The sequence below is a fragment of the Streptomyces sp. AK02-01A genome, from assembly GCF_033795305.1.
Classification (GTDB): domain Bacteria; phylum Actinomycetota; class Actinomycetes; order Streptomycetales; family Streptomycetaceae; genus Streptomyces.
Map to the genome: position 1 here is coordinate 1 of NZ_JARBAE010000037.1, position 56,350 is coordinate 56,350.

Consider the following 56,350-nt stretch of genomic DNA (forward strand, 5'->3'; position numbering starts at 1 on the left):
CCTGAGGAGCGCACGAGCTCGATCGCGTCCCGCTTGTACTCGTCCGAGTACCGCTTCGTGTACTTGCTTGCCACCTGGTCACTGCTTCCTCTGGAACCATTCTGATCCCAGTCTCCAGGTGTCCACGATCAAGGGGAAGCTTCACTCGACCGCTCATCATCACCGGCATCGATCTGCCCTTGGAACCTTCCTGCGGCTCCACCATCTGGTGCAATGACGTATACCAACGGCTCGCCCCAGACTTCCGCACCACGTTCCTGGCCCTGCCCGGCTCCGGCGCGTGGCAGCACTCCTTCGAGGAAACCATCGACCTGGCCACGGCGAAGCAACCGTACGGCCCGCGCTTCGCCCAGTACGCCGAGGAGCTGACAGAAGAGGTCGGGCGGTTGCTGCGCCAGCGGCGGCCCGACCTCGTCAACGCCCAGCACCTGGGGCTCGCGCTCGCCTTCGCCCGCGCTGCGGGGAGTACCCCGCTCATTTCCATCGCGCACGGCGCCGATGTGATCGCCGCCGCCGTGAACGAGCAGGCCCGCGATGCTCTGATCGAGATCGTGATGGCCAGCAGCGCCGTCGCCGTACCGCACGCGGCCATGGCCGACCAGGTGAACGCCCTCACCCAGGGGAAGTTCAACGACCGGCTGATCACCGTCCCCTGGGGCATCCCCGTACCGGACCACCCCACGGTTCAGCCCAGCAACGGGCGTCGGCTACGGCTGCTGCACGCCGGGCGCCTCGACGCGAACAAGTCCACCGTCACCGCGATCGAAGCCATGGCCCTCACCGCCGACGAGCATCACCTCACCATCATTGGCAGTGGCAGCGAACTGCCCAGCCTCGCGGCCCGGACTGGCGAACTCGGCCTCACGCACCGGATCCGGTTCGAACCGTTCATGCCCCGCGAGGAACTGTGGCAGCGCTTCGCCGATTTCGACGCGTTCCTGTTCACCACCAAGCAGTTGGAGGCATTCGGCCTGGTCGCCGTCGAAGCCCAGGCCCACGGACTCCCGGTCGTCTACGGCGACCTGCCCGGCCTGCGCCACACTCTCGGCGCCGGGGCCCTGGCCTATCCGCCCGGCGATGCCGCCGCCCTGGCCGAGTGCATCGACCAGCTCGCCGACGACCCCGAACTCCGCCGCACCCTCGGCACCGCAGCAGCGGACAGCGCTCGGCGCCACGACATCAGCACCACCACCGCACACCTGCGCGAACTGTCGAAGACCGTGATGGGAGCTGCCCGTGTCTGACACCCCGCTGTATGCCAGCCGCCTGTGGCCCCCCGTACGCCGTCGCGCCGCCGATGCGACCGCCTCCACCATGGATCTGCTGGAATCGCTCGGCTACGTCGCCAAGACCGACGCCACCGGCGTGTTCACCCTGCTGCCGCTGGGGCTGCGCGTCCACGACCGGCTCAGCCGGATCGCCCGGACGGCGTTCGAGGAGCGCGGCGCGAACACCGTCGCCTTCCCCACCCTCCAAAGCCGCACGCTGTGGGAACAGTCGGGCCGCTGGGACGTCTACCAGTCCGAGGGCGCGCTGCTGCCGTCAACGAGCAGGAGCGGCGAGCAGATGTGTCTGGCCCCGACCTCCGAGGAGATCGCAGCCGCCACCGTACGCGAACACCTGCGCTCTCACCGCGACCTCCCGGTCCGGCTGTTTCTCAGCACCTCCAAGTACCGCGACGAGATTGCCCTGCGCGGCGGGCTGATGCGCGGCCGAGAGTTCACCATGGCCGACGCCTACACCTTCGACACCGCTCCCGAAGGGATGCGCACCTCGATCGACTTCCTCAACGACGCCTGCCGTGCCGCCCTGCTGGGCATGGGCCTGACCGGTGTCTTCCAGGCCGCAGCCGACGGCGGCAGCATCTCGGCCGGCCCGACTACCGAGCACCTGGTCCTCGGCGATACCGGGCAGAGCACCATCCTGGTCTGCGACCACTGTGGCCACCGCGGCGATGACGTCATTCTGGTGGCCCGGCCGACCCCGCATAACGACCCGGTCGTCAACGTCATCGCCTTCGCCCTCACCGCCCACGACGGCTCCACCGCCCCGGCAACCGTGGCGATCCGCTCGGATCTCCAGGTCAGTCCCCGCAAGCTCGCCGCCGCCACCGGCGCCGCCCGAGTCGACCTCCTGGACCCAGCCCAACTGCCCGAGCTATTCGGCAAGGAGGCTGGCACCCTCACGCCCTGGGACGGCACCGGAACAACCACCCTCTTCGACACCTCCGTCGCCCACCTGGACAACTTCGCCATCTCCGACGGCTCCACCGGTCTGCGCCGCAATGTGGCCTGGTCGGGGGCCGCCGGCCTGGAAGCTCTGTCGCCCATCGGTACCGACCTCCATCGAGCCGGTCAGGGCATGGGGTGCGGCCACTGCGAGGACGGGCACTACCGCGAGGCCCGCGCCATCGAACTCGCCCACGTCTTCGAACTCGGCACCCAGTACACCGCCCCGATGAACCTCTCCTTCACCGACGAGCACGGCGCCGCGCGCACCCCGTACATGGCCTGCTCCGGCATCGGCATCACCCGCTGCCTTCAGACCCTTGCCGACCTCCAACGCGACAAGGACGGGCTCCGATGGAAGGAAGGAACCGGGCCCGCCGACCTCCACATCGTCGTCCTACGGCCCGATCTGCCCGCCATGCGCGACCGCACCGACCAGGCCGTACGACACCTCCGCAACCGCGGACCAGCCCTGTTCATCGACGACCGGCCCGAACCGGCCGGAGAAAAGTTCCGTTACGCCAACCTCCTCGGCCTCCCGCATGCCTTGGTCCTCTCCCCGCAACAGGACGGGGACGAGGTCGAGTTCATCGACCGCTGGACCTCCAGGGCGCACCGAATGCCAATCAGCCAAATCCCGGATGCCCTGAATCTGCGTTAAACCAGCCGCATCCTCTGCTAAGCCACCGCAAGCAGCCGCTCAACAATTGCCGTACAGCACGTCGAAATCGACCTGCGGAAAAACAAGGAAAAGGGGTGACCAGGGAAGGGAAAGACGTGACTCAAATTCTCCTCCGATATCGATCGCGACATTGACCGCACTTCCCCCCTTCTATTAGCGTCGAAGTCACCAACGGGTCGTAGCTCAAGGGCTGGAGCACGGCATAAGTGTTGCCGAGGAGCTGGTTCGAGTCCAGCCGACCCGACAAATATCCCAGTGGATACCGGCCGGACACCCGGCTCACAGCGCCGGGCTCAGCACCAATGAACACCCGAAAAAATCCCCTTCAATAAAATTGCGACTACACAGGCAAGGCGCGGTTTAAATGAAAATTGGAATCACCGGAGGCGGAAGTGCTGGACACGTCGTGCCCGCCCTTTCCGTAGCGGCCCGACTTCCCGAACAAGACGTGAAGCAACTGGTTTTCTTCGGGCGGCCGGACAGTATCGAGCATGAATGCGCGGAGAAGGCCGGTATCCCGTTTTGCCCAGTCCCATCTGCGGGCCTGAAGCGCTACGGCTCGTGGAGCAACCTGCTGATGCCACTCACTGTGCTGCGCGGCATCGCTGCTGCAGTGAGGGCCATGCGACGGGAACGACCCAGCGCCCTGTTCTCAAAAGGCTCATACGTATCCGTGCCTGTCGGGATCGCCGCCTGGCTTTGCCGAGTCCCGATCGTGGTCCACGAGTCCGACCACTCCCTCGGCCTCGCCAACAAGATCGTCGCCCGGATGGCCACCCGGGTCTGTCTGTCCGTCGCCGCCCCCGCCAGCACACCGCGATGGCTCGCCCGGAAATCCGCCGTCACCGGCTTGCCTCTGCGCCACGACCTGGCCGCCGGCGAACCAGAGCGACTGCGGCGGCGACTCGGTATCCCTGCCAGCGCGCCCGTTCTGCTGATCTTCTGCGGCAGCAGCGGATCTCAACGCATCAACGACGCTGTACAGAGTCAACTTGATGCCCTGCGTGCGCGCTTCGCGGTTGTGCATGTCCGAGGGAAGGGCAACCTCGACCCCTCACTCCAGGGCGTACCCGGGTACTGGCAACTGGAGTACCTGCACGACGAGATGGCCGATGCCCTGTGGCTCGCCGACCTGGTGATCGGACGCGCCGGGGCAACGACACTCGCCGAACTCGAAGCGCTCGGCAAACGGGCCGTACTCATCCCTCTGCCCGCGACGGTCAGCCGTGGCGACCAGCTCGATAACGCCGCCGCCTACGCACGACGGCACCCCGGGCGGTGCATCGTGGTGCCCGACGACCACAGGCTGCACGGTGGAGCGTCCCTGGCCAAGGCATGCATGGAGCTTGCCGCCGACCTCGGCCGGACCAACCGGGAGCGGCCAGGACCGGAGGTCATCCATCGTGCCGCCGACCTGATCGCGCAAGAGACCGTCGCTGCGACCAGGCCAGGCCGCACCCGTCGCGCCCGGTAGAACTCAGCCGTCGTGGTGCCCGTACATCGCCAGGATTTGCTCGTCGGACTCCCCGCGGTGGTACACGTGGAAATGCAGATGCTGCGACTCCTGATAGAGCCCGACGTTTGTGGTGACGGAAGCCGCGCCGTGCTCTTCCTTGATCTGCGCTGCGACCCGCTGCACAACCGCCATGACTTTCGTAAGCAGTTCTTCGCCCCCGTCGCCGAGGTCGATCAGCGAGGGAATATGCCGCTTCGGTACCACCACGACGTGCACGGGATGGGCGGGGTTGGTGTGCTCGAACGCGAGCACGTCCTCGGTCTCCATCACCACCTTTACCGGCGTGAGTCCAGGGATGGCCTGATGGCAGTAGAAGTCCGAAGTCGACGGGGCCACAGCAGCAGGGGTCACAGTAAGTAACTTTCCGTGTCGGACGGTAGCGTCGCCGCAACCCTACCGTCCAGCCTCTGCCTGCCCCTGCCTCACGTCAGCCTCCTTGAGATCACGACGTGGGACGCTCGGTCGAGCCTCCCGCCACGCCTGTTTCCGAAACGCCACCGCGCCGAGGTCGACCTCACCCCGTCAGGGGCACATCAGCAGGTAACAAGTGAATCACTACCTGTCACCGCCGACATTCTCAATCCGAAGCCACCACCCCTCGCAGCACGGACCATCAGCCGCGCACCGAATGCGGACGGTTCGAAAGCCGCATGGCTGCCGGGAAGCCTTTGGTCGTGAGCTGACGACGCGTCACAAAAGTCAGCATTGGGTCAGCATGAGGTCTGGCACATACGAGAAGAGGCGGCAACACCTGCGACTCGAACCGGCTCTCTCAAGCAGACCTGGACCACCCCGGGCCGGTGCACCGGATCGCCCGGCCGCGGGAATCGACGATCAATGAATGCCATCCGGTCAATGAACACGAACGCGCAGATCAGCGCGTGCGTCCCCGCGGTTTCAACGGAGTTGACGGAAGGGCCGGGGCGGGGAGACGCGCGCCTTCGTAGCCATGAACGACGCCGAATCGAGCACCGGTCATCCACTCTTCACGGGCCTGTGCGATATCCTCGGTTGACCGGCCGATGAAGTTCCACCACATCACGATCTCTTCCTCGAAGGGCTCGCCACCGAGGAGCATCAGGCCCGCGTCGGAGTCGGCGCGCAGCGGGAGTTCGGAGCGGCCGCAGCCGAGATAGAGCATCGAGCCCGGCAGCAGCGGCACACCGTCGACCTCGGCCTCGCCGGACATCGCCAGCACGGCGTACTCGAAGTCGGGATCGAGCGGCAGACGCGCCTCGCTGCCCCGGGCGAGCGCCAGATCGGCGCCGACGAGTGGCGTGTACGTCGTGCCGGGCGAGACGGCGCCGTCGAGCGCGCCGAGGATGACGGTGGCCTCCAGGCCCGGAGCCGTGACGACGGGCAGCTCGGTGTGGTGCTGGAAGTGCGGCTGGACATCGCGGTGGGCGTCTGGGAGCGCCACCCAGAGCTGAGCGCCGTGCAGAAAGCGGGCGTGCGAGCGTGGGCTCTCCTCGGAGTGGGAGATCGCACGGCCCGAGGTCATCAGGCCCAGTTCGCGTGGCCGGATGGTCTGCAGGCTGCCGAGGCTGTCGCGGTGCAGCACTTCGCCGTCGTGCAGCCAGCTCACGGTCTGGAGTCCCATGTGCGGATGGGGCGGCACCTGCATTCCGGCCTCGTCGGCGATGTCGTCCGGGCCGTAGTGATCGACAAAGGCCCACGCGCCGACCATGCGGCGGCCGAGGTTGGGCAGCAGTCTCCGGACCTCGGTCGACTCACCGAGCTGGACCCGGCGCGGGCTCAGCAGCTCACGCACGGGCTCGGCGACGACAAAGCCCCGGCCGCCGCAGACGGTGAGAGAGGCCTGACGATCAAGATTGCTCATGGTGCCCAACCTAAATCCTGTGGCGTGCGGAGGTACGGGTACCCACGCCATAACGATAGTGGAATGTTCAACCACCTTGCGCTGTTAGAACTACACGTGGAGCACGGTCCGCGGTGAAATCGCGGAGTGTCCCGCGGGCAGGACCCGGAACAAGGAGGGCAAGTGGAGAGTACCTACTACGAGTTCGGAACGGCTGCCGAGCGCTGGGACCGCGCGCGGCTGTTCTTCGACGCCAAGGAGTACGGTACGGCCGCGCGCATCCTCGAAGGGCTGGTGGCCGAGGTCCCGGAGCAGAACGCCACGCGTCTGCTGCTGGCCCGCGCCTACTACCACTCGGCGCGGCTGGCGAAGGCGGAGGCCGAGCTGCGCGCCGTCCTGGAGCGTGACCCGGTGGAGCACTACGCGCGGCTGATGCTGGGCCGCACGCTGGAGCGACAGGGCCGGGCCGAGGAGGGAGCGCCGCATCTGCGGATGGCCGCCGCGATGTCCGGCGATTTCCCGGAGGCCGGGCCTTCCCCGGCGTAATCGAACACATAACCGAACACGTAGCTGATCAGCCGCGCGTCTCGCCGGCCCCTCGCAGGGCGGCGAGACGCCGGCGTGCCGGGCCGAGGGCGCGGCCCCGGCGCGGCACGCCGGCCCATGGCCGGGTCCGCGCCTGCTCCAGGACGTTGGTCACCGTCCAGCGACGGGCGGTGATCTCCGGGTCCTTGAGCTGGTCCCAGCTCATCGGAGTGGCGACCGGGGCCTCCTCCCTGGCGCGTACGGAGAAGGGAGCGACGGCCGTCTGCGCGTAGGCGTTGCGCTGTACGTCCAGATAGAGGCGTCCGCCGCGCGCCGCGGTCCGTACTTCGGTGGTCAGACGGTCCGGATCCCGGGCCGCCAGGGTGCGCGCGACCTCGGAGGCGAAGTCGCGCACCTCGTCGAAGCCGGTACGGCCGTCCAGCGGGACGATCACATGAAGCCCTCTGGATCCGGTCGTCAACAGGGCGCTCGGCAGCCTCAGTTCACCGAGCAGCTCCCCCAGCAGCTCAGCCGCCCGGCGTACGGTCTCGAAGTCGTCCTCGGCCGGGTCGAGATCGAAGACCAGCCGGTCGGGAAAGTCCGGCCGGTCCGCGCGCGACTGCCAGCGGTGGAACGTCAGACATGCCTGGTCCGCGAGGTACACCAGGGTCGCGGTGTCGTCGCACACGGGATGCGTGACGGTTCCGCCCTTCTTGGCCAGCTCGGCCCTGCGTATCCAGTCGGGATAGCTCGCCGGCGTGTGCTTCTGCATGAACTGAGGGCCGCCGAGCCCGTCCGGATGGCGCTCCAGCATCAGTGGCCTGCCTCTGAGCTCGGGCAGCATGAAGGAGGCGACGCTCCGGTAGTAGTCGACCAGGCCGGCCTTGGTGAGGCCGGGACCGGGAAAGAGGACCTTCTCCGGCCGGTGGATCTCCACGGTCCGGCGCCCGGCCCGTACGCGTCGTGTGCTCATGCGTCCGCCGCCTCTCGGTGATCAGCCGGACCAGGTCCAGTCGGCGACTTCCGGCAGGTCCGTACCGTGTTCGCGGATCCAGGCGTGGTGACGGGTGCGTACGTCCGCCATGGCCTGGCGTACGGCCACCGCCCGGACGCCCAGGCCCGGCACCCGGTCGACCACGTCCATGACCAGCCGGTACCGGTCGAGGTCGTTGCGGACGACCATGTCGAACGGAGTGGTGGTCGTCCCCTCCTCCTTGTAGCCGCGCACATGGAGGTGGGCGTGTCCGTCACGGCTGTACGCGAGGCGATGGACCAGCCAGGGATAGCCGTGATACGCGAAGATCACCGGTTTGTCCGTGGTGAACATCGAGTCGTACTCGAAGTCCGTCATGCCGTGCGGATGCACCTCGCGCGGCAGCAGCCGGGTCATGTCGACGACATTGACCACCCGGACGGCCAGTTCTGGCAGATACCGGCGCAGCAGGTCGGCGGCGGCCAGTGTCTCCAGTGTGGGCACGTCGCCCGCGCAGGCCAGCACGACGTCCGGCTCCCGGGAGCCGTCCTCCGTACCGGCCCAGGTCCAGACTCCCGCGCCGCGCGCGCAGTGAGCACGGGCCTCGTCGAGCGTGAGCCAGTCGAAGCTGGGCTGCTTTCCGGCGACGATCACATTGACGTAGTCGCGGCTGCGCAGCGCGTGGTCGGCGACGGACAGCAGAGTGTTGGCGTCCGGCGGCAGATAGACCCGTACGACCTCGGGGCTCTTGTTGAGGACATGGTCGACGAAACCCGGGTCCTGGTGGGAGAAGCCGTTGTGGTCCTGGCGCCAGACATGCGAGGTCAGCAGGTAGTTGAGGGAGGCGATGGGACGGCGCCAGGGCAGCCGCCGCGAGGTCTTCAGCCATTTGATGTGCTGGTTGACCATGGAGTCGACGATATGGGCGAACGCCTCGTAGCTGGAGAACAGCCCGTGGCGGCCCGTGAGGAGGTAGCCCTCCAGCCAGCCCTGGCAGAGATGCTCGGAGAGCACTTCCATCACGCGTCCGTCGTGCGCGAGATGTTCGTCCGTGTCCAGTGTTTCGGCCTGCCATGCCTTGCCGGTGGCTTCGTAGAGGGCTTCCAGCCGGTTGGAGGCGGTCTCGTCCGGGCCGACGACCCGGAAGTCGCGCCGTCCCGCTGTGGCTTCCATGACGGATTCCAGCAGCGAGCCGAGTACGCGGGTGGGTTCGTGCATGACGGTGCCGGGTTTGTCGACGCGTACCGCGTGCCGCTCAAGCGGCGGGATCGGCAGGTCCCGGAGCAGCAGACCGCCGTTGGCGTGCGGGTTCGCACCCAGCCGGCGCGTGCCCTCCGGTACGAAGTCGAGTACGGACGGGTGCGGAGCGCCGGTCGCGTCGAACAGCTCGCCGGGACGGTAGGAACGCAGCCATGCCTCAAGCTGGCGCAGATGGCCGGGGTTGTCCCGTACGCCGCTCAGCGGGACCTGATGCGCGCGCCAGGTTCCCTCGACGGGCACTCCGTCCACCTCGTGGGGGCCGGTCCAGCCCTTGGGCGTACGCAGGACGATCATGGGCCAGACGGGCCGTTCGGTGATCCCGTTCTCGCGTGCGTCCCGCTGGATGGCGGCGATGCGGTCCACAGCGCGGTCCATCGCCTCGGCCATCGCGCGATGGACGGTCAGGGGATCGTCGCCGGTGACATGGAGCGGCTCGTGTCCGTAGCCGCGCAGCAGCGAGTCGAGTTCGGCCATGGGCAGCCGGGCGAGCACGGCCGGGTTGGCGATCTTGTACCCGTTGAGATGCAGGATCGGCAGCACGGCGCCGTCGTGCACCGGATCGAGGAATTTGTTCGAGTGCCAGGATCCGGCGAGCGGGCCTGTCTCCGCTTCGCCGTCACCGATCACACAGGTGACGAGCAGCCCGGGATTGTCCAGCGCGGCGCCGTAGGCGTGAGCGAGGGAGTAGCCGAGTTCGCCGCCTTCGTGGATCGAGCCCGGCGTCTCGGGAGCGACATGGCTCGGGACTCCGCCGGGGAAGGAGAACTGCTTGAACAGCAGTTCCATGCCGTCCCGGTCCCGGCTGACATCCGGATAGGTCTCGGAATACGTGCCCTCCAGCCAGGAGTTGGCCAGGACGGCGGGCCCGCCGTGTCCCGGGCCCCAGACGCAGAGCGCGTCAAGGTCTCGGGTCTTGATGACACGGTTGAGATGAGTGTGTACGAGGTTCAGGCCCGGTGAGGTGCCCCAGTGCCCCAGCAGCCTGGGCTTGATGTGTTCCGGCGCCAGTGGCTCCTGGAGCAGTGGGTTGGCCATCAGATAGATCTGGCCCACGGCCAGATAGTTGGCGGCGCGCCAGTGGGCATCGAGGGCGGTCAGCTCGCCTTCGGTGAGTTCGGCCGTGGTCGGTGCGGTGGTCGCCTCGCGCATGCTCATCTCCTGGTGGTCCCGCCTCCGGGTCTCAGCCCCGGCCGTCGGCCGGGTCGGCGCCGTGCCACACGGTGGTGACATCGCAGAACTCGCGGATGCCGTGCGCCGACAGCTCACGTCCGTAACCGGAGCGCTTCACCCCGCCGAAGGGCAGCGCGGGATGCGAGGCCGTCATGCCGTTGAAGAAGACTCCGCCCGCCTCCAGATCGCGTACGAAGCGCCGCACGTCCGCCTCGTCCCGCGTCCACACATTGGAACTCAGCCCGAACGGAGTGTCGTTGGCGAGCGCCACGGCCTCGTCCAGGCCGGCGACGCGGTAGAGCGTGGCGACCGGCCCGAAGGCCTCCTCGTGATGGATCCGCATGGCCTCGGTGATGTCGGCGAGGACCGTGGGCGCGTAGAACCAGCCTCGTTCGTGCTCCTTCGGACGCTGTCCGCCGCACAGCGCGGTCGCTCCACGGCTCAGGGCGTCCTCGACCAGTTCCTCCAGGTCGGCGCGGCCCTGCTCGCTGGAGAGCGGTCCCACGTCGGTGGACTCGTCGAGCGGGTCGCCCACGGTCAGATCACGCATCCCGGCGGTGAACCGCGCCGCGAAGGCGTCATAGACGTCCTCGTGCACGATGAACCGCTTGGCGGCGATGCAGGACTGGCCGTTGTTCTGCACGCGGGCCGTGACAGCGGTCTTCGCCGCCCGCTCGATGTCCGCCGAGGGCATGACCACATACGGATCGCTGCCGCCCAGTTCCAGGACGGTCTTCTTCACCTCGTCGCCGGCGATCGCCGCGACCGAGCGGCCGGCCGGTTCGCTGCCGGTCAGGGTCGCCGCGGCCACCCGGCGGTCACGCAGGATGCCCTCGATGGCGCCGGAGCCCACCAGCAGCGTCTGGAAGCAGCCGGCCGGAAAGCCGGCCCTGTGGAACAGGTCTTCCAGATACAGCGCGGTCCGCGGGACGTTCGAGGCGTGCTTGAGAAGGCCGGTGTTGCCCGCCATCAGAGCGGGCGCCGCGAACCGTACGACCTGCCAGAGCGGGAAGTTCCACGGCATGACCGCGAGGACCACACCCAGCGGACGGTAGTGGACGCTCGCCCGTGACGCCCCGGAGTCCTTCACATCGGCGTCCGAAGGATGCTCCTCGGCCAGCAGTTCCGCCGCGTGCTCGGCGTACCAGCGCATCGCCTTCACGCACTTGGCGGCCTCCGCGCGGGCCCCCGCGATCGGCTTGCCCATTTCGACGGTCATCGTGCGGGCGATCTCCGGTTCATCCTGTTCCAGGAGGTCGGCGGCCCGGTTCAGCAGCCGCGCCCGCTCGTCGAAACCGGTGAGCCGGTACTGCCGGAAGGCGGCCTCGGCGGTCGCGACACGCCGCTCGATCTCCTCGGCTCCGAACGCGTCGAAAGTCTTGAGCGTCTCTCCGGTGGCGGGGTTCACCGTCGCGATGGGCATGGGCGATTCCTCCTCGACTCGACAGTTCGACCCTTCCGTGACCTGACCACCCGCGCAACACGGGAGTCGCGTGTCCGGTCGTCGGCCGCGACGAGGTCCTGTCCGCGCGGTCCTCGGTGTGTTCGTCGCAGAGCACCGTCCGCCCGGTGAGCGGCGGCGGGCCCCGGCCGCCGTGGTGCGGTGGTTCAGGGACGCCGCGAACCGTCGGACGTGGCGGGCCTGCGTCCGCGTGGCTGGGAACTCGCCGGAGCCCTGCGCCGCTCGGCCCGGCGCCGCAGCAGCCGGCGCTCCTCCTCGTCCGTACCGCCCCACACTCCGGCGGTGCGACCGGTGCTCAGCGCCCATTCGAGGCACTGCTTTTCCACCGGACAGCCGTGGCACACCGCTTTGGCGCGCTCCGCCTGCTCGGCGGCGGGCCCGGATTCACCGACCGGGAAGAAAAGTTCCGGATCGGCGTCTACGCATGCCGCGTTTCGCAGCCACTCCCAGGTGTCCGCGTCAAGGTCCATGTCCGGTTGGGCTGTTGTCAGCCGCACGGTGAATCAGTCCTCTCCTCGTACCACGTTCCAGTCCTGGTCTGCCGTCTCCTGCCGGTCCCGGCCGTCTCTTGGCCGGCGCTCCCAGCGAGTGGCGCGCGCGGGAACGCAGGTACGTATCCGCTCTTCGCGCTCGGCGCGCCGCGCCGGAGGCCGTGGGCCCGGATCGTCACTCATGTCCGTCTCCTTCCGCTCCTTTTGCCGGCGTACGCCCGCGATGGCGGGCTCTCGCCCTTCGGGTACCCGATGACTCGCTCCGAAACGGCGAGGCCCCGTTCCCTTTCCGGGACGGGCGTGCGGCAGGACCGCCGGCAGCCGGTCCGGCCGCACCGAAAACAGCGGCGGGTGGCCGGGCATCGTGCCCGGCCACCCGCCGCCTGGTCCGACAGGCGCTCGGACAACGCTCAGCGGACAGCCTGTTCCATCAGCAGCCGCACTCCCGCCGCGATCGAGTCGGCGTCGATGCCGGCCGCGCGGAGCTCCTCCTCCGGCGTGGCCGAGCCCGGCATGTTCCGCACCGCCAGCCGTACGAACCGCTTCGGTGCGGGGCGGCCGTCCGAGAACACCTCGGCCACCGCGTCACCGATGCCGCCTTCCGGGTGGTGGTCCTCCACCGTGATCAGACAGTCCGTGTCGGACGCCGCTGTCTGGACCGTACGTTCGTCGACCGGCTTGACCGAGTAGAGGTCGATGACCCGGACAGGGATGCCCTCCTGGGCCAGCAGGTCGGCCGCCTTGAGGCACTCATGGACGGTGGTACCGGCCGCGATCAGCGTCGCGCGGTCCGCGTCCGACCGGCGCAGCACCTTGCTCCCGCCGACGGGGAACTGCTCGTCGGGGCCGTAGATGACCGGTGTCTTTCCGCGCAGTGTGCGCAGATACCGGACGCCCGACAGTGCGTGCATCGCCGCCACGAGCCGCGCCGTCTGGTTGGCGTCACACGGGTGAAGCACCGTACTGCCGTGCACGGCACGGAACATGGCCAGGTCTTCCAGACCCATCTGGGACGGTCCGTCCTGACCGATCGCGACACCGGAGTGCGAGCCCACCACATTGATCGAGGCCCGGCTGACGGCCGCCATGCGCAGGAAGTCGTGCGCGCGGGTCAGGAAGGCCGCGAAGGTCGACGCGTACGGGACATGTCCCAGCGCCTGCATACCGACGCCGGCCGCCACCATCTGCTGCTCCGCGATGTAGCACTCGAAGAAGCGCTCGGGATGTTCCTTGGCGAAGAACTCGCTGCGGGTGGAGTCACTCACCTCGCCGTCCAGCACGACGACATCGTCGCGCGCCGTGCCGAGGGCCGCGAGCGCCTTGCCGTACGCGTCCCTGGTGGCGACCGAGTCGCCCAGGTCGTAGCGCGGCAGATCGACGGCGGCGTTGTGTCCGCCGCCGCGGGCCGGTGTGTCGAGCTCGGCGGGCTTTGCCACCCGCACGCGGATCGACCGCCGTCCGCCCAGCTCCTCGATGGCGCTCTCCGCGTCGGGCAGCGGTTTGCCGTGCATGCCCTCGCGGTCCTCGACGGCGGCGACGCCCCGTCCCTTACGGGTGCCCGCGATGATCGCGGTCGGCCTGCGGGCCGTCGACCGGGCCTCGTTGAAGGCGGCGTCGACGGCGTCCATGTCATGTCCGTCGATCTCGACGGTGTGCCAGCCGAAGGCGCGCAGCCTGCGGCCGTACGCGTCCAGGTCCCGCTGGTGGCGGGTGGGGCCGCGCTGGCCGAGACGGTTGACGTCGATGATGAGGGTCAGCGAGTCGAGATGCTGGTCTCCAGCGTGTTCTGCCGCCTCCCAGATGGAGCCCTCGGCCATCTCGCTGTCGCCGCACAGCACCCACACGCGGAACGGCGCGGGCCCGAGCCGCTGCCCGGCGAGCGCCATACCGACGCCCACGGGCAGGCCCTGGCCCAGCGATCCGGTGGCGACATCGACCCATGGGAGCCGGGGCGTCGGGTGGCCTTCGAGCCGGCTGCCGAGTGTGCGATAGGTGAGGAATTCCTCCTCGTCGACCGCGCCCGCCGCCAGATACATGGAGTACAGCAGCGGCGAGGCATGGCCCTTCGAGAAGATGAGCCGGTCGTTGCCGGGATGGTCGGGTCGGTCGAAGTCGTACCGCAGATGGTTGGCGAGCAGGTCCGCCATGAGGTCCGCCGCGGACATCGAGGAGGTCGGATGGCCCGACCCCGCCGCGTCCGCGACCCGTACGGAATCAACCCTCAACTGCTGTGCGAGTTCTGTCAGTTGTTCGCTTTTCATGTCACTCCTCACTGGCTGTGCCGGGAGACCTCACGAGCTCGGGCGACGACGATTCGAGCGGCACCGCGCCGGACCTGACGAGACCGAGCTGCACGGCCTGCCGCGGCAGAATCGCTTCGAGAAGCCAGTCCGCGGCGACGCGCGTCCGGTTTCCCGGCATGGCCGCCAGGTGGTAGCCGCGTGTGACGGCCGCCGCGAGCGGTCCCGACAGCGGCACCCCGAGCGGGTTGGCCGCCGCCTTGACTCCCCCGAGGTCGACGACGAATCCCAGGTCATTGTGTTTGTAGGCCCTCCGCTCTCCGTGGCCGAGGGAGGCGGCCACATTGCGGCCCGCCACCTTGCCCTGCCGGCCGGCGTGCTGGGCGGTCATCGGAGTGAACTTCCCGGGCCTGGAGAGATCCGGTACGGCCGCCGCGTCGCCACACGCGAAGACCTCCGGGTGGCCCGGCACATTGAGCTGCGGGTCGACCAGCAGCCGGCCCCGCTCCACGGGCAGTCCGAGCTCGGAGACCAGTGGATCCGGCCGTACACCCACACACCAGACGAGGGTGTGTGTCTCGATGAACTCGCCGTCGTCCAGTGTGATCCCGGTCGGGCCCGCCTCCTTGACGGAGGTGCCGGTCCGTACGTCCACACCACGGCCGCGCAACACCCGGTCCGCGGTCTCCGACAGCCTGCTGTCCAGCTCGGGCAGGATGCGCGGAGCGATGTCGAGAAGCAGCCAGCGTGGTTTGGGTTCGTGCTTCCAGACCAGTTGTCCACGGACCAGCGCGTCAGTCAGAAGTTTACCCTGAGCGGCGACTTCGGTCCCGGTGTAACCGGCGCCGACCACGACGAACGTGCAGCGTGCGGCACACTCCCGGCGGTCGGCGGCGGTGGCGGCGAGCTCGGTCTGGCGGATCACATGGTCGCGCAGATAGAGCGCTTCAGGCAGCCCGCGAAAGCCGTGCGCGTACTCGGCGACGCCCGGGACCGGCAGCAGCTTGTTGACACTGCCCACGGCGAGGACGAGCCGGTCGTACGCCAGCTCACCCCGCTCGCCCTCCGGCCCGGTGTAGCCGACGCGCCGCGCGTCCAGGTCGACATGACCGGCCTCGCCCAGCACGAGCCGTACCCGTGGCAGCGCGCCGGTGAGCGAGACCGTCACCCGGCGGGGCTCCAGGATTCCGGCCGCCACCTGGGGCAGCAGCGGGACGTAGAGGAAGTAGTCGGTCGGGTTCAGCAGGACGATTTCGGCCTCGTCCCGTACCCGGCGGGAGAGCGTCCGGGCGGCCTCGAAGCCGGCGAATCCGGCCCCGACGATGACAACGCGTTCTCGGCTCACGTTCGACTCCGGAGGGTGACATATCGGGTCGTACGGATGGACTGGTCCCGTGCCCGCCGACGGCGGTGACAAACACCGGAGGCGCCCGGCTGCGGCGTGCGCACCGTATGGCACCACGCTTCACCTGCGGTTTGACACGGCTGTGATTGGTGGGAGGGTGGTGGAAACGGACAAGCCGCCTCCCGGCAGTACGACGACGCGGATCGTCTCCCGTGAACTGTCGCTTGCCGAGGCCCCGGACGGGTACCGGCACTTCGACGCCCGCGACGACGGCCGGACGAAGGTCATCCCTCACCCGGCCGCCTGAGCGTTCGCGGGAGACAGGCGAAGGCAGGAGAACGACGTGAGCGGCGACAGCGGCGAAACGATGGGTGACGAGGTCTACCAGCCGGACGACGAGGACGTCATCGAGGACGAGGGCATTCTCGATCCCGAGGACACACTCATCGACCGGGGCGCGGACCCGTTCGACGAGGGCTGGTCCCCGCCGGAGCGCCCACTGGGTGTCGAGCACACCGGGACGACCGCCGCCGAGCAGCGTGAGGGCGAGTCGCTGGACGAGCGGCTCGCGGAGGAGGTCCCCGACACGGATGTGCCCGAAGGGGACGGCATCGGTGATCTGCTGTACGGAGACGGTGAGACCCGGGACGACGAGGTCGGCGACTATCGGTCCGGCCGGCTGGTCGCTCCGGACGAGGGCGCCCACGAGGACCGCGAGAAGGACATGATCGCCAGCGATGTCGGTATCGACGGCGCCGCCGCGTCGGCCGAGGAGGCCGCGGTGCATCTCATTCCCGACCCCACCGACATCGACGGCATCGACGACGCCGGGATCGGCTGAGGGACCCGCGGCCGTCGTGTGCGCCGCACACCTGGCAGAAGCGAAAGCCCCGCCGGTGTGCGGCGCTTCGGCGTCACACAAGTGCCGGGACGGGCATGGGCGCGGGCTGGTTCTGCGCCGCGTCGGTCCCGGTGAGAGGGATCCAGGGCTGCCGCGGGATGTTCTGAGGAGCCAGCACACTCCTGGTGAACCAGATGACTTTGCCGTCGGCGGTGGCGCAGGTCCCCCAACTGTCGCTCAGCGCCCCGACGCGCACGAGCCCCCCGCCGCCCGTTGTCAGCAGCCGGGGCATACGCGGGCCGTTGTCCTCCACCGAGGCGGTGAGACGACGGCCGGCCCAGCGGATTTCGACCACACATCTGTTGTCGTCGCCGACATGACGGACGACATTGGTCAGGAGTTCGTCGATGCCCCTGCAGACGGGCTCGACTTGCAGTTCGAGCTTCCAGTGCCGAAGGTGCGCGGCGACGATACGCCGGATCTGCGGAACGCGCTCCGGAGAGGCGTGCAATTCCACCACGTAGTGCTGGTCGAGTGGAACTGTCATGGTCCAGGCTCCTCACAGAGAGGCCCACATGCTTCACCACGTTGTGCCAACGACCCCCGAGCACGAAGCGTGAGCTGACGACACTTCTGGGTCTCCAACAGCGTGCCCCCGCCGGACGGCGACCGCAACACGGGCGCGTAGGCACACGGCCGGCTACTTCGCCGTCGTCACCACGGACCGGAGAACCACCGTGTTCCACCGGCGAATCGGGTGAACACCGAGCCGCGCACTCCGGCCTCCGCGCGCCTCCTGGCTGATCCTCCGCGGCTACCGGCTTTCCAGCCGTAGCTGGACTTCCTCCTCCTGGTCTCCGGAGGCCGTACCGACAACGCGCACGGCGAAGGCGGAGGCCAGGGCCTTCCGCAGGCTGTCCACCGCCGTGTAGCCGCCCTGGAGAGTGGCCGTGACCGGCTCCGTCAGTCGCACGGGCCCCGGCTCGGTGCGTACGTCGAACACATCGAACGTCGCGGTCCACACGGTCGGGCGTTTCCCCGGCACGTCCTGTGGCACGTCGTCGGCCGCCCGGTCACAGCCGAACGCCGTCCTGAGCACGCCGAACACCGCGTGCGCGTCCTCCTTCGCCTGTCCGCTGATCGCCACCACGACCTGGGCCTCGGGATGGTCCGCACTGTTCACGTAGATCTTTCCTCTCTTGTCGGGCGCGAGGGTCCCGGCGATCACGTGATCACTTCCAGGCATTTCCCGCGCCTGATCACTTCCAGGCTCTCCCCGGCGCCCCGAGTGTGCGACTGGAGCGGTCAACCGGACGGTTCGTCCGGTACGGGCTGCTCCGGGTGCACGCCGCCGGAGTTCGGGCTGCCCCGCCGGCCCGCTCCGGACTCGTCCGCGTCGGGAAGGCTCCGGTCGTCCTCGTCCGACTCGTCCGGCCGGACCGGCGTGATGTCCAGGGGATCAGGGCCGGGCCGGCTCTGCTGGTCGGGCATGTCCCTCGGTATGGCGGCGCCATGCTCGCCGGGACCTTCCATCCGCCGATCACTCACGGCTCTCCTTCCCTCATGACCTGGGCTGTCGGTCATCGCGGCGGGGCGAGTACCCGCTCGCCGCGAGGGCAACCACGTGACGCGCCGTGTGTGGGCCGGAGCAGGGGGTAGACGGAGCGACATGACCGTCGCGAAGACCAGCGTTCTCGTCCTTGACTCCGCGGAACCCGTGGAGCTCGCGGAGTTCTATACGACGTTTCTCAATGCCGAGTCCCGGATCGGCAAGGATCCCGACTTCGTGGAAATCGTCGGCCACAGCGGAGTCCATCTGGCGATCCGCAGGGATCACGGCCACGCGCCCGCGAGCTGGCCCCGCCCGGAGAGCTCCCAGCAGGCGCATCTGCGGATCCTGGTGGCGCGGGAGGACATCGACGAGGCGGAGCGCGAGGCGATCAGCCTCGGGGCAAGGCCGCTGGAGACCAAGGACAACGGCGGTCCCCGTGATGTACGTGTCTACTCGGACCCGGCCGGCCACTCCTTCACACTGACCGTCCGTCCCTGACCGCCGCCGACACCGTCGGCGGCGCCCCGGATGTGCGGGCACCGCCGGACGGCGTCGGTGGCGGGTCCGTCCGCAGGAAGTCCGGGTTGGCGACCCCACCGGGCAGGACCAGCGCGTCGTACTCACCGACGGTGCTCGCGCCCACGGTGCGGTCCACGGAGAAGGTGTCGCCCTTGTCGAGATGGTTGAACGCCTGTACCTGACGGCGTTCCGTGGAGATCAGCGCGCGTTCGCCGCCCGCGTCACCCACCGCCTGCCAAGGTTCGGTCAGCTCGACCTGCTCCACACCCTCGGGAGCCACGAGAAATGCCACTCGCATGTGATCCACGTCCTCTCTCGTATCGCCGCGGCGTTCTCCGCCTGCCCCACGTCACCTTCTTCACACCGGAGCCCGGACGGCTCGCCTCGAAGATTCTTGCCGATATGCGGCATCTGGGCGCGCCGAGTTCCGGAGGCGGCAACAGCGCCGGTCCGGCTGGTCTCAGCGCGGGGCCGCGTCGGCGGCGGTCGCGGTACGCAGCCGTACGCTCAGCGCCGCCGCCTGCCGGCGCAGGCGTCCCAGCGGAGTGGGCGGAAGCTCGCGCGCCGCGCCACGGGCGTAGTACCGCTCGACATAGAACTGTCCGGCGGACAGGACCGTGGTGACGATGATGTACCAGATGGTCGCCACCATCAGCAGCGGGATGACCTGGTACGTACGGTTGTAGACGAGCTGTACCGAGAACAGCAGGTCCTGCACCGCGAGGACGCTGACGATACTGGTCCCCTTGAGCGTGCCGATGAGCATGTTGCCCGCGGTCGGCACGATGGAGCGCATCGCCTGCGGCACGATGATGCGGCGCAGTACACGCCGGCGGCTCAGCCCGAGCGAGGCCGCCGCCTCCGTCTGGCCGGCGTCGACGGAGAGGATGCCACCGCGTACCACCTCCGCCGCGTACGCCGCTTCGTGCAGTGTGAGGCCGACCAGAGCGGTGAGACCGGCTCCGAAGAGATTGACGGTCTTGAAGGTGAGGAATTCGGGCCCGAACGGGATGCCGATGCCCAGTGTGGGATAGAGAGCGCCGATATTGAACCAGAACAGGAGCTGGACCAGCAGCGGAGTGGACCGGAAGATCCATACGTAACCCCAGCTGATCGTGCGCAGTACGGGGTTCGCGGACAGCCGCATCACGGCGAAGAGGGTGCCGATGAGGAAGCCGAGCGCCATCACGGCCGCCGTCAGCCAGAGGGTGAGCAGCAGTCCGTCCAGCACGGCGGGTGTGGTGAAGTACTCGCCGACCACACTCCACTGGAACCGCTCGTTGCGTATGACGGAATTGACGACCATCGCGAGGACGAGCAGGGCCACGGCGGCCGACAGCCATCGGCCGAGATGGCGGCGGGGCACGATGCGGGTGAGCTCATCGGTCTCCGGCGGGGACGTGGCCCGTTTCGGGGATCCCGGCTCTGAAGCGGGCAGGAGATCGGGCGACACGGTCATGAGGGCTCCACGGGAGTTGTGGACGGCGGCGGACACCGACGGTGGCAGGCGCCGCACCTCTCGGTGCGCCGCCCGGACAGGACGTGTCATCACGCGTACCGCGTCCCTCAACACGGCAGGTGCGACGCGGTGTTCACACCGGAGTCGCACGCTCCCTCATCGTAGGTGCGGGAACCGAACGCCTGTCAAGAAGCGCTCTCCTGCCGTCCCGGTGGAGCGACCAGGACGCAATGGCCACAGTGCGAACGGCTGTTGACTTCGCCGGAAGACCCGTGCTCAATTGGCTGTATGCAGAAGCAGCTACCGTTGGTCACACGCGGTCACATCGACTTCGGTCGAGTGTGGTCCGCCTCCTGTTGCGTCTGACCCGGCAGCGGGCCGCCTGACCGGCCCTTCCCTCCCTCGGTGACCCCGTCGCGGGCCGTTTTCACCGCTCTCACCGGGCGCACGCTGCCGCTTTCTCTCCGATCCTGACGCTTCTCCGTCATCACGTCTGCCCCGGTCCGTCCTCGTTTTCGCCGTGTCCGCGCTCTGTCCAGAGTTCCTTCGGCATGCCTTCCGCCGGCACTCGGCCTCCTCTTTCTCGGCTCTTTCGCCTTCTGGACATCGGCATGTCTTTCCCGCCGTTCTCGCCGTTCTCGCCGTTCCCGCCGTTCCCGCCGTTCTCGCCGTTCCCGCCGTTCCCGCCGCACGAAAGGCCCGTCATGCCCGCTGGTGTTCCTTCGCTCTCTCCACCGACGGAAAGGTATGGCCCCGTGCTCACCTCGACCCCGGAACGTCACCGCGTCCCGGGCCGCGTCCGGCAGATGGCCGCCGCGCTCGCGGCCGTCCTGCTGCTGCCCGTCCTGGCGGCCTGCGGGACGGACGCGGCTTCCGGGCAGGTCGCGAGCGGTCCCGCCGCACCAGCGCCTTCGGACGATGTCACCGCGTCGCTCGGGAAGAACGCCGCTCTGGCCGAGCTGTTGCCGGAAGACGTCCGCCGGCGCGGCAGTCTGCGGATCGCCAGCTCCGTCGGAGCACCGCCCAGCGCCTATCTGCCGAACGCGTCGAGCAGGCGGCCGGTCGGGCTGGACATCGATATCGCCGATGCGGCCGGCAAGCTCCTGGGGCTGCGGCTGGAGCGGGAGGAGGCCGGGTTCGAGACCATCCTCCCGGCACTCGGCAGTGGCAAGTACGACCTGGGTACAGGCAACTTCGGCGTCACCGACGAGCGGCGCAAGACCATCGACTTCGTCACCTACATCAATGACGGCCAGGGTTTCGCGGTCGCCAAGGACGACCGGAGCCTGGACAAGGTGACCAGCCTCGGCCAGTTGTGCGGCAAGACCGTCGGAGTGAGCGCGGGCACCACATTCGAGGCGACCCTCAACGCGCGGAAGAGTGTCTGCGCGGACGCCGGCGAGAAGCCGTACACCGTCAAGGTCTATTCGGAGAACGGCTCTCTGCTCACCAGCCTCCAGCAGGGCCGTATCGACGTGGTCATGTCGACCATCAACGGCCTCCGCCACCAGGCGGCGCAGCCCGCGGCAGGCGTCAGGTTCCTCGGCGAGTTCCACCGCCTCGATGTCGGCTTCGCCTTCAAGAAGGGCTCGCCTCTGCTCAAGGCGTTCCAGGCCGCTGTCAATGAACTGATCAGCGACGGCACCTACGACCGGATCCTCGACAAGTGGGGCACCGGGGATTCCGCGATCGAGGAATCCCAGATCAGTCCGCCAGAGAAGAACTAGCCGGCAGGAGTACCGATGCCAACGACAACCGGCGCCGATCCCATGATCGACGTGCGTGGCGTCCACAAGAGTTTCGGCGCGCTCGACGTGCTGCGCGGCGTCGATCTCCAGGTCCGCGCCGGAGGAGTGACCGTCGTGCTCGGTCCCTCCGGCTCCGGCAAGTCGACACTGCTGCGCAGCATCAATCACCTCGAAAAACTGAACCAGGGATACGTCAGCATCGACGGCGAGCTGATCGGTTACCGCCGGTCCGGCTCCAAGCTGCACGAGCTGAAGGAGCGGGAGGTACTCAAGCAGCGTCTGCGCATCGGCTTCGTCTTCCAGAACTTCCACCTCTTCCCGCATCTCACCGTGCTGGAGAACATCATCGAGGCTCCCGTCCAGGCGCTGCGCACGCCTCGTGGAGCCGCTGTCGAACAGGCCGGGCGGCTGCTGGAGCGAGTGGGCCTCGCCGACAAGGCCGACGCGTATCCGCGGCAGCTCTCCGGCGGCCAGCAGCAGCGCGTGGCCATCGCCCGCGCCCTCGCGCCGGAGCCGAAGGTACTGCTCTTCGACGAGCCCACCTCGGCGCTCGATCCCGAACTGGTCGGCGAGGTCCTGGACGTCATCAAGGATCTGGCCCGTGCCGGCACCACCATGATCGTCGTCACCCATGAGATCGGCTTCGCCCGTGAGGTCGCCGACACCGTCGTCTTCATGGACGACGGTGTGATCGTCGAGCAGGGTCCGCCGGCGGAGGTGCTCGACCGTCCGCGGCACGAGCGCACCAGGGCGTTCCTGTCGAAGGTCCTCTGAAACGGCTCCGCCCGCATCCCGCCGCCTCCCCGTCAAGGAGCCTCCGTGAAGTTCTCCGTTCTCACGATCATCGGACACTCCCCGCACCCGCTCACCGGGGAACTCGCCTCGGCCGCCGACCGGCTGGACGAAGTCGTCGAGCTGGGTGTGGAGGCCGAGCGGCTCGGCTTTGCCGCATACGCCGTCGGCGAGCGGCACGCGGGACCGTTCCTCTCCTCCAGTCCGACGGTGATCCTCGGCGCGCTCGCCTCCCGTACCTCCCGCATCCGGCTGCTGACCGGTGTGACCGTGGTGGCGATCCTCGATCCGGTACGCGTCGCCGAGGACTACGCGACGCTGGACCAGCTCTCCCGCGGTCGTATCGAACTCGTCATAGGCAAGGGCGCGGAGGCCGGACACTTCGACCTCTTCGGTCTCGACGAGGAACGGCAGTGGGAGTACCAGGCGGAGAAGTACGAACTGCTGCGCAGACTCTGGCGGGAGGAACACCTGGACTGGGAGGGCCGGTTCCGCCCGCCGCTGAAGAACGTCACCACGGTGCCACGCCCGTACGACGGTCCGCCGCGGGTGTGGCACGGCTCGGCCACGAGCCTCAACTCCACCGAACTGGCCGCCAGGCACGGCGACCCGCTCTTCACCGCCAACGCCATCCAGCCACGGGAGGCGTACGCCAGGCTGGTGCGGCACTACCGCGAGAAGTTCGAGGAGTACGGACACGATCCGGCGCGCGCCCATGTGGCCGCGGGCTCGGGCGGTCTCTATATCGCGGACACGACAGAGGCGGCCGTCTCCGGTTTCAGGGAGCAGTACGAGGCCCGGGTGCGCCAGTCGTTCAAACCGCATCTGGTGGGAAAGGCCGGCTACAACACGCCCTTCCGCACGATCGAGGAGGCGGTCGAGAGCGGGCCGCAGCTCATCGGCAGTCCGCAGCGGATCATCGACAAGATCCTCGGCTACCACGAGGTCTACCGGCATGATCTGCAGTCCGTCACCGTCGACGGCTTCGGACTGAGCCTGCCCGAGCAGCGCGAACAACTCCAGCGCTTCGCCGAGGAGATCGCCCCGGTGATCCGCCGTGAGGCGCCCACCGCGCTGTGGGAGGAGAACGGCACCTCCTGAACGCCACGATTCCGGACCGAACGCGGCCTCCCGGGAAACCGCCGGGCCTCCGGCCCGCCCGCCTCGTACGCCCGAAAGGGTTGTCGACGCCTCCACGCGTGTGTCGTGCGCGGCAGGTCGGACGTGCGAGACGGTTCGCCGAAGAGACTCACGGGTGTGACGGACAGCCACGGAGAAGACGCGCGGGACGGTCAGAGCTCAGGTGAGACCGCCGGCGCCCCGGTCGTCGTGCCCAAGCTCGACGCGGAACAGTCGATGCTGTTGCGGATGGTGGGACGCGAGTGGAAGCGGGTGTCCGCACCTCCCGAGACCTGGCACCACGCGCTGCCGGTGGATCCGGAGGCCGGCAGCTATCCAGAACCCGCGCAGGTCGTCCCGGCCCGCTTCGGCCGTTTCGTAAGCGTCACCACGCTCGGCGCGCAGCCGCACACGCCGGAGGCGGGTGGAGCGGAGAAGCACGGTTACGAGTCCACCTGGGAGGACATGGCCCTGCCCGGCCGTATCGCCCTCCGGGTCCGTCGTGTGCTCCTCGGGGCGCCGCTGGAGAGCACGGCGGTGGCACGCGAACGCATGCGCAAGCTCGTGGCGCTGCCGGTGCTCTCGGCGGACGCGCTGTCGTCCGTGGCCTACGGCCCCGAGGCGCTGCTGGTGATTCTGGTCCTCGGCGGCGCCGCGGGGCTGGCCTATTCGGTGCCGGTCGCGCTGGCGATCGTCTTTCTGATGCTCGCCGTCGGAGTCTCGTACCGTCAGACGATCCGCGCGTATCCGCACGGCGGCGGTTCTTACATCGTCGCCACCGACAATCTGGGGCGCGTGCCGGGGCTGATGGCGGCGGCCGGTCTGATGACCGACTACATCCTCACGGTGGCCGTCTCCGTCTCGTCCGGGATGGCGGCGGTCACCTCGGCGCTCCCCCGGCTCGCCGACGATGTCGTCCCGATCGGTCTGCTGGTCATCGCGTTTCTGCTGGCGGGCAATCTGCGCGGAGTCCGGCAGGCCGGCGCGTTGTTCGCCGCGCCCACCTACGCCTTCATCATCGCCGTCCTGTCGCTGGTGGTCGTCGGGCTGTACGACGCCTCGGACCGCGGCTTCGACCCTGTCCCGCCGCCTCCGCTGCACGCGGTCGAGGGCGTCGGCGTGCTGCTGGTGATGCGGGCCTTCGCCTCCGGGGCGACGGCGATGACCGGTATCGAGGCGATCTCGAACGCGGTTCCCGCGTTTCAGCCCGTGGCGTGGCGCAACGCGCGCACCACACTGACCTGGATGATCGGGCTGCTCGTCGTGATGTTCGCCGGCACGATCGCCGTCGTCCATTTCTCAGGTGTCGTGCCCGCGCCCGGCGAAACGGTGCTGTCGCAGCTCGCCCGCCGCAACTTCGGCTCCGGCGCGATGTATGTGTTCATCCAGGCGGCGACCGCGCTGGTGCTCCTGCTCGCGGCCAATACGGCGTACAACGACTTCCCGCGCGTGCTGTTCCTGCTGGCGCGCGACGACCACGCTCCACGGATCTTTCTGCGTCTCGGCGACCGGCTGGCGTTCAGCAACGGAATCATCCTGCTCTCGGTGGCGGCGGCGTTGGTTTACGCCATCTTCGACGGCAGGACCGCGGCGCTGATTCCGCTGTACGCCGTCGGTGTGTTTCTCGCCTTCACACTGTCCCAGAGCGGAATGGTGGTCCACTGGTGGCGTGGGCGCGACCGGCACTGGCGCAAGAGCCTGTGCTTCAACGCGGTCGGCGCCCTGCTCTCGGCGGCCGTGTTCGTCACGGCGGGAATCACCAAGTTCACCCAGGGAGCGTGGCTGGCGATTCTCACTGTCGGTGTGTTCCTTCTGGTGACGACACGGATTCGCCGGCACTACGACGCGGTGCGCGAGGCGCTGCGCCTGCATCCCCAGTCCATCGAGATTCCCGGCCGCACGATGTCGCCACGGCCCGACGACGATCCGTCGGCGCTGCCTTCCGCCGTGGTCCCGCTCCGCGAGAAACAGGACGCGGAGGCCGAGAACACACCGGAGGAGATCCGCCATCTGTCCGTCGTGGCTGTCGATGTGCTGCATCAGGCCAGCATGCGGGCGCTGGCCTACGCCGCCTCTCTCCAGCAGCCCGTCCTCGCCCTGCATGTCAGTCCCAGTGAGGAGGACGCCGAGCGTTTCCGGGAGAGCTGGCTGCTGTGGGGCGGCCATCTCCCGCTCAGGATCATCATTTCCCCTTATCGTGCCATCGTGGCGCCGCTGATCAGCTATATCGAGTCGCTGCACCATCAGCGTCCGGATCTGACCATCACGGTCATCCTTCCCGAGATCGTGGTGCGCCACTGGTGGCACCGGATTCTGCACAGTTGTCTGGCCGGGCGGCTGCGGCGCGCGCTCCGTCCGCTGCCGAAGATCGTGGTGACGACCGTGCCCTTCCATGTGTAGACCGGGTGCGGCCGGTGGACGGCTCGGCGGCGCCCGGCTTCAGCCGGTGGGCGCCGGCAGGTCGGGACCGATGGTGAGGGTCACCGTGCCGGGAGCCGCCTCGGCGGAGCGGGCCGGCTCCAGACCGGGAAACCTCTCGGCGAGCGCACCGGCCTGGGCCGCCAGACCCTCGGGATAGGTGAGGGTGGTCCGCCCGGCCGGTCCCGGTGCGTTGCCGGTGGCCGCGATCACGAAGCCGAGCGCGCTCAGCCTGGCGGCGGTCTCGCGGGCCTTGCCGGGCACACCGGTGCCGTTGAGGACGGTGACCCGGACGGTGTTCGCCGCCGGAGGCAGCCGGTCGGCCGCCTTCTTGAGCCGGTCCTCGGTGATCTCCCGGTCGTGGCTGAGTGCGGTGAACAGCGTCTGGGAGGCGGACGGGTTCCAGACGACATTGGCCTTGTCGCTGGGGACGTCGCGTTCTCGCGGATAGTTGGGGACGGTCAGGAAGGTGATGCGGTCGGTGGGCATGCCTTTGATGCTGGACGCCAGTTCGTACAGGGGCTTGAGCCCGGCCAGATCGGGATCGGTGGTCAGTGACTTGGTCGCCGAGTTCATGAATCCGTACAGGGCCTTGGGGCTGTACAGCTTGGCCTTGGCCTTGGTGGCGAGGGCCTCCATGAACTCCTGCTGACGGCCGATGCGTCCGATGTCCGTGCCGTCGCCGAGGCTGTAGCGGGCGCGTACGTAGCCGAGTGCTTGGTCGTCCTTCACGTTCTGGCATCCCGCCTTGAGGTCCAGGTGCGCCTTCTCGTCGTGTATGGCCTGCTTGGGACAGACCTCGACGCCGCCGAGCGCGTTGACCATGCCGGTGAATCCACGGAAATTCATGATCATGAAGTGGTCGACGCGGACCTGGGTGTTCTGCTCGACGGTCTTGATCGCGCAGGCGGCGGCCTTGGCGGTGTCACCGGTGGAACCACCGATCGCGAACGCCTCGTTGATCTTGAAGTGATGCGGTACGGAGGAGTTGCCGTTGCCCTGGGCGCAGGCGGGGATCCGCACCCAGGAGTCACGGGGGAACGACACCACCGTGGCCCACTTCCCGCTGCCGCCGACATGCACCAGCATCAGGGTGTCCGACTGCATGGTGGTCAGGTCCTTGCCATAGGAACCGTCCAGCCCTTTGCGGCTGTCCGAGCCGATGACCAGGATGTTCTCGCCGCCCTGGGTGGCCCTGGGCCGGTTGTCGCCGAGCTCGCCGTCCACACCGGCGCCGTGGATGTTCCCGCTCAGCCGGGTGTAGAACCAGCCGCCGGCGCCGGCCGTGCCGAGCACCAGTGCGGCGGCCGACAGACCGAGCAAGCGTCCGATCCGGCGCCGCGGCGGCCGCCTGCGCTGGCTGCCGCCGCGCGGTGAGGCCGAGCCGTGCGCCGTCCTCAGATCTGCTGTGTCCACCGCGTCAAGCTCCTTACTGCGTGCCGGGCACGGGATGGGGTCGGGCCGGTGTCCGTGGAAAAACCGCGATCCGGCCCCGGGCGCCCGGCCCCGGCGGGCGCGCGAGTATGACGTGGGGACCTGCCGCGACGGCGAGGCGGGCGGAGTTGAGTCTGTGGACGTACATCGTCAGCAAAAGGTAGACGATCGCGGCCGCCGTGATCAGCCGTTGCCCAAAGCTGCTGTCGAACTGCCCGATGGTGAACGGCGCACCGGGGCCGCCGAGTACGGCCGGGCGTCCCCGTACATCGGACGGCTCTGCCGGGTGGCCCGGTGCCGGGCGGTGCCGTGTAGTGGGTGGTGCGGGCGCGATCGGCGGTTGGTGTGCTGCCGTTGGGGCGGCCGGAGATGAGGAGTCCCGATGAGGATCGGCACCAGGACAGCGGCCGCCGCGGCCGTTCTGTGCGCCGCGGCCGTCGCCGGATGTTCCGACAACGGCGGTGGCGGATCGTCGGCCTCGAAGTCACCGACTCCGGTGGCCTCGGTGACTTCGGTGACCGCGTCGTCTTCCGCCGAGAGCGCGCGGACGGTGTCCGTCCATTCCGGGTCGCTCGGGAAGATCCTCGTCAACGGCAAGGGCCATGCGCTCTATCTCTACGAGGCGGACAAGACAAAGAAATCCACCTGTTCGGGAGAGTGCGCGCGGACCTGGCCGCCGCTGATCGTCACCAGAGCGCCGAGGGCGGGCGGCGGCGGTGTCAAACAGACCCTGCTGGGCAGCGTCAGCCGCAGCGACGGCAGCAGGCAAGTCACCTACAACGGCCACCCCTTGTACACGTTCAAGGGCGACAAGAAGGCGGGCGTCGCGAACGGCCAGGGCGATCTCTCCTTCGGCGCCAAGTGGTACGTCCTCGACACCGCGGGCAAGAAGAACACCACCCCTCAGCAGAACAGCGGCGGCGGGTACTGACCTGCGGCACGAGCAGGGTCCGACGGCTCGGAGACACCCTCATCGTCCGCTGACCCTTCGGCCCGTGGTGCAACAGGAGAAGCGATGTCATCAGACACCTCCGCCGCGTCCTCTCGTCCCCCGCGGCCCATGCGTCTCCTGCGGGGCGCGGCAAGGCTGCTGGCCGCGGCCGGACTCGCGGCGGACGCGTATCTGCACGCTCATCTGGCCGACCGGTACGACGAGGTGTCCGCGAACATCAGCCAGGGCGACCTCTTCCGTATCGAGGCCGGCCTGGCCGCGCTCGCTGCCCTCCTCGTGCTGGTCTGGCGCCGCGTCCCGTCCGACGCCTTCGCCTGGCTCGTCGCCACGGGCGGGCTGGCGCTTCTGCTGATCTACCGTTATGTCGACGTCGGCCGGCTGGGCCCGATCCCGGACATGTACGAGCCGGTCTGGTTCGGTGAGAAGGTACTCGTCGTCGTCGCCGAGGCGGTCGCGGTCCTCGCGACCGCGTTTCTGCTGGTCACCTTCCGTCACCGCAGAAGCCGTCTGAGCCGGCGAAAGCACCGGAGCGGCCGCGCCTGACGAGCGCGCCCGTCCGTGGCCGCCTTGATGACGCCGTCTGCCGGCACAGGCATGTCCCGCAAAGGAACGCGGCGCCGGTCGATGTTCCGGTGCCCGCGGAAGGTATCCCGGAGCGGCGGTGAAAACCCGGCTGAGTGGCGGCGCCGCCCCGGCGGGCGTCGAATGGATCAGGAGAGACCGGTCTCGGTCAGGAGGGCCCGGTCCCCATTGGGTGAGCCCGATCCCAGGAGTACACGTGTCCGTCGTGCCGCTGACCGACATCTTGTCCGACGCCTTCAAAGAGCGTTACGGCGTGCCGGCCATCAATGTGTTCAATGACCTCACCTTGGAAGCGGTCCTCGCGGCCGCCGTGGAGAATTCCTCACCACTGATCGTGCAGACGTCCGTCAAAACGGTCAAATCAATCGGCAGTGATGTGCTCTTCGCCATGTGGACGTCGATGACAGCCGGTATCGAGGTGCCTGTCACGCTGCATCTGGACCACTGTCCGGAGCGCGAGGTCATCACCGAGTGCCTGCGGCGGGGCTGGAATTCCGTCCTGTTCGACGCCTCTCATCTGCCGGTGGAGGAGAACATGCGGCAGACGGTCGAGGTCGTCGCCGAGGCCCGCCGGCACGGCGCTCATGTGGAGGGCGAGATCGAGTCCATCACGGGTGTCGAGGACGACATCGGCACCGACAGCGTGGCTCGCCAGCAGGATCTGGAGGTGACTCTGGAGTTCCTCAGAACGACACATGTCGATGTCTTCGCGCCCGCCATCGGAAACGCTCACGGCAGCTACAAGCACGAACCAGTACTCGATTTCCAGCGGGTCTCCGACATCGTGGCGGCCCATCCACTGCCGATCGCGCTCCACGGCGGCAGCGGACTTTCCGACGAACAGTTCCGCGACCTCATCTCCCGTGGGTGCGCGAAGGTCAATATCTCGACCGCGCTCAAGGAGAAGTTCATGAAGTCGAGTCTGGCCTTCCTCGAATCAACGGCGGAAAAGCAGAAATGGGACCCGCCGTCCCTGTTCCGGTCCGTCCGCCAGGATGTCATCGGAATGACCGGCTCGCTCATGACGCTTTTCGGCAGCGCCGGCCGGGCCCGGTGACACCGTGCCCGCCCTTGTCTTCGACTGCGACGGTGTCCTCGCCGACACCGAGCGCTACGGGCATTTGCCCGCGTTCAACCAGACGTTTCAGGAGTTCGGCCTGCCCGTGCGGTGGAGTGACAGCGACTACGCCGAGAAAGTGAAGGTCGGCGGCGGCAAGGAGCGCATGAAGACACTCCTCACTCCCGGCTTCATCGCCGCGACCGGCCTGCCCAGCGATCCCGAGGCGCTCGACGAGCAGGTCGCCCGGTGGCACCGGCGCAAGACCGAGATCTACACCGGGATCATCGCCAGTGGTGACATTCCGGCCCGGCCCGGTGTACGGCGGATCGGCGCCGAGGCCGCCGCCGCCGGCTGGACGCTGGCCGTGGCCTCCACCTCGGCGGAGCCATCCGTACGCAGCGTGCTGGAACTCGCCATGGGCCCCGAACTCGCCGCGCGCTTCAGTGTGTTCGCCGGCGACATCGTCCCGCGCAAGAAGCCGGCGCCGGACATCTACGAGTACGCGGTGGACCAGCTCGGACTGGACCCGGCGGACGCCGTCGTGATCGAGGACAGCCGCAACGGACTGCTCTCGGCACTGGGCGCGGGCCTCGGATGCGCGGTCACGACCAGCGCCTACACCGGGCTGGAGGATTTCACCGGTGCGTGGCTGGTCGTGTCGTCCCTCGGCGATCCACCGCCGGAAGAGGTCACCACGGAGGTGCTGAGCGATCCGTTCGGCTCGCACCCGCGTCCCTTTGTCCGGCTCGCCGATCTCGAATCCCTGCTCGCCGCCGCAGGCGCGAAGTGATGACGTCAGGAGAGTCAGGAGCCGCCATGTCATCGACAACAACCAGTGATCTTGAGTTCGTTGTCAGAACCGTCGCGCGGACGGCGGTGGACAAGGAGCGCGAGTTCAGCGAGCTCGACGCCGTCGTGGGCGACGGAGACCTCGGATACTCACTCGCGCGCGGCTTCGAGATCGTTCTCGCCGACTGGGACTCGCTGGACCGCGGCTCTCCTTCCGCGTTTCTGAAGCAGGTGGCTCTGGTGATCTCCAAGCGGGTGGGCGGCACCTCGGGCCCGCTGTGGGGTACCGCGTTCCTCCGGGCTGCGGGAGCCGTCAGCGACCGTTCGGACCTGAGCGGTGAGGACGCCGTCGCCATGCTGCGCGCCGCCGCCGAGGGCATCAAGGCGCGAGGCAAGTCCGACCTCGGTGACAAGACACTGCTGGACGCGCTGATCCCGATGACCGACGCGCTGGAGAAGGCGACGAAGACCGGCGAGGGCCCGGCGGCCGGTGGCGCCGGTCTCGCCAGGGTCGTGGCCTCGGCGGCACGTGCCGCCGCTGAAGCGACCACCCCGATGCGGGCCAGGCGAGGCCGGCCGAGCTACACCGGCGAGCGCAGCATCGGGTCCCCGGACGCGGGAGCCATGGCGGTCGCCATCATGGCGGAGCGCGTCGCCGACGAATGGGCGGAGCGCACATGAACCGCTCGTGGCCCGTCCCCGCCCGTCGAGATCCAGGAGCGATCGCATGAAGAAGTTCGTCAACGACCCGAAGAACTATGTGCCCGAGATGCTGCAAGGGCTGGCCCTGGCCAATCCCGGCACCCTGCGGTACGTCCCGGAATTCAACCTGATCACGCGCGCCGACGCGCCCCGGGCCGACAAGGTCTCCATCGTCCAGGGATCGGGCTCCGGACATGAGCCGTCGCACGTCATGACCGTGGGCAAAGGGATGCTCGACGCCGCGTGTCCGGGCGACGTCTTCTCCGCGCCGCCCACCGACTACGTCTATGAGACGGTCAAGCTGATGGCGTCTCCCAAGGGCGTCCTGTTGCTGGTCAACAACTACACAGGCGACCGGATGGCCTTCGAGATGGCCGAAGAGCTCTCGGTGGCCGACGGTGTCACCGTCCGTACACTGTTCATCGACGACGACGTGTCCGTACAGGATTCGACCTACACGGTCGGCCGCCGCGGAGTGGCGGGCAACTTCTTCGTGATGAAGGCCACCGGCGCGGCGGCCGAGCGCGGCGCCGGGCTCGACGAGGTGTACCGGATCGGCGAGAAGGTCAACTCCGTCACCCGCACCATGGGCATGGCGCTCACCGCGTGCACGCCGCCGGCCAAGGGGTCCCCGCTGTTCGATCTGCCCGACGACGAGATCGAGATGGGCGTGGGAATCCATGGCGAGCCGGGTCGGCGGCGCGAGAAGATGAAGCCCGCGGACGCCATCGTGCGCGAACTCCTCAACGCTGTCGTCGAGGATCTGCCCTATGTCTCCGGTGACGGTGTCGCGCTGATGGTCAACGGCCTCGGCGGCACTCCGATCGGCGAGCTCTATCTCGTGTACGGGCTGGCCCACAAACAGCTCGCCGAACGCGGTATCGAGGTCCGCCGGAGTTATGTCGGCGAGTACTGCACCTCACTCGACATGGCCGGCGCGTCCATCACACTGGTCCGGCTGGACGACGAGATCACCGATCTTCTGGAGGCCCCGGCCGAGATCCCGATCCGCGTCTTCTGACCGCCGCGCGCCGAGCGGCGGCCGTACGGTCCGGCACAGCGCCCGCACACCCGCGGCCAGGACGCGGGGGCACTGTGCCGCGGTCCTGCCGCGCCGGTGTGTTTCAGCCCAGCCGCTGCGTCCGGCCCGTGGCGGAGGCGCGCTCGATCGTGTCGATGAGCCGGTGCCGCGCGAGGGCATGAGCGAAGCCGGGCACAGTGTGAGTGCCCTCTCTCAGGTCCCGGGCCAGGTCCAGATAGACCTGGGCGACGTTGCGCGCGCGTCCGGTCACCTCGGCGGGAATGTCCGCCGTGTACGACTCGGGCACCTCGATCCGCCGCACCGCGGGCTCGTCTCCGCGGGCACCTTCCAGTGTGAGGTCCGCGACCTGCATGTTGCCCCAGGACGAGGACAGGACGAGATCGCCCTCGCTGCCGTTGATCTCCCAGCGGTAGTTCGCTCCGCGCGAGGCACCGCCGCGATAGAAGGCGGAGAGCGCGGCGCCTCCGGCCAGTGTGCCGATGACCGCGATCTGGTCCGGAGCGGTCACCGGAAGCATGCTGCCGTCCTCGGTCACCTTGACCTGTTCGCGCGCGGTGATGAGGTTGGCGGCCAGGCTGGTGGGATCGCCCAGCGTGAAGAAGAGCGCGTCGAGAGCGTGCAGTGTGGCGGAGGTGAGCGCCGAGGCACCACTGGACCTGTCGAACCGGTAGGCGTTGCCGTGCCGGTCGACGTCGGGTCCCCAGACCATGCCGGAACCGACCAGTGTCGTCCCGAGGACCTTGCCGATGTATCCGTCGTGGATCAGGTCGCGGGCGTGCCGGATCTCGGAGGCGTACTGTCCCTGGAGCCCGATCACGGTGCGCACCCCGGCCGCCTCGGCCCGGCGGGTGAGATCGGCCGCCTCTTCCAGACCGGTGCCCAGCGGCCATTCGCTGTAGACCATCTTCCCGGCGTCCAGAGCGGCGGAGATCAGCCTGTGGTGCTCCGGGACCTTCACGGACACCACGACGAGGTCGACGCCGGGATGCGCGATGAGGTCATGGTGATTGTCGAAGGCGGCGCCGACGCCGAACTTCCTGGCCGCCGCTTCCGCGCTTTCGCGTCGCGTGGTGCTGATCGCGCGCAGTTCGTACGCGGGCAGCGCGCCGATGACGGGAACGTGGCTGATGGACGCCCATCCCTGGGCACCCGCGCCGATGATTCCCACGCCGGTCTTCTTCATGTTTCTCACCTTTCCGGAGCCGGTGACGACCGCCTCGGACGTCAATCTTTACCGGCCGTTCCAATATTCGCGGACACCGATATCCCGTTCGGGAACTCCGGGTGCGCGTCTCCGCATGACCGTAAGCCCTTCTGGAACGCTCAGTCAAATATCGGTCCGGGGCAGTCCACGCCATGACGGCGGCCGAGGCTCTTCGGCCGGATGAGGCGGGGCGGCGGGCACCGAAGTGCCGTGCCTCGGCAGGCATCGCGGAGGCGGCCCCGGTGAGCAGCACACCGCTCCATTGTGACCCGCTTCGGGGTAGCCTGCTGTATCAGAGCGCGGCCGGAGCACGAGGTGTATCTGCCTTGGACATCGGCCGGCGTGTGTGGTCGTCGTTGTGTTCCGACCGGTCAGTCGCACGACACACGCCGGAAAGTCCTTCCTGTTCCCCAAAAAATCTGCATCCCTCTCGCAGAAGTTCCCGCGGCTCATCCCAGCCCCGTGGATCCGCCGTATCGGCCTTCCCTCGCTGTCCGAGGCGCCGGCTGTCCGACGCGCCGGCGGAACTTCTGGTCCGACCCCTAGGAACAGCGACATGGCACGCACCCAGGCAAGGTTCTTCCTACCCGACGAGCCGGCGCACAGGTCCATCCCGGAGCTCCCGCGGGGCATCGCCATCGCGTCGGCGATCATTCCTTATGTGCTTGTCGCCGCCTATTCCCTGGCCGCTCTTCTGACAGGCCCCGGGCTGCGCTGGCTCTCGATGCTCGCCACCGCGCCGGCGCTGGCCGCCGCGCGTTACGGGCCGTACGGTGTGGTCGCGTTCGGCGCCGCCTCGTTCGTCATCGCCGTGATGCTCGGACTGCGCCCCGGATCACCGTCCATGGAGGACCAGTCCGTCGGACTGGTGGCGCTGGCCGTGGTCACCACGGCCAGCGCACTGCTGAGCGCGCTGCGGCAGCGCCGGGAACGCGAGCTGGTCGCGGTCCGGTCCGTGGCCGAGGCGGCGCAGCAAGCCATCCTCGCGCCGGTGCCGGAGCGGGTGGGACCACTGCGCATCGCCGTGCGGTACAGCGCGGCGGCCGCCGAGGCCAGCATCGGAGGAGACCTGTACGGAGTGGTCCTGACCCCGTTCGGGCCACGCGCCATCATGGCCGACGTACGGGGCAAAGGTCTGCCGGCGGTCAGCACCGCCGCGCTCGTCCTGGGCATCTTCCGCGAGGCCGCGCACAACGAACCGAATCTTCTCCATGTCGTGGACCGGATCGAGCGAAGCCTTCGCCGCAATCTCGCCGGCGACGATTTCGTGACCTCCGTCATCGTTGGTTTTCCTTCTCCGTGCAGGCTTCAGGTCGCCAACTGCGGCCATGTGCCGCCGCTTCTCGTCCACCAGGGAACCGTCACCGCCATCGACGCGGAACCGCCGGTGCCGCCGCTGGGGCTGCTCGAACTCAGCGACGCCAAGCCCTGTCTGACGACCCTCCCCTTCACGGAGGGCGACCAGCTTCTCCTGTACACGGACGGTGTGTCGGAGGCCCGCGACCACAACGGCGCGTTCTTCCCACTTGAGGAGCGGCTGCGGCAGCATCTCTCGGCCGACTCCACCGAAATGCTGGACGCACTGCTGGAAAAGCTGCTCGATCACAACGCCGGCCGGCTCGACGACGACGCCGCGCTCCTGCTCATCCAGCTCCCCGCCAGGTGAGCGGCGGGCTATCGCGCCGTCGTTGTCTCTGTGTGAGGTGTGATCCGCACCTTGAGGCTCTTCATCAGTGGCTGAGCGCTCTCCTGGCTGTAGTCGGCCGCTCCGATGAGCGCGTTCATCTCCGGCATGTATCCGGCGGCGCAGCCGGCCGGGATGTCATAGGGAACGGCCCGGTACTCGCGCAGAGCACGGCTGCTGCCGTCCTTGGCGACACTGACGACATCCACCAGTCCACCGGACACGATATGGCGGGCGCGCATATCGTCGGCGTTCATGAACACCAGCGTGCGCAGGTTCTCGATGCCCCGGTAACGGTCGCTGTCGGAGTAGATGGTGGTGTTCCACTGGTCGTGTGACCGCATGGTCTGGAGCAGCAGCGTCCCCTCGGGCGGAATGACGTCCGGCAGTGGAGCGGTGGAGAACTCGGCCCGGCCGGACGGAGTGAGGAACACCAGCTCCCTGGCAGGCTGACGGATACGGAAGCCCAGCGGCAGCCTCACGCGACGGTTGAAGTCCTCGAATCCGTCCAGGACCTCGGCCATCGTGTCGCGGATACGGTCGTAGTCACCGGTGTAGTCGTCCCAGGGAGTCGGACTGTCCGGGAGAGTGGCGCGCGCCATACCGGCGATGATGGCGGGCTCCGAGAGCAGGTGCGGCGAGGCCGGACGCTTCATGCCGATGGACAGATGCACCATGCTCATCGAGTCCTCGACGGAGGTGGCCTGGACGCCCGCGCGCTGGTGGTCCTTCTCGGTGCGTCCGAGACAGGGCAGGATGAGCGCGCGCTCGCCGTGGACGACATGGCTGCGGTTGAGTTTTGTGCTCACGTGCACCGTCAGCGCACAACGGCGCAGGCCCTCCTGAGTGTAGGCCGTGTCGGGAGCGGCGAGGGCGAAATTCCCGCCCATGCCGACGAACACCTTCACCCGGCCCTCGTGCATGGCCGCCACGGTGCCCACCGTGTCCAGTCCGTCCTCGCGCGGCGGCTCGATGCCGCACACCTGGGCGAGCCGGTCGAGGAACGGTCCCTCCGGTCGGTGGTTGATCCCGCAGGTACGGTTTCCCTGCACATTGCTGTGGCCTCGCACCGGAGACGGGCCGGCTCCCTCGCGTCCCAGATTGCCGCGCAGCAGAAGGACGTTGACGATCTCGCGGACCGTGTCGACACCGTGTTCGTGCTGGGACACTCCAAGACACCAGCTCATCAGGGTGCGGGCCGACTCCGAGTAGACCTTGGCGGCGGCGAGGATGTCGGCTCGCCGGAGTCCGGACTGGCGCTCCAGCTCCTCCCACGGCGTCGCCTCGCACAGCTCCCGGTAGGCGTCGAAGCCATGGGTGTAGCGCTCGATGAACCTCCGGTCGAGGGCCTTGGGATCGCCGCGCGCCTCTTCGAGGACCGCCTTGGCGATGCCTCTCATCAGGGCCATGTCACCGCCGCCGCGGACCTGGAGGTTCAAGGTGCTGGTCGGAGTGGAGTGGAATGTCGCCATCCGGGTCAGCTCGTGCGGCACGATGGTGCGGGTGGCCGCCGCTTCGATCAGCGGATTGATGTGCACGATCCGGGTACCGCGCCGGTACGCCTCGGCCAGCGCGGTGAGCATGCGCGGAGCGTTGGACGCGGCGTTGACGCCCATGATGAACAGGGCGTCCGTGGCCTCCCAGTCCGCGAGGTCCGCGGTGCCCTTGCCCGTTCCGAGCGAGGCGTACAGTGCCCGGCCCGACGCCTCGTGGCACATGTTGGAGCAGTCGGGCAGATTGTTCGTACCGAACTCCCGGGCCATGAGCTGATAGAGGAACGTCGCCTCGTTGCCGAGCCGGCCCGAGGTGTAGAAGGCGGCCTGATGAGGGCTGTCGAGTCCGCGCAGCGTGCCACCGATCATGTCGAACGCCGCCTGCCAGGTGATCGGCACATAGCGGTCGCTGTCCGGGTCGTACGTCATGGGCCCGGTCAGCCGGCCCTGGTCCTCCAGGTCGAAATCGCTCCAGCCGGCGAGTTCGGACACGGTGTGAGCCGCGAAGAACTCCGCGCCCACACGTTTCCGGGTCATCTCCCAGGTGACGTGTTTGATGCCGTTCTCGCAGATGTCGAGTTTCAGTCCTTTGATGTCGTCGGGCCACGCGCATCCCGGGCAGTCGAAACCCTCGCCCTCGTGATTCATCTTGAATATGGCGCGAGGCCCGTCCAGCAGTGCGCCTTCACGTGCCAGTACGCGTGTCACACTCCCGGCCGCGCCCCAGCCGGCGGCCGGATGGTCGTAGTCATGGCGGCGCGGTTTCCTGCGCGCGTCCGGCCTGTGTCCTCGGGCGGGCTTCACGCGCCGGGCCGGATCCGGTCCGGCGGAATGGGAGTCCGGCTGATGCGGGGCGCCGGACGGTGTGTGGTCTGGAGCGCTCACGGTCTCACCTTCAGACGTAACGACGTGTCGCCTCCCAGCGCGTAAAAGCCTAGTGGCTCGGCCAGGCACTGTCCTGTGCTGCCCATCCGGAACGGCCCCGCCGCGAATCCGAGGGAGCCCGCGCCGAACGCCTCATAACGTCCAGCGGCGGCCCGGACTCACCGGTGGCGGCGACCGGCCGGGCGGTGTTCACTTTTATCCGGACGGCTCGCTCGACGGATGTCCGCCACAACGGATCCACCCGTTCCGGGAGGCTACTGACGTGTTGCGCGCACAGTGTCGAAAGGCCACGCGCCGTGGAGCATACGGAGCGGGCGGGCTGCTGGCGGGCGCCCTGCGAGGGGCCGCGGCGGGTATGGCGGGAACAACCGCTCTCGATATGACCAGTTATCTCGACATGGCTCTGCGCGGCAGGCCCGCGAGCACCACTCCCGAGGTCACGGTGGAGCGGCTGTCGGAGAAGTCCCGGATTCTCGTGCCCGGTTCCGGTGAAAAGCGGCAGAACCGGATCGCCGGTCTCGGTCCGCTGACCGGTCTCGCCGCGGGCGTGACCATGGGAGCGCTCATGGGCGTCGCACGGAGCGCGGGATGGCGGCCCGGGTTCCTCGCGGACGGTGTCGTGGCCACCATCGGAGCGCTGATCGGCACCAACGGGCCGATGACCGTACTCGGCGTCACCGACCCGCGTACCTGGGCCGCGAAGGACTGGGTGGCCGATGTCGTGCCTCATCTCGCCTATGCCGTCATGACCGTAACTGTCCTGGACGGTCTGGACCGGCCGCGGAGAAGCGCGGGCACGAGGCGATTCTTCTGCCGGGCGGCCGGAAGGTAAGGCGTTCGCGTCTTCATGGGGCCGTTGGTCCTCTCCCGTTCGCCGGAGCGAAGGAGAGCGCCAAGGTGGCCGCCAGCAGAGCGGCGGGCAGGACAGGTGCGAAGGGACGTGCCCAGGTCACCAGGGCTCCGCTCAGGGCCGCGCCCACCGGCAGCACACCGATGAGCACGATGTTCGACCGCTGCAGCCTCCCCGTCGTGACAAGCTCGGCCAGAATCCCGGTGAGCGTGCCCGTGAGGTACGTGGTGGAGACATCGCGCGCTCCCGCGACGCGGATCAGCCCGCTCTGACAGCCCATGGCCAGGGACGCCGTGGCCAGCAGGCCGAGCTGCGCCGCCATACCGGGAGTGCCGCCGACCGCGATCCAGCCGCCGAGGAATCCACAGACGAGCAGAAGCTCTCCGGCCAGCGCCGTTCTGGCACCGTCCCAGCGGAACGGCTTCTCCCGTGCGGGCCGGATGCCGCACCAGGCGCCGCCCAGGATGCCGCAGACGTATCCGGCGAGCGCCACCACGACGTGCCCGGCGAGCGTCAGGTCGTCGGACCCCACCGCCAGGCCGAGCAGGGCGAGGTTCGCCGTCATCACACTGGTGAAGACGCCGCCGAGAACCATAAAACTGATCGCGTCGACGGCACCGGTCACAAGCGTGAGCGCCACCACCGTCGCCGACGGCACGGAACCCTTCTGACGACTCAGCCAGCCGGTCGTTGTCGTCGCGCGGCCGGCCGAACCGGGCTCCGCTGCCATACACGGCTCCAATCCCTAATTAATTATCGAGACCCGATCGCCGGGCGCCGGCGTACGCGCCGCCGCGCGCCGGCCTGACCCGAATGCCAGCAGCGTTGGCGCCTCTCAGGAGACATTCATATGTTGAGGACTGTCCCCGAATCCCCGGCAGGCGCGCGACGACAGCTACGGCGTCTCGCCGCGTTGCCGGAACGCCCGAATGGCCCGAATGCATTCAGTATGCGGGCGCTTCTCCGCCTTGCGACGCACCGCATCCGACGCCGCGCGCTGATCCACCAGGCATTACGGGACAGCCCTTGGGACTGTCCCGCAGAATAAGGAGCGTGCCTTGATACCCGTGGGTCTCCCGTCCCGAATTCCGGGACGGTCTCATCCGTACACGAATGAATCAACGGACGAGCGGATCGAAATCCGCAGTCCAGGAATACCGGACCCACCGGTCTCCGAAATCCTTGACACGGCTGTCGCACCCACCGCCTCCCGGCGCCCGGCGAAGCCGCGGGTCGTCACTCTCATCGGTCCTGCCTTCGTCGCCGCCATCGCCTATGTGGATCCCGGTAATGTCGCGGTGAATCTCACCGCGGGCGCCACCACCGGATATCGGCTGCTGTGGGTCATTGTGTCGGCGAGCGCCTGCGCGATGCTGTTGCAGTATCTGTCCGCGAAAATCGGACTGGCCACCGGTAAAAGCCTTCCGCTGCTGTGCCGTGAACGCTTCGGCTCAACCGCGCGGCGCCTCCTGTGGTGCCAGGCGGAACTGGTGATAATAGCCACCGAGATCGCCGAATTCGTCGGCGCGGCGATCGGTATGTCCCTGCTGTTCTCCACGCCGGCCTGGCTCGCCGTACTGCTGGCCGCCGCGGCTTCGCTGGCGGTGGTGACGCTGCGGCGCCGCGGTCGCTCTCGTAGCTTCGAACTGGGCGCGGCAGCCGCCCTGATCCTGGTCGGCGGTGGCTTCCTCTTCGACATCCTGGCCGTCGGCCACCAGTCTCCGGCCGGGCTGACGGCCGGTCTGATACCGGGCCGGCTGGACGGCGAGACCTTCCCGCTCGTCCTCGCGATGATCGGCGCGACGGTCATGCCGCACGCGCTCTATCTCCACTCCGCCATGGTGCAGTCGGGCCGGGACGCGCACGCCGCGCGCAGCGACCCGAGCGGTGTCCGGCGAGGACTGCGCGTCGACTGCCTGCTGGGGCTGGGGACGGCGACCTTGGTGAGCGCCTCGATGGTCGTACTCGGCGCGGGACTGGCCGTGGCCGGCGGTGCCTGGCAGGGAGATCTGTACGGTGCCCACGCCGAGCTGACCGCGCAGGTGGGCGGCGCCGCCGCACTGGTCTTCGCCATCGCGCTGCTGGCCTCGGGTGTCTCGTCCTGCGGTACCGGCGCGCTCGCCGGCGACGTGATCGTGGCGGGCCTGCTGACCCGGCGCGTCTCGCCCGCGCTGCGCCGGACGGTCACTCTGGTCCCGGCGGTGGCGCTGATGCTGACAGGAGTGCCGATGACGGCGCTGCTGATAGCCAGTCAGGTCCTTGTGTCGCTCGGCGTCCCGGTCGCGGTGCTGCTGCTGGTGCTGTTCAGCCGGGACCGGACACTGATGGGGCCACTGGCGAACCGGCGGTCCACCACTCTCGCCGCCTCGTCCATCGGCGTCGCGGTCACCTTCCTGGCGTGCGGCACTCTGCTGATGCTTCTCTGAGCGGCCGCGTTCCCATCCCGCACCACGTGTCACCGGCCGGCAGCGGCCCTCTTCGACACGCCCGCCACGAGCGCGTCGTCCACCACCTCAGCGAGCAGGAGCACCGCCATGGCCCAGTCCCCGCACGTACGGTCCCTGACCGCGCAGCCGTACACCACGAGCACCGCGGCAGGCACCATAAGCGAGTTGACGCAGGCGAACTTCACGGCCCTCAACCGTCTCTCCATCCGCCGCCTTGTGCTGGCGCCGCTGGCGGTGCGCGAACCGCACTGGCACGCCAACGCGAACGAGCTCAGTTACTGCGTACGGGGCGAGGCGCTGGTCTCGATGTTCGGCAACGGAAACGAACACCACAGCTTCACCATCGCGGCGGGCCAGATGTTCTTCGTTCCGTCGGGCGCTCTGCACCACATCGAGAACACCGGCCGCGAGGAGGCCGAGTTCATCATCGGATTCAGTCACGAGCGCCCGGAGGACTTCGGTATATCCGGCGCCTTCGGAGCGATGACCGACGCGGTGCTCGGCAACACCTACGATCTGCCCGCGTCGGCGTTCAGCGGTCTGCGGCGCGGACCGGCCGACACGAACATAGGCACCCGGCAAGCTCCGGCGGAGATCCCGCTCGACGCGCGCAGGAAGGATCCGTACAAGTTCGACGTCGACGCGATGCCGGCGCCGGTGGCCTCCGCGGCGGGTTCCGCGAGAACCGCGAGGACGCAGTACTGGCCGGTCCTGGAGAACATCTCCATGTACTCCCTGCGGATCACCGACGAAGGCATGCGCGAACCGCACTGGCATCCCGTCACCGCGGAGATGGGATACGTGCACGAGGGCCGGGGACGCATGACGCTTCTCAGCCCGGGAGGAGAGGTCGACACCTATCTGCTGAGCCCGGGCGATGTCTACTTCATCCCGAGGGCCTATCCGCATCACATCGAGGACATCGGTGAAGGAGAACTGCACTTCCTGATCTTCTTCGATCAGAGCACTCCCGGCGACATCGGCTACAAGGCGTCCGTCGGCGGATTCAGCAAGGAGGTCCTCGCGGCCGCGTTCGGTACCACGCCGGACGACATGGCCGATCTGCCGTTCACCGCGGAGGACCCGCTGCTGGTCCCTCGCCGGAATCCGGTCGACCCGGTCCGCTGACACCCATCAGTGGTCTCCACCGTGCTCCCGGGCGTCCGAACGGGTGGTGTCACCGGCCGGTCCGTGTCACCGGCGGCGCCGACCCGGCAGGCACATGAAAGATGCGGAAATGCCGTACTCACCTGATGCTGCCGGGATCCTGCTTCAGGCTCTGGCTTCGGCAGACGATCCGCCGCAGTTGCTGCCCGCCCGCGAGCAGATGGCCTTCACGCTGGGATTCCACATCATCCTCGTCCCGTTCGGTGTGGCTCTCACGGCTCTTATGCTCATCGCCAACTACCGCGGTCTGCGTCACGGTGACGTACAGGCCCTGCTTCTCGCACAGCGCTGGTCGAAGGTGGCGGCCGTACTGTTCGCCGTCGGAGCGGTGACCGGCACCGTACTGAGCTTCGAACTCGGAATCCTCTGGCCCCGGCTGATGGGCCGCTACGGCGCCGCCTTCGGCTTCCCGTTCGCGATCGAAGGCATCTTCTTCTTCCTGGAAGCGATCTTCGTCTCGATCTACATCTACGGCTGGAAGCGGCTTCCTCCCTGGGTGCACTTCTGGACGGGCGTGCCCGTCGTCCTGGCGAGCATCGGTGGCACCTGCGCGGTCGTGGCGGCCAATAGCTGGATGAACCAGCCGGGCGGAATCACGATGCGTGACGGCCGCGTGGTGGAGGTCCGTCCGGCGGAGGTGTTCTTCAACGGCGCCTTCTGGTTCGAGAGCATCCATATGCTGCTGGCCGCGTACATCGTCGCCGGCTTCACGGTGGCCGGTGTCTACGCCGTGGGAATGCTGCGGGGCCGCCGCGACAGCTATCACCGGCTCGGATTCCTCACCGGTTTCGTCGTGGCCGCCGTCGCCATGCCCGTACAGATCTTCGTCGGCGACATCGTCGCCCGCCAGGTGTTCAACAGCGAGCCCGCGAAGTTCGCCGCCATCGAACTGCTGCCCACCACCGGGAACCATGTCCCGGAGACGCTCGCCGGTGTGCTGATCGACGGCGAGGTCCGCTACGGCCTCCAGATCCCGGACCTGGCCTCGCTGCTGGCGGACTTCAGACCGTCCACCGAGATCCGCGGGCTCGACGCGATCCCGCCCGCGGTGCGGCCCGAGGACGCGGCGGTGAGCATCGTGCATCTGGCCTTCGACATCATGATCGGGACGGCGTTCGCGCTGTTCGCGCTCTCCCTCTGGTTCGCCTGGCTGTGGTGGCGCCGGCGGGAGGTGCCCACCAATCGCGTGTTCCTCTGGTGTGTCGCCCTGAGCGGAGTCGTCGCGGTGGTGTCACTGGAGAGCGGCTGGGTGGTCACCGAAGTCGGACGGCAGCCCTGGACCGTTGTGGGCCTGCTGCTGACCAAGGACGCCGTGGCGACGCAGGGCAATCTCTGGCCGTTCTTCGCCGCCGCCCTGGCCATCTATCTCGCGGTGGGCACCGGCGCCGTACTCGTCCTGCGGTCTCTGACACGGCGCTGGAGAGACGGAGGCGACGACGCGGTCCATGTCCCGTACGGTCCCGACCAGCCTCTCACCGGCGCACACACGGGAGAGGACCGCCAGACATGAGCGATGCCATCGCGGTCATTCTGTTCGTCGGCGTCATCGCCTACGCGCTCTTCGGCGGGGCCGACTTCGGTGCCGGTTTCTGGGACTTGACCGGCGGCGGAGCGGCGCGCGGCAGCAGGCCCCGCCGTCTGATCGATCTGACGGTCGGTCCGGTCTGGGAGTCCAACCACACCTGGCTGATCTACTGCCTCGTCGTGCTGTGGAGCGGTTTTCCCACCGCGTTCGCGGCCATCACCACGACGCTGTACATTCCGCTGGGCCTGGCCGCGCTGGGCATCGTGCTGCGCGGAGCGGGCTTCGCGTTCCGCAAGGCGTCGTTGCGTACGCCGGAGCAGCGGGTCTACGGAGCGGTGTTCGCGCTGTCCTCGGTGGTCACCCCGTACTGCTTCGGAAGTCTGGCCGGTGCGATCGCTTCCGGGCGGGTACCGGCCGGCGGGAAGGGCGATCCTCTCGGGAGCTGGCTCAACCCGACGTCCGTGCTCGGAGGAGTGCTGGCGGTTCTGGTCTGCTCCTATCTGGCCGCGGTGTTTCTGACCGCCGCCGCGCGGCAGAGCCAGAGCCCCGATCTCGAAGCGTGGTTCACCCGGCGCGCGCTGCTCGCCGGAGCCGTCACGGGTCTGGTCAGTCTGGCCGGGATCTTCGTGCTCCAGGCGGACTCGCCGCGCCTGTTCCACGAGTTGAGTCACCGTGGACTGCCACTACTGATCATCTCCGCGCTGAGCGGCCTGGCCAGTCTCTTCCTGCTGAGGACCAGAAGAGCCGGCGCGCTGCGCATGCTGGCGGCGCTGGCCGTGGCCGCCGTCGTCTGCGGATGGGGAGTCGCCCAGTATCCGTATCTGCTCGGCACTCATCTCAGCCTCGCCGAAGCGGCCTCGCCCACACCCACGTTGTGGGTGCTCGCGGGCGTCGCCGGCGCCGCCGTACTCCTCATCGTTCCGTCTCTGGCATTCCTCTACGTCCTGCACAACCGCGGCAGGCTCGGCACGAGAAACTGACCGGCGGCCGGAGAAGCGGCGGCGCCGGGATCGGTCCCGGCGCCGGACTCAGGACGCTTCGACGGCCCTCTTGATGCGATCGCCGAAGGCGGGCGCGTCCTTGCGGGAGGCGCTCAGGGCGACACCGACGAGGAGTTTGCCGAGGCCGTGCCCCTCAAGGACGTTGTAGATCCGCACCCGGGTTCTTCCGTCGGCGATGGATTCCAGGTCGTAGCCGCCCTCGGTCGCGGTGATGAGGTTCTTGGAGACCTCGGTCCAGCGCACCTTGCGAGGCGCTTCGATTTCGGTGATACGGAACTCCCGCCCGGTCTTCATCCCGGCGTCCTTGACGGTGCTGCGGAAGACGGTGCCGACCGTGGTGGCGCCGTCCGGCGTCTTCGCGATCTCCTGCACCCGGGGGCTGAACTTCGGATCGTTCCTTCCGTCGGCGAGGAAGGCGAAGACCTCCTCGATGGGCCGGTTGATCTCCGTGGTCGCCTCGAACTGTCCAGCCATGCCCACTCCTCGATTGGAAAGTCAACGTAGGGTACGCGGACGCCCATCGGATGGGGTGTGTTTGGGAAGGAGCGTCGGAGCGCTTCCCACGAACATCTCAGTGCCGGACGAGTCGAGTCAGCCTCTCGGTCAGGATCGCGATGAGGCCGGGCAGCGATTCCTCGAAGTAGAAGTGTCCGCCGCGCAGAACACGCGCGTCCGCTTCTCCCGTGGTGTAGTCCTTCCACAGGGCCGCGTCATCGGGCGTGACCGCGGGATCCCGGTCGCCCGCGATGCTGACAACGGGACAGGTCAGCGGAGCGCCCGGGGCGTAGCGGTACGCCTCTGTCATCCGCAGGTCGCCGCAGATCACCGGAAACGCGAACTCCCAGAGCTCTTCGTTCTCCAGCAGTGCCGCGCCCGAGCCACCGAGATATCCGAGGTAGTCCCGGATCTCGTTCTCCTCGAACGTGAGGCCCCTGGGAGTGCGTGCCGCCGGCGCCTTGCACGCGGACACGAAGAGCGCGGCCGGCGGCGAGGAGGAACGCCACTGAAGCCGGCGGGCGACTTCGAAGGCCACCAGCGCGCCCATGCTGTGTCCGAAGAAGGCGGTGGGCCGGTCGAAACCGGCGATGTCCTCGGCGCCGCGCAGGATCTCCTCGGCGAGCTCGGGAATTCCCGCCGGGATCGGCTCGCCGTAACGGTCCTGCCGGCCCGGATACTGGACGGTGACCAGCTCAATCCATTCCGGCAGCAGCTCCGCCCAGCCGTGAAAGGCGCTGGCGGCTCCGCCCGCGTGAGCAAAACACACCAGCCGCAACCGCGCCCGGGGACGCGGCGCGAACCGCCGGATCCAGTCCTGCCGGGGCACACGGGTCATCGTCCACTCCTTCGCCGTTCGAACGCGGCCATCACGCCGTGCGGGTGACTCTCCAGCCGATCGAAAACGATATCCGGTCGTTCCGCCGGGAGCCCGGTGGGTCACCACCGCCGGGCCCGGAGTCCGGCGGGCGCGTCCACCCGGACGAAGGAACCGGCCGGCTGGTTTATCGACGCGGCCCTCTGGTGACTCGTATTCGATGCGAACGGTCGGCGGAAAGGAACGAAGATGAATGAGGCAGACGCGGAACGCGCCCAGGCGGCAGCACTGCCCGAGGACGACGTGGTGGCCATCCTGCTGCGCCAGCACGCCCGCATCCGGGACCTCTTCGCGGAGGTGAGGAACGCGCGCGGTGAGACCAAGCAGCAGGCGTTCGACGAGCTGCGGGCACTGCTCACCGTGCACGAGACGGCCGAGGAGATGATCATGCGCCCGGTCGCGAAGGACACCGCGGGCAAGGAGGAGGCCGACGCACGCAACCGGGAGGAGAAGGAGGCGAGCAAGGCACTCGCCGCGCTGGAGAAGATGGACGTCGGCAGTCCGGAGTTCAACGCCCGGTTCGCGGAATTGGAACGGGCCGTGTCCGACCACGCCGAACACGAGGAGCGGGAGGAGTTCCCCGCTGTGCGCGCCGCGCGCTCGGAGGCGCAGCTCAGGGAAATGGGCGCACGGCTTCGGGCGGCCGAGAAGATCGCGCCCACCCGCCCGCACCCGGCCGTCGCCGGTTCACCGATGGCTCAGTGGACCGTCGGCCCCTTCGCCTCGCTGGTCGACCGGACCAGGGACGCGATCAAGGGCAGTGGCGTGCCCGGCAGATGACCCGGCCCGGGCGCCGCTCTCCGGCACCTGTCCCCGGCGGCGGCCCGGGGACATCGGGAAAGGCGCCTCGCGTCCTGCCGTGTGGCGCGGAACGTCGTGCCGTGTGGCAGGGAACGTCCTGCCGTGTGGCGCGGAACGTCCTGCCGTGTGGCGCGGAACAGTCGGCGTTCTCCGGTGGTTCGCGATGATCGGCGGTCGCGCGGCGGTGGGCCGCTCAGGTGTGGTCGGTGATGGCCGCGCTGTCTTTCTGGGCCTCCACTTCGTGCAGTCGGGCGGTGAGGGAGGCATGCACGGCCTCGTAAGCGTCGCTGCCCAGTAGCAGCCTGCGAGGAGGCTTGGCCGCGTCGGCGGCGGAGATGACCGCGGTGGCCAGTCCGGCCGGATCGCCGATGGGCTCGGCGAAGTCGCGCAACACCTGTTCGCGCAGTTCCGCGTAGACCGGCAGCGCGGGCGAGACGTCCACGCTGCGGGTGTTGGCGTCGGTGCGGAATCCTCCCGGCTCGACCAGCGTGGTGGCGATGCCCAGCCCGGCGACTTCCTGAGCGAGCGCCTCGTAGAACCCTTCCATGGCCCACTTGGTCGCGTTGTAGACGCCCACGAACGGGAAGGCCGCCTGACCTCCGACGCTGGAGAACTGAATCAGGTGGCCACCGCCCTGACGGCGAAGGTGCGGAAGCGCCGCTCGGGCCAGGGTCATCGAGCCGAGCACATTGGTGTCGAGCTGGCGTGCGACCTGCTCGTCGGTCGCTTCCTCGACGGCGCCGACGAGTGAGTATCCGGCGTTGGAGACGACGACGTCGATGCGCCCCAGCGCGGCGAAGGCGTCGTCCACGCTTCGGCGCACCTCGGCGGGCCTGCTGACGTCGAGTTCGGCGCGCCACAGCAGGCTGCCGTACTCGGCCGCCAGGTCGTCCAGCGCGGCGGGACGCCGCAGAGTGGCGGCGACGCGGTCGCCGCGCGCGAGTAGCGCCTCGGTGAGGGCACGGCCGAAGCCGGTCGAGGTTCCTGTGATGAACCATGTCTTGGCTGCCATCGAGAGGCTCCTGTCTTGTCGGGCGGTGCCTGGTGAGCGGACACACTGGAGTCGGCCACGCTTAACGCACATTCCGTGTGTTAAATAAGCTACGGCACTCCCGCCGGGCACGCAACGCACAGCACGTGCGCTATCCAGGAGCGGTGCGCGGGAGCCGGGGCGGAGCCGGCCGCGCCACCGCGAATGCTCCAGGCGGCGAAGTCAGTGCTCCCCGCCACGGGCCGCCGCACGTTCCTTGCGGTACCGGCCCGGAGAGACTCCGTACTCCCTCTTGAACGCCTTGGCGAAGGCGAACTCGGATGAGTACCCGGTGCGTTGGGCCACCGTGCGCAGCGGAGCGTCATCCGTGCTCAGCAGCCGTCCCGCTGTGGTCATCCGCCACCAGGTGAGATACGCCAGCGGAGGCTGCCCCACCACGGTGGTGAACCGTCGCGCGAAGGCCGCCCGCGACAGCCCGCCACGCGCACCGAGTTCCTCGACCGTCCATGCGCGCGCCGGGTCGCGGTGAATGCCGTACAGCGCGGCGGCGATCGCGGGATCGCCGAGTGCCGCCGCCCAGCCGGTGGTCCCGGGCCCGGCGTGCTCCTCCAGCCAGGCGCGCAGGATGTAGAGCAGCAGCGTGTCGAGCAGCGCGGGCACGACCGCGTCCGAACCGGGCCCGGGCCGCTCCAACTCGCCGCCCAGCAGCTCGATGGCCGAGCGGAGCGCCGGGTGTGAGCCGAGCCGGGCCGGCAGATGGACGACGTCGGGCAGCCCGGTGAGCAGTGGATGCGCCCGCGCCCGGCTCAGCCGGTAGGCGCCGCACAGTATCAATGTGGACGGGCCGGACCCGGTCGGCACGTCCTCGCTGAGGACCCAGCTCCCGCCGGGCGCCTCTATGACGTCGACGAGAGGTGTCGCCGGATCGTCGGCAAGGCCGTGCCCGCGCCCGTGCGCAAGGAACACCACATCTCCGGGTGAGAGCGCGAGGGGCTCATCACACTCCGGTGGGATCAGCCAGCAGGAGCCCCGCAGCACGACATGGAAGCCCGCTCCGTCGGAGGCGCCGAACCGCAGCCCCCAGGGCGCGAACTTATGGGTGCGAGAGGAGTGTGGCAGCCCGGTGCGCATCGCGGCGATGGCGTCGCTGAGCACGTCCATGCGCGGAGCTTATCCGTACGTCCGGAGGTGAAGACGCTGGGACAAAAAGCGGAGATTTTGGAGCATGGAGAGTCTCACGGCAGTCCTCGTACGGTCACCTCATGACCAATTCCTCCACCGCACTGGCAGTGCTCTTCCATGAACTCGGCGGCCCCGACGTACTCAAGGTCGAGGAGATCCCGCTCGGCGCCCCGGGCCCGGACGAGGTCCGCGTCCGCGTCGACGCCCTCGGCCTCAACAAGGCTGACACCTTCTTCCGCGCGGGCACATACTTCTACCAACCGACCCTCCCGGGCTCCCGCAACGGCTACGAAGCGGCAGGTGTGGTGGAGGCGATCGGCACCGACGTGACCGGCTTCGTCCTCGGCGACCCGGTCGTCTCGGTCGGCAACTTCGAGCTGAGCCGCTACGGCGTCTACGGTGACCGCGTCATCCTGCCGGCCACCTCCGTGATCCACCGGCCCGACTCGGTGGACGCGGTGACGGGTGCCGCCGTCTTCCTCACGTACTGCACGGCGTACGGGGCTCTTATCGAGATCGGCAAGGTGCGCCCCGGTGACCACGTCCTGATCACCGGCGGCTCCAGCGGCGTCGGCCTCGCCGCGATCGAGGTCGCCAACCGTATCGGCGCCATTCCGGTCGTCACCACCCGCACCGCCGTCAAGAAGGAGCGACTCCTCGACGCGGGCGCCGCTCATGTGGTCGTCACCGACGAGGAGGACACCGTCAAGGAGGTCCGCGCCTTCACCGGCGGCCAAGGCGCCGAATTCATCTTCGACGCCGTCGGCGGCCCCGGCCTGCCACGCCTGAGCGAAGCCCTGGCCCACGCCGGCACCGTGATCATCTACGGCTGGCTCGACCAGCGTCCCGCCCATCTTCCGGTGAACTGGCCGTTGACCGTCACGGGTTACAACAACTTCGACATCACCGGCACCGCTGACGGCCGCCGCCGCGCCGCCCACTACATCAACACGGGTTTGGCCTCCGGGGCCTTCAAGCCGGTGGTGGACCGCGTCTTCGACGGACTGGAGGCGCTGCCGGACGCGCACCGGCACATGGACTCGAACACCCACCTGGGCAAGATCGTGGTCACTGTCGGCCACTGACCGAACGGCGCGGGCGCGTGAGGAGAGCGACACACCGCACGTCGTTCCCTCCCGCCCTGCGCCGTTGGCCGCCGGCGACGGACAATCGCGGTGTGTGGCAGCCCGGGACCACCGGCCCCACCGGAGGCGGGACTGACCGGCCTATCGCTTCCCGGCCGCGGACTCTGCCACCTCGGCCGAGATCCCGATACAGGCCGCGGTCAACAGGCGGGTCAGTGTGGGGACGAAGTCGAGGGCCCACAGAGGCGCGATCGTCCGGTCTTCGGCGTAGGCCCGCGCCAGCGCCTCCGGCGGGTGCGCGACCTGCCAGAGAGTCGCCGCAAGGGCATACGCGGTGGTCACGATGTCGAGTGCGCCGCGAGCGTCCAGCCCGGGCACACTGTTCCCGATCGCCTCAGCCATGGATTCGACGGCCACGCGGCTGCCGCGTTTGAAGGAGACGACGCGCTCGGCGTCGACGTCGTGCTCAAGGTGCAAGAAGACATTGGCGAGCAGGTCACAGAAGAGCGGATCCGCGTCCAGTCCTCTCGCCAGTGCCTCGGCGACCTCCCTGGGGGTCGCCGGCGCCTGGCCCGTCAGTTCATCGCTCACCGCGTCCGCCCAGCGCGTCCAGCCCTCCTCGGCCAGGTGCAGGAGAACCTCCTTGTGCGAGCTGAAGTAGCGCCGCACGGCGGAGTGGTGCACGCCCGCGCGCTCGGCGACGGCGGTCAGCGTCACCGATGCGACGCCGCTCTCCAGCGCCAGCGAGCGCGCGGCCTCGACCAGCGCGCTCGCCCTCTGACGCTTGTTCTCGGCGGAGCGCGCGCGCTGGAAGGAAGGGTTCGCCACCTCGACAGGATAGCGCACGCGCTGTGCGTTGCCCGGGCGTGGCCTCCATGGGAGGCCCAGTGGCATGCAGGCGTCAAGAGGCCGCTCACAGCGGAGCTCCGCCCATGTACGGCGCTCGCGTCCCTGGCGGAGCCCCGCCCGGGACGTCAGGCCTCAGCCTCAGGCCTCAGGCCTCAGCCTCAGGCCTCAGCCGCGATAGGTCTCCAGCAGCCGCAGCCACACCTCGCTGATCGTGGGATACGCCGGAACGGCATGCCACAGGCGGTCGATCGGTACCTCGCCGACCACCGCGATCGTCGCGGAGTGGAGCATCTCCCCGGCGGCCGAGCCGACGAAGGTGACACCGCGGAGGATCTCGCGGTCCAGGTCGACGATCATGCGAGCCCGGCCCGTGTAGCCGTCGGCGTAGAGGCTCGCGCCGGAGACGGCGCCCGTGTCGTAGTCGACCGCGCGGACACGGTGGCCCGCCGCCTCGGCCTCGGCGAGAGTGAGGCCGACCGAGGCGACCTCCGGATCGGTGAACACGACCTGCGTGACGGCGGCATGGTCGGCGGTGGCCGCGTGCGCGCCCCACGGGTCGCTCTCCAGCACGGGCACTCCCTGGGCCCTGGCGACAATGGCGGCGCCCGCGATACGTGCCTGGTACTTGCCCTGGTGCGTCAGCAGCGCGCGGCGGTTGACATCACCGACGCCGTAGAGCCAGGAGCTGCCCTCGACCCGGCAACTGTCGTCGACCTTGAGCCAGGAGCCGGGCTCCAGCCCGATCGACTCCATGCCGAGGTCGTCCGTGCGCGGGGCGCGACCGGTGGCGAAGAGCACCTCGTCGGCCTCGATCCGCTCACCACCCGCCAGCACGACGGTCACCGGGCCGGTTCCGCCGTCGCGTTCGACCGCGGCGACGGAGACCTCCGTACGGACCGTGGCACCCGCTTCCTTCAGCGCCGCGACGACCAGCTCACCGGCGAACGGCTCCATCCGGGGCAGCGGACCGCTGCCCCGGACCAGCAGCGTGACCTCGGACCCGAGCGCGCGCCACGCGGTGGCCATCTCCACACCCACCACTCCTCCGCCGACGACCACGAGCCGTCCCGGGACATGGTGGGAGCTGGTCGCCTCACGGCTCGTCCAGGGCCTGGCACCGGCGAGTCCCGGCAGATCGGGCAGCAGGGCCCGGCTGCCCGTACATACGGCGACGGCGTGGCGGGCGGTCAGTGTCTGCTCGTCGCCCTCCGGGCCCGTGACCGTCACCTTCTTCGTCCCGTCCAGCCGTCCCTGCCCCCGGTAGACGCGCGCTCCGATGCTGTCGAGCCACGCGACCTGTCCGTCGTCCTTCCAATGTGCCGCTATGTCGTCACGGTGGGCCAGCACAGCCGAGGCGTCGAGCGGCCCCTGTACGGACTGGCTCAGTCCCGGGACGCGACGGGCTTCGGCACGGGCGATCGCCGGGCGCAGCAGCGCCTTGCTCGGCATACAGGCCCAGTACGAGCACTCGCCGCCGACCAGCTCGCTCTCCACGACCGCCACACTCAGCCCGGCCGCTCTGGCGCGGTCGGCCACGTTTTCTCCGACCGGTCCCGCGCCGAGCACCACCACGTCATATTCCATCGCTTCCGTCATGGGCTCAGTCTGGTGCGGGAGGGGTCGCATGGCCAGACGATCTTCGGGAATGGGCGAGGAATACCGAGTGGACACCGGCGGTTGTCGCAGTCGGCTCATCACGGAATGGGAAGAGGTATCGGGTCATGACCACCATGGAACTCACCAAGGAAAACTTCGACCGGACGGTGTCGGAGAACGACTTCATCCTGATCGATTTCTGGGCTTCCTGGTGCGGCCCCTGCCGCCAGTTCGCCCCGGTCTACGAGAAGGCCTCGGAGCGTCACGAGGATCTTGTATTCGCCAAGGTCGACACCGAGGCGCAGCAGGAACTGGCCGCCGCCTTCGACATCCGCTCGATCCCGACGCTGATGATCGTCCGGGACAATGTCGCGGTGTTCGCCCAGCCCGGCGCGCTGCCCGAGGCAGCGCTGGAGGACGTGATCGGCCAGGCGCGCGCCCTGGACATGGACGAGGTCCGCAAGTCGGTCGAGGAGGCGGAGGCGAAGGCCAAGAGCGCCGGCTCCGTCGGCGGAGCTGACGGAGCCGTCTGACCGGCCGGACACATTCCGCACGGTTCTCGCTGTATGGCTGTATGTATGAACGACGGGCGCCGGGTCATGCCCGGCGCCGGGCCGGCCCGCCCGAGGCCGCGAAGCCGAATCCACGGGTTCAGCCGGTGGAGCACAGAGGCAAGCCCGTGTAGTTCGCGGCGAACTCGGCCGCGGCTTCGCGTGAGTCGGCGATCCGGTGCAGCCGCGCGAGCTGCATCCGGTCATGGAACGGGCTCGCGCCCGGTCGCATGTGCAGCATCGTTGTCAGGTCGTCCGAGAAGCGGGCCGCCTGCCACACTCGCCGCAGCGCCAACTCCGAGTAGGCGTCGAGCGGTTCGGTCGAGCCGGTGTGGTAGAGCGCCGCGAAGGCCCGAGCGAGCAAATGTACGTCGGCGACGGCGAGATTGAGGCCCTTGGCACCGGTGGGCGGCACGATGTGCGCGGCGTCGCCGGCCAGCAACAGCCTGCCGTACCGCATCGGCTCGGTCACACGACAGCGCATGGGAGTGACCGATTTGTCGGTGACCGGGCCGCGCTTCAGACGCCAGTCGGTGGAGTCGACGGCCAGGCGGGCATCGAGTTCGTCCCAGATCCGCTCGTCGGGCCAGTCGGGGGCGAGGGTTCCGTTCGGGACCTGGAGATAGAGCCGTGAGACCGACGGTGAACGCATGCTCTGCAGCGCGAATCCGGACGCGCCCCTCGCGTAGACCAGTTCCTCGGAGGACGGCGGGACATCGGCGAGGATGCCGAGCCAGGAGTACGGATAGTCCCGCTCGTACGTCCGGCGGACGGCAGCGGGAACCGCGGCGCGCGCGATCCCGTGGAAACCGTCGCAGCCCACCACGTAGTCACACTCCAGTGTCTGGTCGCGACCCGCGTGACGGAACCGCACAACGGGCCGGTCCGACAGCGCGCCCTCGATGGACAGTGCCGCGGCGCCGAACAACAGCGGTGGCCCGTCGGCCAGTTGGAGTCCGACCAGATCCTTCACGATCTCGGTCTGGGCGTAGATCATCACCGTGCGGCCATCGGTCAGCGAAGGGAAGTCGACGCGATGTGCCGCACGCTCGAAGCGCAGCTCGATCCCGCGGTGTTCCATGCCTTCGGCGTCCAGGCGCCCGGCGGCCCCGCAGGCGCGCAAGGCGTCGACGGTGCCCTGCTCCAGCATTCCGGCGCGCCGGCGGCACTCGACATGGCCGCGGGAGCGGTTCTCCAGCACCACACATCCGATGCCGGCCAGATACAGCGATCGGGCGAGCAGCAGACCGGCCGGGCCCGCGCCGATGACGCCGACGCCGGTACGCATCCGCTGTCAGCGTTCGAGGACGAGTGCGAGGCCCTGTCCCACACCGATACAGAGCGCGGCCAGGCCCGTCCCGGAGCCCGCCGCGGCGAGCTGATGGGCGACGGATCCGGCGAGGCGGGCACCGGAGGCGCCGAGCGGATGGCCGATGGCGATGGCGCCGCCGCGCGGGTTGACGACGGCCGGGTCGAGACCGGGCCATTCGGCGAGACAGCCCAGCGACTGCGCGGCGAAAGCCTCGTTGAGCTCGAATGTGGTGAGGTCGGCGAAGGTACGTCCGGCCTTGGCGAGGGCCCGTTGTACGGCGTCGACCGGGCCGAGGCCGAAGAGCTGCGGCTCGACGCCGGTGACGGCGGAGGTACGGATCCGGGCGAGCGGTTCGCGGCCGGTCTCGCGCAGCCCGTCCTCGTCGACGAGAAGCAGTGCGGCGGCGCCGTCGTTGAGCGGTGAGGCGTTCCCGGCCGTGACCGTCCCGGTGCCGTCGGTGCGGAACGCCGGTTTCAGCTTGGAAAGGGCCTCCATCGAGGTGCTGTCGCGGACGCACTCGTCGCGTGCGAGCTCCACATCGCCGTACTGGACCACCTCGGCGTCGTACAGACCGGCGGCCCACGCGGCGGCGGCCTTGCGGTGGCTGGCGAGGGCGAACGCGTCCTGCTGCTCACGGGTGATCGCGTGCTTGTCGGCGATCAGTTCGGCACCCTCACCGAGCGGGACGGTCCATTCGGCGGGCATCCTCGGATTGGTCATCCGCCAGCCCAGCGTGGTCGAGTGGAGCTGCTCGTGTCCGGCCGGATACGCCCGCCCCGGCTTCTGAAGGACCCACGGCGCCCGGGACATCGATTCGACACCGCCCGCCACGACGACCGACGCATCGCCGAGTGCGACGGCGCGAGCGGCCTGGATGACCGCTTCGAGACCCGAGCCGCAGAGGCGGTTGACGGTCACACCCGGTACGGACACGGGCAGTCCGGCCAGCAGGACCGCCATCCGCGCCACGTCCCGGTTGTCCTCACCGGCGCCGTTCGCGTCACCGAAGACGACATCGCCGATCCTGGCCGGGTCGAGGTCCGGAGTGCGTTCGACCAGCGACCGTACGACATGGGCGGCGAGGTTGTCGGGCCGCACGGAGGCCAGGGCGCCTCCGAATCTGCCGACCGGGGTGCGGACGGCGTCGACGATGTAGACGTCGCGAATGCTCATCGGGTCTCCGGCTTCTCTGCCACGGCGGCGACGTGGTTGTTCGCGTGGTGAACGATGGTTCACCATCGTCCGGGCCCGAGTCTCTGCCCGGCGCCGGACCATGTCAACGGACCTCCGGCCGCCGCCGTCACCGAGGCGGACCCGTGGGCGCGGGCCGCCGGCGGACCCACGCGCTCCTCCCCGGGTCAGGCCGGCGGGGCGGGGACAACGCGGACCGACAGGCCGTAGTCCAATTCCTCGCCGTCGATCAGCAGCGCTTCCACCGTGCGGGTTTCGGGATCGATGTCCGCCTCCACGCCGTTGCCCGCGTAGCGCGGGTAGCCGGACGATCCGGTGTCACCGGTGGCTTCGACGAGGGCCGACCGCAGGGCGTTCTCCGGCGCGGGCGGGCCCTCATGGTCCTCGGTGAACTCGGCCACCAGCAGAATCTCGAAGCGCCGCGGAACGGTAGTCATAGAGCCG

At 68.8% G+C, this 56,350-nt stretch carries 52 protein-coding genes, 1 tRNA gene and 1 pseudogene; 27 read left to right on the top strand and 27 right to left on the bottom strand.

Going from position 1 to position 56,350, the window contains the following annotated elements; genetic code table 11:
- Positions 1 to 179 precede the first annotated feature (179 nt).
- The 4 genes from PV679_RS27300 (at position 180) to PV679_RS27315 (ending at position 4,384) form a co-directional block, all read left to right on the top strand.
- Positions 180 to 1,244 (top strand): glycosyltransferase family 4 protein, encoded by a 1,065-nt coding sequence (locus PV679_RS27300; protein WP_319683068.1) that lies wholly within the window; start codon positions 180 to 182, stop codon positions 1,242 to 1,244.
- Entirely contained in the window at positions 1,237 to 2,889 is a 1,653-nt protein-coding gene (locus tag PV679_RS27305; RefSeq protein ID WP_319683069.1) for a proline--tRNA ligase, read from the top strand. Before PV679_RS27300 ends, PV679_RS27305 begins: the two co-directional genes overlap by 8 nt.
- Positions 2,890 to 3,082: 193 nt before the next feature.
- Positions 3,083 to 3,154: transfer RNA gene (locus PV679_RS27310), tRNA-Thr, on the top strand.
- Positions 3,155 to 3,274: 120 nt separating this feature from the next.
- On the top strand, positions 3,275 to 4,384 hold the full coding sequence (locus PV679_RS27315) for a UDP-N-acetylglucosamine--N-acetylmuramyl-(pentapeptide) pyrophosphoryl-undecaprenol N-acetylglucosamine transferase (RefSeq protein WP_319683070.1): 1,110 nt from the start codon (positions 3,275 to 3,277) through the stop codon (positions 4,382 to 4,384).
- 3 nt (positions 4,385 to 4,387) lie between these two features.
- On the opposite strand, the gene PV679_RS27320 is transcribed toward PV679_RS27315, so the two are convergent.
- Both PV679_RS27320 and PV679_RS27325 read right to left on the bottom strand, forming a co-directional pair.
- The gene (locus PV679_RS27320; protein ID WP_416069811.1) at positions 4,388 to 4,777 is read right to left on the bottom strand and encodes an HIT domain-containing protein; all 390 of its coding nucleotides are present in this window, start codon (positions 4,775 to 4,777) and stop codon (positions 4,388 to 4,390) included.
- A 523-nt stretch (positions 4,778 to 5,300) separates the two neighbouring features.
- The gene (locus tag PV679_RS27325) at positions 5,301 to 6,266 is read right to left on the bottom strand and encodes a pirin family protein (RefSeq protein WP_319683072.1); all 966 of its coding nucleotides are present in this window, start codon (positions 6,264 to 6,266) and stop codon (positions 5,301 to 5,303) included.
- A 162-nt stretch (positions 6,267 to 6,428) separates the two neighbouring features.
- On the opposite strand from PV679_RS27325, the gene PV679_RS27330 reads away from it, so the two are divergent.
- Positions 6,429 to 6,791, top strand: a complete 363-nt coding sequence (locus PV679_RS27330) for a tetratricopeptide repeat protein (protein ID WP_319683073.1) — start codon at positions 6,429 to 6,431, stop codon at positions 6,789 to 6,791.
- Between the two features lie 28 nt (positions 6,792 to 6,819).
- Here the strand turns inward: PV679_RS27330 and ligD are convergent, their stop codons facing one another.
- From ligD to PV679_RS27365, 7 genes are all read right to left on the bottom strand, one after another.
- Positions 6,820 to 7,743 carry a non-homologous end-joining DNA ligase gene (ligD, locus tag PV679_RS27335; protein ID WP_319683074.1) on the bottom strand — a complete coding sequence of 308 codons (924 nt, stop codon included), beginning with the start codon at positions 7,741 to 7,743 and terminating at the stop codon, positions 6,820 to 6,822.
- Positions 7,744 to 7,764: 21 nt separating this feature from the next.
- The gene (locus PV679_RS27340; protein ID WP_319683075.1) at positions 7,765 to 10,152 is read right to left on the bottom strand and encodes a phosphoketolase family protein; all 2,388 of its coding nucleotides are present in this window, start codon (positions 10,150 to 10,152) and stop codon (positions 7,765 to 7,767) included.
- Between the two features lie 31 nt (positions 10,153 to 10,183).
- The gene (locus tag PV679_RS27345) at positions 10,184 to 11,596 is read right to left on the bottom strand and encodes an NADP-dependent succinic semialdehyde dehydrogenase (protein ID WP_319683076.1); all 1,413 of its coding nucleotides are present in this window, start codon (positions 11,594 to 11,596) and stop codon (positions 10,184 to 10,186) included.
- A gap of 185 nt (positions 11,597 to 11,781) precedes the next feature.
- Complete coding sequence (locus PV679_RS27350; RefSeq protein ID WP_319683127.1) at positions 11,782 to 12,105, bottom strand: WhiB family transcriptional regulator; 324 nt, start codon at positions 12,103 to 12,105, stop codon at positions 11,782 to 11,784.
- Positions 12,106 to 12,138: 33 nt separating this feature from the next.
- Positions 12,139 to 12,309: a hypothetical protein gene (locus PV679_RS27355; protein ID WP_319683077.1), complete on the bottom strand. Its 171-nt coding sequence runs from the start codon at positions 12,307 to 12,309 to the stop codon at positions 12,139 to 12,141.
- Positions 12,310 to 12,536: 227 nt separating this feature from the next.
- Positions 12,537 to 14,387, bottom strand: a complete 1,851-nt coding sequence (locus tag PV679_RS27360) for a transketolase (RefSeq protein WP_319683078.1) — start codon at positions 14,385 to 14,387, stop codon at positions 12,537 to 12,539.
- A gap of 1 nt (position 14,388) precedes the next feature.
- A complete protein-coding gene (locus PV679_RS27365; RefSeq protein WP_319683079.1) occupies positions 14,389 to 15,711 on the bottom strand; it encodes an NAD(P)/FAD-dependent oxidoreductase in 1,323 nt (440 codons plus the stop codon).
- 160 nt (positions 15,712 to 15,871) lie between these two features.
- Here PV679_RS27365 and PV679_RS27370 point away from each other — a divergent pair, with 160 nt between their 5' ends.
- Complete coding sequence (locus PV679_RS27370; RefSeq protein WP_319683141.1) at positions 15,872 to 16,018, top strand: hypothetical protein; 147 nt, start codon at positions 15,872 to 15,874, stop codon at positions 16,016 to 16,018.
- Positions 16,019 to 16,078: 60 nt separating this feature from the next.
- Entirely contained in the window at positions 16,079 to 16,552 is a 474-nt protein-coding gene (locus tag PV679_RS27375) for a DUF5709 domain-containing protein (protein WP_319683128.1), read from the top strand.
- 73 nt (positions 16,553 to 16,625) lie between these two features.
- Here PV679_RS27375 and PV679_RS27380 read toward each other — a convergent pair whose 3' ends face one another.
- The 3 genes from PV679_RS27380 to PV679_RS27390 form a co-directional block, all read right to left on the bottom strand.
- On the bottom strand, positions 16,626 to 17,099 hold the full coding sequence (locus PV679_RS27380; protein ID WP_319683080.1) for an ATP-binding protein: 474 nt from the start codon (positions 17,097 to 17,099) through the stop codon (positions 16,626 to 16,628).
- 267 nt (positions 17,100 to 17,366) lie between these two features.
- On the bottom strand, positions 17,367 to 17,735 hold the full coding sequence (locus PV679_RS27385; RefSeq protein ID WP_319683130.1) for a hypothetical protein: 369 nt from the start codon (positions 17,733 to 17,735) through the stop codon (positions 17,367 to 17,369).
- Between the two features lie 122 nt (positions 17,736 to 17,857).
- Positions 17,858 to 18,100: a hypothetical protein gene (locus tag PV679_RS27390; protein WP_319683081.1), complete on the bottom strand. Its 243-nt coding sequence runs from the start codon at positions 18,098 to 18,100 to the stop codon at positions 17,858 to 17,860.
- A gap of 121 nt (positions 18,101 to 18,221) precedes the next feature.
- Between PV679_RS27390 and PV679_RS27395 the strand changes: the two genes are divergently transcribed.
- Positions 18,222 to 18,602 carry a VOC family protein gene (locus tag PV679_RS27395; protein WP_319683082.1) on the top strand — a complete coding sequence of 127 codons (381 nt, stop codon included), beginning with the start codon at positions 18,222 to 18,224 and terminating at the stop codon, positions 18,600 to 18,602.
- A gap of 64 nt (positions 18,603 to 18,666) precedes the next feature.
- Here the strand turns inward: PV679_RS27395 and PV679_RS27400 are convergent.
- Both PV679_RS27400 and PV679_RS27405 read right to left on the bottom strand, forming a co-directional pair.
- A pseudogene (locus PV679_RS27400) lies at positions 18,667 to 18,921 on the bottom strand (DJ-1/PfpI family protein); the annotation flags it as partial.
- A gap of 162 nt (positions 18,922 to 19,083) precedes the next feature.
- The gene (locus PV679_RS27405) at positions 19,084 to 20,130 is read right to left on the bottom strand and encodes an amino acid ABC transporter permease (protein WP_416069815.1); all 1,047 of its coding nucleotides are present in this window, start codon (positions 20,128 to 20,130) and stop codon (positions 19,084 to 19,086) included.
- 758 nt (positions 20,131 to 20,888) lie between these two features.
- Here PV679_RS27405 and PV679_RS27410 point away from each other — a divergent pair.
- From PV679_RS27410 to PV679_RS27425, 4 genes are all read left to right on the top strand, one after another.
- The gene (locus tag PV679_RS27410) at positions 20,889 to 21,809 is read left to right on the top strand and encodes an ABC transporter substrate-binding protein (protein ID WP_319683131.1); all 921 of its coding nucleotides are present in this window, start codon (positions 20,889 to 20,891) and stop codon (positions 21,807 to 21,809) included.
- Positions 21,810 to 21,824: 15 nt separating this feature from the next.
- A complete protein-coding gene (locus PV679_RS27415; RefSeq protein WP_319683084.1) occupies positions 21,825 to 22,604 on the top strand; it encodes an amino acid ABC transporter ATP-binding protein in 780 nt (259 codons plus the stop codon).
- A gap of 45 nt (positions 22,605 to 22,649) precedes the next feature.
- Complete coding sequence (locus tag PV679_RS27420; protein ID WP_319683085.1) at positions 22,650 to 23,723, top strand: LLM class flavin-dependent oxidoreductase; 1,074 nt, start codon at positions 22,650 to 22,652, stop codon at positions 23,721 to 23,723.
- Between the two features lie 570 nt (positions 23,724 to 24,293).
- Positions 24,294 to 26,141: an APC family permease gene (locus PV679_RS27425; protein WP_416069816.1), complete on the top strand. Its 1,848-nt coding sequence runs from the start codon at positions 24,294 to 24,296 to the stop codon at positions 26,139 to 26,141.
- 39 nt (positions 26,142 to 26,180) lie between these two features.
- Here the strand turns inward: PV679_RS27425 and PV679_RS27430 are convergent, their stop codons facing one another.
- A complete protein-coding gene (locus PV679_RS27430; RefSeq protein WP_416069812.1) occupies positions 26,181 to 27,575 on the bottom strand; it encodes an LCP family protein in 1,395 nt (464 codons plus the stop codon).
- A 400-nt stretch (positions 27,576 to 27,975) separates the two neighbouring features.
- On the opposite strand from PV679_RS27430, the gene PV679_RS27435 reads away from it, so the two are divergent.
- The 6 genes from PV679_RS27435 (at position 27,976) to dhaK (ending at position 32,699) form a co-directional block, all read left to right on the top strand.
- A complete protein-coding gene (locus PV679_RS27435; protein ID WP_319683086.1) occupies positions 27,976 to 28,524 on the top strand; it encodes a hypothetical protein in 549 nt (182 codons plus the stop codon).
- Positions 28,525 to 28,653: 129 nt separating this feature from the next.
- Positions 28,654 to 29,088: a hypothetical protein gene (locus PV679_RS27440; protein ID WP_319683087.1), complete on the top strand. Its 435-nt coding sequence runs from the start codon at positions 28,654 to 28,656 to the stop codon at positions 29,086 to 29,088.
- A gap of 235 nt (positions 29,089 to 29,323) precedes the next feature.
- Positions 29,324 to 30,184, top strand: a complete 861-nt coding sequence (locus PV679_RS27445; protein ID WP_319683088.1) for a class II fructose-bisphosphate aldolase — start codon at positions 29,324 to 29,326, stop codon at positions 30,182 to 30,184.
- A 4-nt stretch (positions 30,185 to 30,188) separates the two neighbouring features.
- Positions 30,189 to 30,977, top strand: coding sequence for an HAD-IA family hydrolase (locus tag PV679_RS27450; RefSeq protein ID WP_319683089.1), 789 nt, complete (start codon positions 30,189 to 30,191; stop codon positions 30,975 to 30,977).
- A gap of 26 nt (positions 30,978 to 31,003) precedes the next feature.
- Positions 31,004 to 31,657, top strand: coding sequence for a dihydroxyacetone kinase subunit DhaL (gene dhaL, locus PV679_RS27455; RefSeq protein ID WP_319683090.1), 654 nt, complete (start codon positions 31,004 to 31,006; stop codon positions 31,655 to 31,657).
- Between the two features lie 46 nt (positions 31,658 to 31,703).
- A complete protein-coding gene (dhaK, locus tag PV679_RS27460; RefSeq protein WP_319683091.1) occupies positions 31,704 to 32,699 on the top strand; it encodes a dihydroxyacetone kinase subunit DhaK in 996 nt (331 codons plus the stop codon).
- Between the two features lie 103 nt (positions 32,700 to 32,802).
- Here dhaK and PV679_RS27465 read toward each other — a convergent pair whose 3' ends face one another.
- A complete protein-coding gene (locus PV679_RS27465) occupies positions 32,803 to 33,903 on the bottom strand; it encodes a Gfo/Idh/MocA family oxidoreductase (RefSeq protein ID WP_319683092.1) in 1,101 nt (366 codons plus the stop codon).
- Between the two features lie 577 nt (positions 33,904 to 34,480).
- Between PV679_RS27465 and PV679_RS27470 the strand changes: the two genes are divergently transcribed.
- Positions 34,481 to 35,590: a PP2C family protein-serine/threonine phosphatase gene (locus tag PV679_RS27470; protein ID WP_319683093.1), complete on the top strand. Its 1,110-nt coding sequence runs from the start codon at positions 34,481 to 34,483 to the stop codon at positions 35,588 to 35,590.
- 8 nt (positions 35,591 to 35,598) lie between these two features.
- Here the strand turns inward: PV679_RS27470 and PV679_RS27475 are convergent, their stop codons facing one another.
- Positions 35,599 to 37,905: an FdhF/YdeP family oxidoreductase gene (locus tag PV679_RS27475; protein WP_319683134.1), complete on the bottom strand. Its 2,307-nt coding sequence runs from the start codon at positions 37,903 to 37,905 to the stop codon at positions 35,599 to 35,601.
- Between the two features lie 436 nt (positions 37,906 to 38,341).
- Here PV679_RS27475 and PV679_RS27480 point away from each other — a divergent pair, with 436 nt between their 5' ends.
- Entirely contained in the window at positions 38,342 to 38,818 is a 477-nt protein-coding gene (locus PV679_RS27480; RefSeq protein ID WP_319683094.1) for a hypothetical protein, read from the top strand.
- A 13-nt stretch (positions 38,819 to 38,831) separates the two neighbouring features.
- Here the strand turns inward: PV679_RS27480 and PV679_RS27485 are convergent, their stop codons facing one another.
- The gene (locus PV679_RS27485) at positions 38,832 to 39,566 is read right to left on the bottom strand and encodes a YoaK family protein (protein ID WP_319683095.1); all 735 of its coding nucleotides are present in this window, start codon (positions 39,564 to 39,566) and stop codon (positions 38,832 to 38,834) included.
- A 337-nt stretch (positions 39,567 to 39,903) separates the two neighbouring features.
- Here PV679_RS27485 and PV679_RS27490 point away from each other — a divergent pair, with 337 nt between their 5' ends.
- From PV679_RS27490 to PV679_RS27505, 4 genes are all read left to right on the top strand, one after another.
- Positions 39,904 to 41,262 carry an Nramp family divalent metal transporter gene (locus PV679_RS27490; protein ID WP_319683135.1) on the top strand — a complete coding sequence of 453 codons (1,359 nt, stop codon included), beginning with the start codon at positions 39,904 to 39,906 and terminating at the stop codon, positions 41,260 to 41,262.
- Between the two features lie 108 nt (positions 41,263 to 41,370).
- Positions 41,371 to 42,411, top strand: a complete 1,041-nt coding sequence (locus PV679_RS27495) for a cupin domain-containing protein (protein WP_319683096.1) — start codon at positions 41,371 to 41,373, stop codon at positions 42,409 to 42,411.
- A gap of 109 nt (positions 42,412 to 42,520) precedes the next feature.
- Positions 42,521 to 43,960, top strand: coding sequence for a cytochrome ubiquinol oxidase subunit I (locus PV679_RS27500; protein WP_319683097.1), 1,440 nt, complete (start codon positions 42,521 to 42,523; stop codon positions 43,958 to 43,960).
- Entirely contained in the window at positions 43,957 to 44,955 is a 999-nt protein-coding gene (locus PV679_RS27505; protein ID WP_319683098.1) for a cytochrome d ubiquinol oxidase subunit II, read from the top strand. Before PV679_RS27500 ends, PV679_RS27505 begins: the two co-directional genes overlap by 4 nt.
- A 48-nt stretch (positions 44,956 to 45,003) precedes the next feature.
- Here the strand turns inward: PV679_RS27505 and PV679_RS27510 are convergent, their stop codons facing one another.
- Together PV679_RS27510 and PV679_RS27515 are read right to left on the bottom strand one after the other, a co-directional pair.
- Positions 45,004 to 45,450 (bottom strand): SRPBCC family protein, encoded by a 447-nt coding sequence (locus PV679_RS27510; RefSeq protein WP_319683099.1) that lies wholly within the window; start codon positions 45,448 to 45,450, stop codon positions 45,004 to 45,006.
- A gap of 97 nt (positions 45,451 to 45,547) precedes the next feature.
- Complete coding sequence (locus PV679_RS27515; RefSeq protein ID WP_319683100.1) at positions 45,548 to 46,309, bottom strand: thioesterase II family protein; 762 nt, start codon at positions 46,307 to 46,309, stop codon at positions 45,548 to 45,550.
- A 228-nt stretch (positions 46,310 to 46,537) separates the two neighbouring features.
- Between PV679_RS27515 and PV679_RS27520 the strand changes: the two genes are divergently transcribed.
- Entirely contained in the window at positions 46,538 to 47,128 is a 591-nt protein-coding gene (locus PV679_RS27520; RefSeq protein WP_319683101.1) for a hemerythrin domain-containing protein, read from the top strand.
- Between the two features lie 214 nt (positions 47,129 to 47,342).
- Here PV679_RS27520 and PV679_RS27525 read toward each other — a convergent pair whose 3' ends face one another.
- Both PV679_RS27525 and PV679_RS27530 read right to left on the bottom strand, forming a co-directional pair.
- A complete protein-coding gene (locus tag PV679_RS27525) occupies positions 47,343 to 48,161 on the bottom strand; it encodes an SDR family oxidoreductase (RefSeq protein WP_319683102.1) in 819 nt (272 codons plus the stop codon).
- 201 nt (positions 48,162 to 48,362) lie between these two features.
- The gene (locus PV679_RS27530) at positions 48,363 to 49,301 is read right to left on the bottom strand and encodes an AraC family transcriptional regulator (RefSeq protein ID WP_319683103.1); all 939 of its coding nucleotides are present in this window, start codon (positions 49,299 to 49,301) and stop codon (positions 48,363 to 48,365) included.
- Positions 49,302 to 49,402: 101 nt separating this feature from the next.
- Between PV679_RS27530 and PV679_RS27535 the strand changes: the two genes are divergently transcribed.
- The gene (locus PV679_RS27535; protein ID WP_319683104.1) at positions 49,403 to 50,407 is read left to right on the top strand and encodes a zinc-dependent alcohol dehydrogenase family protein; all 1,005 of its coding nucleotides are present in this window, start codon (positions 49,403 to 49,405) and stop codon (positions 50,405 to 50,407) included.
- Between the two features lie 141 nt (positions 50,408 to 50,548).
- Here the strand turns inward: PV679_RS27535 and PV679_RS27540 are convergent, their stop codons facing one another.
- Together PV679_RS27540 and PV679_RS27545 are read right to left on the bottom strand one after the other, a co-directional pair.
- Complete coding sequence (locus PV679_RS27540) at positions 50,549 to 51,235, bottom strand: TetR/AcrR family transcriptional regulator (RefSeq protein WP_319683105.1); 687 nt, start codon at positions 51,233 to 51,235, stop codon at positions 50,549 to 50,551.
- Positions 51,236 to 51,421: 186 nt separating this feature from the next.
- The gene (locus PV679_RS27545; RefSeq protein ID WP_319683106.1) at positions 51,422 to 52,852 is read right to left on the bottom strand and encodes an NAD(P)/FAD-dependent oxidoreductase; all 1,431 of its coding nucleotides are present in this window, start codon (positions 52,850 to 52,852) and stop codon (positions 51,422 to 51,424) included.
- A gap of 125 nt (positions 52,853 to 52,977) precedes the next feature.
- Between PV679_RS27545 and trxA the strand changes: the two genes are divergently transcribed.
- Complete coding sequence (trxA, locus tag PV679_RS27550) at positions 52,978 to 53,385, top strand: thioredoxin (protein WP_319683107.1); 408 nt, start codon at positions 52,978 to 52,980, stop codon at positions 53,383 to 53,385.
- Positions 53,386 to 53,503: 118 nt separating this feature from the next.
- Here trxA and PV679_RS27555 read toward each other — a convergent pair whose 3' ends face one another.
- The 3 genes from PV679_RS27555 to PV679_RS27565 form a co-directional block, all read right to left on the bottom strand.
- A complete protein-coding gene (locus PV679_RS27555; RefSeq protein WP_319683108.1) occupies positions 53,504 to 54,691 on the bottom strand; it encodes a 4-hydroxybenzoate 3-monooxygenase in 1,188 nt (395 codons plus the stop codon).
- A 6-nt stretch (positions 54,692 to 54,697) separates the two neighbouring features.
- Complete coding sequence (locus PV679_RS27560) at positions 54,698 to 55,888, bottom strand: thiolase family protein (RefSeq protein ID WP_319683109.1); 1,191 nt, start codon at positions 55,886 to 55,888, stop codon at positions 54,698 to 54,700.
- A gap of 185 nt (positions 55,889 to 56,073) precedes the next feature.
- Positions 56,074 to 56,343 (bottom strand): hypothetical protein, encoded by a 270-nt coding sequence (locus PV679_RS27565; protein ID WP_319683110.1) that lies wholly within the window; start codon positions 56,341 to 56,343, stop codon positions 56,074 to 56,076.
- Positions 56,344 to 56,350: the final 7 nt, after the last annotated feature.

What these genes read in the sequence shown, in the direction of transcription:
- ligD (WP_319683074.1), bottom strand. Translation starts at nt 7,743, where the DNA reads ATGAGCACACGACGCGTACGGGCCGGGCGCCGGACCGTGGAGATCCAC.
- PV679_RS27515 (WP_319683100.1), bottom strand. Translation starts at nt 46,309, where the DNA reads ATGACCCGTGTGCCCCGGCAGGACTGGATCCGGCGGTTCGCGCCGCGT.
- PV679_RS27560 (WP_319683109.1), bottom strand. Translation starts at nt 55,888, where the DNA reads ATGAGCATTCGCGACGTCTACATCGTCGACGCCGTCCGCACCCCGGTC.
- PV679_RS27535 (WP_319683104.1), top strand. Translation starts at nt 49,403, where the DNA reads ATGACCAATTCCTCCACCGCACTGGCAGTGCTCTTCCATGAACTCGGC.
- PV679_RS27325 (WP_319683072.1), bottom strand. Translation starts at nt 6,266, where the DNA reads ATGAGCAATCTTGATCGTCAGGCCTCTCTCACCGTCTGCGGCGGCCGG.
- PV679_RS27520 (WP_319683101.1), top strand. Translation starts at nt 46,538, where the DNA reads ATGAATGAGGCAGACGCGGAACGCGCCCAGGCGGCAGCACTGCCCGAG.
- PV679_RS27345 (WP_319683076.1), bottom strand. Translation starts at nt 11,596, where the DNA reads ATGCCCATCGCGACGGTGAACCCCGCCACCGGAGAGACGCTCAAGACT.
- PV679_RS27555 (WP_319683108.1), bottom strand. Translation starts at nt 54,691, where the DNA reads ATGCGTACCGGCGTCGGCGTCATCGGCGCGGGCCCGGCCGGTCTGCTG.
- PV679_RS27545 (WP_319683106.1), bottom strand. Translation starts at nt 52,852, where the DNA reads ATGACGGAAGCGATGGAATATGACGTGGTGGTGCTCGGCGCGGGACCG.
- PV679_RS27350 (WP_319683127.1), bottom strand. Translation starts at nt 12,105, where the DNA reads ATGGACCTTGACGCGGACACCTGGGAGTGGCTGCGAAACGCGGCATGC.
- PV679_RS27395 (WP_319683082.1), top strand. Translation starts at nt 18,222, where the DNA reads ATGACCGTCGCGAAGACCAGCGTTCTCGTCCTTGACTCCGCGGAACCC.
- PV679_RS27360 (WP_319683078.1), bottom strand. Translation starts at nt 14,387, where the DNA reads ATGAAAAGCGAACAACTGACAGAACTCGCACAGCAGTTGAGGGTTGAT.
- PV679_RS27435 (WP_319683086.1), top strand. Translation starts at nt 27,976, where the DNA reads ATGAGGATCGGCACCAGGACAGCGGCCGCCGCGGCCGTTCTGTGCGCC.
- PV679_RS27380 (WP_319683080.1), bottom strand. Translation starts at nt 17,099, where the DNA reads ATGACAGTTCCACTCGACCAGCACTACGTGGTGGAATTGCACGCCTCT.
- PV679_RS27500 (WP_319683097.1), top strand. Translation starts at nt 42,521, where the DNA reads ATGCCGTACTCACCTGATGCTGCCGGGATCCTGCTTCAGGCTCTGGCT.
- PV679_RS27425 (WP_416069816.1), top strand. Translation starts at nt 24,294, where the DNA reads ATGCGCAAGCTCGTGGCGCTGCCGGTGCTCTCGGCGGACGCGCTGTCG.
- PV679_RS27440 (WP_319683087.1), top strand. Translation starts at nt 28,654, where the DNA reads ATGCGTCTCCTGCGGGGCGCGGCAAGGCTGCTGGCCGCGGCCGGACTC.
- PV679_RS27510 (WP_319683099.1), bottom strand. Translation starts at nt 45,450, where the DNA reads ATGGCTGGACAGTTCGAGGCGACCACGGAGATCAACCGGCCCATCGAG.
- PV679_RS27485 (WP_319683095.1), bottom strand. Translation starts at nt 39,566, where the DNA reads ATGGCAGCGGAGCCCGGTTCGGCCGGCCGCGCGACGACAACGACCGGC.
- PV679_RS27470 (WP_319683093.1), top strand. Translation starts at nt 34,481, where the DNA reads ATGGCACGCACCCAGGCAAGGTTCTTCCTACCCGACGAGCCGGCGCAC.
- PV679_RS27375 (WP_319683128.1), top strand. Translation starts at nt 16,079, where the DNA reads ATGGGTGACGAGGTCTACCAGCCGGACGACGAGGACGTCATCGAGGAC.
- PV679_RS27525 (WP_319683102.1), bottom strand. Translation starts at nt 48,161, where the DNA reads ATGGCAGCCAAGACATGGTTCATCACAGGAACCTCGACCGGCTTCGGC.
- dhaK (WP_319683091.1), top strand. Translation starts at nt 31,704, where the DNA reads ATGAAGAAGTTCGTCAACGACCCGAAGAACTATGTGCCCGAGATGCTG.
- PV679_RS27340 (WP_319683075.1), bottom strand. Translation starts at nt 10,152, where the DNA reads ATGCGCGAGGCGACCACCGCACCGACCACGGCCGAACTCACCGAAGGC.
- PV679_RS27565 (WP_319683110.1), bottom strand. Translation starts at nt 56,343, where the DNA reads ATGACTACCGTTCCGCGGCGCTTCGAGATTCTGCTGGTGGCCGAGTTC.
- PV679_RS27495 (WP_319683096.1), top strand. Translation starts at nt 41,371, where the DNA reads ATGGCCCAGTCCCCGCACGTACGGTCCCTGACCGCGCAGCCGTACACC.
- PV679_RS27465 (WP_319683092.1), bottom strand. Translation starts at nt 33,903, where the DNA reads ATGAAGAAGACCGGCGTGGGAATCATCGGCGCGGGTGCCCAGGGATGG.
- PV679_RS27355 (WP_319683077.1), bottom strand. Translation starts at nt 12,309, where the DNA reads ATGAGTGACGATCCGGGCCCACGGCCTCCGGCGCGGCGCGCCGAGCGC.
- dhaL (WP_319683090.1), top strand. Translation starts at nt 31,004, where the DNA reads ATGTCATCGACAACAACCAGTGATCTTGAGTTCGTTGTCAGAACCGTC.
- PV679_RS27480 (WP_319683094.1), top strand. Translation starts at nt 38,342, where the DNA reads ATGGCGGGAACAACCGCTCTCGATATGACCAGTTATCTCGACATGGCT.
- PV679_RS27410 (WP_319683131.1), top strand. Translation starts at nt 20,889, where the DNA reads ATGGCCGCCGCGCTCGCGGCCGTCCTGCTGCTGCCCGTCCTGGCGGCC.
- trxA (WP_319683107.1), top strand. Translation starts at nt 52,978, where the DNA reads ATGACCACCATGGAACTCACCAAGGAAAACTTCGACCGGACGGTGTCG.
- PV679_RS27530 (WP_319683103.1), bottom strand. Translation starts at nt 49,301, where the DNA reads ATGGACGTGCTCAGCGACGCCATCGCCGCGATGCGCACCGGGCTGCCA.
- PV679_RS27315 (WP_319683070.1), top strand. Translation starts at nt 3,275, where the DNA reads ATGAAAATTGGAATCACCGGAGGCGGAAGTGCTGGACACGTCGTGCCC.
- PV679_RS27415 (WP_319683084.1), top strand. Translation starts at nt 21,825, where the DNA reads ATGCCAACGACAACCGGCGCCGATCCCATGATCGACGTGCGTGGCGTC.
- PV679_RS27505 (WP_319683098.1), top strand. Translation starts at nt 43,957, where the DNA reads ATGAGCGATGCCATCGCGGTCATTCTGTTCGTCGGCGTCATCGCCTAC.